This window comes from Vibrio sp. 10N.286.51.B11 (assembly GCF_041469245.1).
Classification (GTDB): domain Bacteria; phylum Pseudomonadota; class Gammaproteobacteria; order Enterobacterales; family Vibrionaceae; genus Vibrio; species Vibrio crassostreae_C.
Genome location: NZ_JBFRKI010000046.1, coordinates 1 through 40995, shown reverse-complemented (window position 1 = coordinate 40995; position 40995 = coordinate 1). Strand labels below are relative to the sequence as shown.

The following is a 40995-nucleotide window of genomic DNA, read 5'->3' as shown; positions in this document are numbered from 1 at the left end:
CGCGATGAACCTTAAATAAGCCTCTAAAACAAAGCATAACAGCTAGATTGGTAAAACCACATTTGTTCTAGATCAACTTTGATCTGGGTATGTGGAAATCCACAATACCCCGTGAACGGTCAAAAACTGACAATGAGCCTAACAGATCGAATACCCATTTATAGGTACCTCTATGGACTCATTGAAAAGACGGTTTCTCAGCCAATTCGGTAAAGTTTCCGCCGGCGTTGCGCTCATTCCCATTGCCGGAATCAACACCGCAGTCGCCAGCACAGCCATTCGCAATAACAACCAGCCTGACCGCAAGGGCGAAGTAGGTAAACGCTACGCCATGGCGATTGATTTGCGTAAGTGCGTTGGCTGTCAGGCATGCACTGTTGGCTGCAGCGTTGAAAACCAAGCACCAATTGGCCAATTCAGAACCACCGTAAAACAGTATGAAGTCTCCCTTGATGATGGTTCGACTGCTCAACAAGACGTGAAATCTTTCATGTTACCTCGTCTCTGTAATCACTGTGACAACGCTCCCTGCATCAAGGTTTGTCCAGTTCAAGCGACCTTCCAACGCGAAGACGGTATTGTCATGGTCGACAACGAACGCTGCGTAGCCTGTGCTTACTGTGTTCAAGCTTGTCCTTACGATGCTCGTTTCATTAATAACGACACCCTTACCGCAGACAAATGCACCTTCTGTGCACACCGCCTTGAAGACGGCTTACTGCCTGCTTGTGTAGAAACCTGTGTCGGTGGCGCGCGTGTCATTGGCGACCTTAAAGATCCAAACAGCGAGATCAACCGTCTGCTCAATGAAAACCAAGACGACATCAAGGTGCTTAAGCCAGAGCAGAATACCAACCCCCATGTTTTCTATATCGGCATGAACGAGCGATTCGTTAGTCACATTGAAGGCCAACCTGCGATTTATGATCCAGCCGCCATCGATAACTCATCCTCTAGCAAACAAGAATTGGCAATCGCGACACAAGGCAAACAAGGAGAGACAGCATGAATATCACTGAGGTGTTAGTTCCCGCTCAAGAGATCGCTTGGCTACCGTGGGCGGTTCAATATTTCTTCTACATTGGTTCGGCTTACGCGGCCGCTATTCTGTTTTTGATTGCACTGATATTCAAGAACTCAACCAGCCACCAATTTCGTTCTGCCCTTGTGCTTGTGATGGCCATCGGCGCGATTGTTGGGCCATTAGCACTTACTGGTGACTTGCATCAACCCGGACGTGCGTGGCACTTCTATGCTCACATCACACCTTGGTCATGGATGTCATTGGGCTCTTTGTTTCTACCTTTATTTTCTGGTCTGGCTGTCACGACGGCTTGGGTTTACCTGCGTGACGACATCGCACAGCTTAAACAAAGTGAAAACCCATTTCTAAAACGTTTGTCTTGGCTGACGCTAGGTAAATGGCAAATATCATCAAAGCTGATGATTGCACTCGCTGCTGTGACGGCTATTTCGGGCCTAAGCATCGCGCTTTATACAGGCGCAGAGATTGCGATTTTGGCGAGCCGACCGCTTTGGCATCAACCGGCTTCTCCACTACTTTGGTTCACGACCGCATTCTTTGCTGCAACGGGTTTAACGCTGTTGATTTGGGCTCTTCTGCCTTCAAGCAAGCCAAGCTTAAAACCAACAGACCTAGCTCTGATACAAAGAACCATTACCTTAACGGGTGGCCTTGCCATCATTTTCACGTCGATTTGGGCATCTAACCATGGTCACTTCAGCCTGTATGAGAATGACGCTTGGGGCATCAATTTAGGCATCATGACCACCAGCATTTTGCTGTGCATGATCTTGGTTCTACCACTGCAACGCCTATCGCAAAGTAAGCTAGGAATTATCTGTGTTGCGCTTGCGACCATAGTTTCTGCATGGGCGGTACGTTGGGTCACCATGATGGAAGTTCAAACCATTCCACGTTTCGATGTTGGCCCATTCCCTTATGAACTGCCGATGGGTAGCGCAGGATTACTCGGCATTGTTGGTATGTGTGGTCTTTGGTTAGCACTTGCGTTGTTCGCCTCTGAGATCGTGTCTACTGGTTCTGCACCAAAGACAACATCGAAGCCAAACCAAAATACACCTTCACCACTTAACCGCTCACATAGCTTGTAGTCTGAGGAATCATCATGGATAACAAACGTCGTCAATTTTTGAAAACAGGCCTTGCTGCCGGTGGTGTTGGAGCTTTTGCTGCAGGTTATGCGACAACCACAAAACACATGGTTCACGGTGCTATCGATGGCACCGCGGGTAAGAAAACCAACCACATCCATCACGGTAATTCGCTAGAGACGGAATACAGTGTCGATGAGCAAGGTAAGATCTCGCCGAATCCAAACCAACGCGTTGCACCATCAATGTGTTTTGGTTGCTGGACACTGTGTGGCTTGCGTGTACGTATCGATAATCGCAATGACGAGATCTTGCGTATCTCAGGTAATCCGTATCACCCACTATCAAGTGATCAGCAGATCCCGTTCAAAACACCGGTAAAAGACGCCTACATTGGCTTGTCTGGTGAGTCAGGCATCAATAACCGCTCGACAGCCTGTGCCCGTGGTAACGGCATGTTGGAGATTCAAAACAGCCCATACCGAATCACTCAACCGTTAAAACGTGTTGGTAAACGAGGTGAAGGCAAGTGGGAGCCGATCAGCTACGAACAACTTATCTCTGAGATCACCGAGGGTGGTGACTTATTCGGTGAAGGTAAAGTTGAGGGCTTACGATCGATTCGTGACATCGAAACACCACTCGATCCAAACAACCCTGAATACGGACCAAAAGCCAACCAACTGCTTGTGACCAATGCCGGTAATGAAGGCCGTGACGACATCTTGAAGCGCTTTGCATTTAACAGCTACGGCACACGCAACTTTGGTCACCACGGCTCTTACTGTGGTTACGCGTTCCGTGCGGGTTCAGGTGCGATCATGAACGATCTAGACAAGTTCTCGCACTTAAAACCAGATTTCAACAACGCAGAGTTCATTCTTTTCATCGGTATGTCTCCGGCTCAAGCGGGTAACCCGTTCAAGCGTCAAGCAAGACAATTGGCTGAGGCTCGTACCAACGGAAAACTCAGCTACACCATAGTGACACCAAGCCTTCCGGCAGGATCGTCAAGCCTTGCGGCGGGCGATCGCAATAACTGGCTACCGATCAAACCGGGCACCGATTCAGCATTAGTTCTTGGCATGATCCAATGGATCATCGAAAACCAACGATACAATCACGACTTCTTGTCTCGCCCAAGCGCACAAGCGATGCAAAAAGCAGGCACCACACACTGGTGTAATGCATCTCACCTTGTGATCAGTGACGAGTCGCACCCACAAAATGGGCGTATGCTTCGTGCATCGGATATAGGGTTGCTAGAAACAGGCGAACCGATGTCTGACGATGACGGATTTATTGCACTTGATGTGACAACGTCACTATTAGCATCACATCTTCAGGTGAATGAAGCGGCTCTGTTCGTCGATCAAGACGTAGAAGTTGATGGTCAGACTGTTCGTGTTAAGTCTTCTCTACAAAGATTGAAGGAAGAAGCCTTCAAATATGACCTTGCATACTACAGTGAGCAGTGTGAGATCCCGCAGGACCAAATTATTGCGCTAGCGAAACGCTTTACCAGTTACGGGACGAAAGCAGTCGTGGATACTCACGGTGGCAACATGCACACCAACGGCTTCTACAACTCGTTCTCTATTCTGATGCTGAACGCGCTGATCGGTAACATCAACGCGAAAGGCGGTGCGATGGCGAAAGCGGGTGGCTACCCGACTTCGGTTGCAGGTCCTCGTTACGACTTTACAAAGTTTAAAGGCAAGACCAAGCCACAGGGCGTGTTCTTATCTCGCAGCAAATTCCCATATCACAAGACCAGCGAATACAAACGTCGCGTTGCGGCAGGTGAATCACCTTACCCAACACGCGCGCCTTGGTACCCAATCTCTGCACCGCTGTTAACCGAGCATTTATCAGCGGCGATTGATGGCTACCCTTACCGCGCGAAAGCGTGGATCAACCACATGGCGAATCCACTTTATGGCGTTCCGGGGTTAGACAATCTATTAGGCGAGAAACTTAAGAATCCCAAACAGCTGGGTTTGATCGTCTCTATCGATGCGTTCATCAATGAAACAACAGCACTCTCCGATTACCTAGTGCCAGACACAGTGACCTACGAGAGCTGGGGCATGGCAACACCTTGGCATGGTGTCGCGACCAAAGCGATCACCGCTCGTTGGCCGATTGTTGAGCCTAAAACTTCCCGCACTCAAGACGGACGTGCCATCAACCTAGAGAACTTCTTTATTGATCTAGCGAAAACGCTTGGCCTAGGTGGCTTCGGCGACAACGTAATCAAAGACAATCAAGGTAACTGGCACGGTATTCATAGCGCTGAAGACTTCTACCTGCGCTCGGCTGCTAACTTAGCGTTCGTAAAAGGTGGCGTGCCGAATGTCGATGCGGAAGATATTGTTTGGTCTGGTCTAGAACGCCTAGTCCCTGTGATGAACAAAACGCTCAAGCCTGAAGAGATGCTCAAAGTAGCGTATATCTTTGCGCGTGGCGGCCGTTTTGAAGACGCAACCAATGCGTATACCAATGAAACCATGAAGTACAAATGGACCAAACCATTGGCTATCTGGAATGAAAAGCTCGGTACTTCTCGCAACACCATCAGTGGCGAGCAATACATGGGTTGCCCTACATGGTATCCACAAAAACTCGCGGACGGAACGCCACTAGCAGAGCAGTTCCCAGCAAAAGAGTGGCCGTTCACCCTAACCAACTTTAAATCCAACATTCACAGTGCGGTCTCTAATTTGTCACCACGCTTGGAATCGATTAAAGGAGTAAACCCTGTTTACATCCACCCGCAAGACGCCTCTTCTGTGGGTATCAAAACCGGTGACGTGTTTGCTATTGAAACACCGAGCTCAACCACACATGCGTTGGCGATGGTGATTGATGGCATCAAACCGGGCACATTAGGCTTTGAACACGGCTTTGGTCATAAAGAACTCGGTGAGCGTGCGCACTGGATCGGTAATACACAACAACCGGTGAAGATGAAGTCGAACGATGGCGTTAACATTAATGATATAGGCTTGATCGACCCGACGAGAGAAGGCAAAGGCGTCATGTTAGATTGGGTTGTAGGAGCAGCAGCCAGACAAGCGCTTCCGGCTAAGATCTACAAGGTCTAGCTTAAACTCAGCAAGCTATAACTTAATCACTGATCAAAACTCTTCCTTATCTGATTTGCAGATGAGAACACAACAGGGCAACTTCGTCATTCGAGGTTACCCTGTTTTTTCGTCCCCTTGATCTAGAAAAGCACCCTATTTGGATAAAACATCCAATCTACATAAAGTACCCAATCTACATAAAGCATCCGCTCTAGATAGAGTAATCAACCCAAAGCCATTAGGTAATCTTCATTTCACCACAACTTTTTTAGCCCGCATCCATAAAGCAGCTATGCTTATACAATCGGTGCCATAAAAGAGCCTTAACAAGCAGTTATACCGAGGCGAACATGGCAGTTCCCTTGCATTTCATAAACGGCAGTTGGATCAACCTATAGAAGTTCACATCAATACCATTATGGTGATTGAGGTTATTAATGTGAGACTCACCTCAAGTTCCAAGTGAATTAATGTGGAAATCCACAATAGCGCGAACAACCAATTATGTCGAAAATGCATGCATTACAACCAATAGCGACGCCTCATGACTAAGCTGACAATTAAAACTCAAACTCTAACGCTTTGCATCGCTGCTCTAGGAAGCCTTTCTTTATCCGCTTTTGCACAAGCAGCACCTAATCCAATGCCAGAAGCCGCAGAAACTTGTAGCGGCTGCCATCAAGCCGACGGTAAAGGCATGCCCAACATTGCCCCTATGCTTGCAGGGCTCAATGCTGACTATCTAGAACATCAACTGGTTCTGTTCTCAAGTGGTGAGCGTCAAAGCGCGATCATGAAGGGAATGGCTGACGGTGTATCTGATCCCGCAGTTCGTCGTGAGGTCGCAGAATACTTTGCATCACTACCTTCATACGAATTTACCGATTTAGAGCAGCGCGGCTCACAGGCTGATATCGATAACCCCTATCGTAAACTTGTATTCCAAGGCGATTGGGATAGAAACATTCCAGCCTGTGCAACCTGTCATGGGCCAAGCGGTATGGGCGTAGACAAATTCCCGCGCCTAGCAAGCCAGCATGCCGACTACATTCAGACTCAGCTCAATGCTTGGAAAAACGGCACTCGTAAGGGTGATGATTTAAACATGATGGGCAATATCGCCGGCAAGTTGACCGACGATGAGATCAAAAACCTCTCTTACTATTTCGCATCTTTCCGATACTAAAGGGCTCGCATGAAAACATTACTTCTAATTACCGCAACCCTTGCCTCTGGAATCGCTTATGCCGAAGGTGAGTTGCCCGATCGCCAAACCGAACTGCCCGCCGTTGAAAAACCACAAGATAATAAATATCTGGTGCCACGCGACTTGGTAGATATTCCTGATGGGGAATTTGGTGACAAAGTAAAACTGGGCTATTCCCTGTTTGTCGATTCACAACAGATGCGTGGTACGTTCGTCGGCAATGAACAAAACTGTGTCAACTGCCACATGCAAGCGGGCATGAAGCCTAACGCTGCCCCTCTTTGGGGTGCGTACATGGCCTACCCTGCGTATCGTGCTAAGAATGACAAGGTAAACAGCTACGCAGAACGTATCCAAGGTTGCTTCACCTACTCAATGAATGGTCTGCCACCGGCTGAGGGTTCAAAAGAGATGGTCGCACTGACGGCGTATTCATACTGGCTGGCGATGGGCGGCATCTTAGACAAGAACGGCATGCAAGATACACCCGTTCCTGAGATTAGCGATGCCGACTTACAAGTCGGTGGTAAAGCGGAAAGCTTCCCTCTTCCAGAAGAGCTGTTAAGCAAATACCCAATCGATGGCCGCAGTAAACTTGCCGGTCGTGGCTACCCTAAGATTGCAAACCCTGAACAAGAACCCTCAATCGCTCGTGGTGAAAAGGTTTACCAAACCAGCTGCCAAACCTGTCATGGTCAAAATGGTGAAGGTATTAAAGGGGCTGACGGACGTTCATACTTTCCACCATTGTGGGGCGAAAACGCGTATAACTGGGGCGCGGGTATGCACCGGGTGAACACCGCTGCCTATTTCATCTATGAAAACATGCCGCTTGGAAAGAGCCAGCAACTTTCGATTCAAGATGCATGGGATGTTGCTGCATTTGTGAATAGTCATGAACGCCCACAAGATCCTCGATACAAGGGTGATGTTGCTAGCAATGCTAAGCGCTACCACAATCACCAAGGTTACTATGGCAAAGAAGTTGATGGTCATGTACTAGGTACCAAAGCTTATCCGAGTGGTAAAGAAGTGATTCATGAGCATTAATAGGTATTAGTGAATATGAGCCGTTCACGCCAGCTATAGCTAAGCTTTACATTGTAAATCAGTGATAGCCGGAACAATTAAAAAGGAGCCAGATCGTGTGACGATCTGGCTCCTTTTTAGTTTGAACTATTAGAAACACAACTAACCTTGCTGCATCTTCTCCCAAATGGTCGGAGAGCCAATATAATCTTGAACTGTAGTAATAAACTCTTTGACCAGCTTGGTCTGTTTACGGTGCGGATACACAGCGTAGATTGCAGTATCAATCGTTGAAATCGGGTAATCTGGAAGCAACGTAACCAAGCCCAGATCTTTCATTGAGGCATACAGGTTTGATTGGTCAAGGAAGCCATAGCCTAAGCCATCTTTTACGCAAGAGACCATAGTGCGAACATCACTCACCTTATAGTTGCCACGAATCGTCAGGCTTTGAAAGGTATTACCATGCGGCTCTTCACTGATACGCAAGTGATCGACTGTCATATCGCCATTGGTATAAATCACCGCGGGTAGCGCGAGTAGATCTTGTGGCGTCTTCGGCTCTCCGTGCTCCTTCACAAAATCGTTCGATGCGACCAACATGAAGTTACTGTCGGCAATCTTCTTCGCAATCAAATTCGATTCAACAAGCTTACTGAAGCGAAACGCGATATCAAACTGCCCGGCAATGATGTTGGCGATCTTATCGTCTAGTGAGAGTACGATCTGAACATCTGGGTACTTTCTCATGAACTGAGTGATGATAGGTTGCAAATATTGCTGCCCAAAATAGATCGGTGAAGTAATTCGTAGCACACCTTTGGGTTCAGACTGGTATGAATCTGCAATTCCTTGGATCTGATTGATAGTGTCTTTCAGCACATAGGTTTGTGCGAGAATATCTTCCCCGGCCGACGTCAACGAAAACGAGCGTGTAGAGCGGTTAAGCAGCTGAACACCTAAATCTTGCTCGAGCTTTTTGATCTGTTTAGAGAGTGATGAGTTGTCCATATCGTGCAAGGTTGCCGCTTTGGTAAACGACCCTTGTTGAACCACATCTAAGAACAATAACAACTGATTGGTATTTGGCACTGCGCCTCTCCTGAAATAAAACTCGACTAGCGTTCGTCTTTAGGGGTATCCATCACAACCATAGTCGTAATAGATTGCACCTGAGCACATTCCCCAAGCACATCGGCATGAAACTTCTTATAGCCCGGTAGATCTTTGGTTTCTACCCTTAGCAAGTACTCGTTGGCACCGGTAATGTTGTGGCACTCCACCACCTCTTTTTCCATACTGACATGCTGTTCAAACTCTAGTTGAGCCGCTTTGCTGTGGCTCGATAAACCAATCGAAACGTAAGCAATAAAGCCAACGCCCATCAGGCCATTATCCAGAACTGCACGGTAACCTTGAATGATCCCTTTACGCTCGAGATCTTGTACTCGCCTTAAGGTCGCTGAAGCCGACAAACCAATTCGTTCAGAAAGCTCAATATTGGAGATTCTGCCGTCCAATTTAAGCTCTTGCAATATCCTTTCGTCAAATCTATCCATAAGTACTTATTATTGTGCATTTAGTGATAATAGAGGAAATAAAAGCACATAATTGCCTCACTTTCCACCTACTATGTTTCTCAACACGTGAAAGTCATGACCGGTCAGTCACTTCGTTCATTTTTTGCTGGAGAACCATAATGCCTTTAGAGCAACTTAGCGCACTTGCCTTGTTTGCGTTCGTCTCGACCTTCACACCAGGTCCAAATAACATCATGCTCATGACATCAGGAGCAAATGTTGGCTTTGCCCGTACTATTCCGCACATGCTTGGCATTGCTCTAGGGTTTGCAGCCATGTTGCTGCTAGTTGGCTTCGGTTTAATGGGCATTTTCAACGCTTATCCGGTTACTCACCAAATCTTGAAATACCTAAGCCTTGCTTACCTCGTGTACCTTGCAATTAAGATAGCATTGAGCGGCAAAGCCAAAAGCACCGAGGCTTATAAGCCAATGACCTTCATCGGCGCGGCAAGTTTTCAGTGGGTGAACCCGAAAGGTTGGTCGATGGCGCTGACGGCAATTTCAGTCTATAGCAGCGGCAGTTCATGGTGGGAGCTTGCGATCATCGCAGGTATCTTCACGCTCGCCAACTTACCATCCGTGACATTCTGGACAGCGGCAGGTAAACAACTGCAACACTGGTTAACAACACCAGTCCGTATCAAAAGCTTCAACTACGGTATGGCAGGCTTGCTGTTAGCCTCAACGATTCCGATGTTATAACAAAATAGCTTTCCTATGATGGTTAGTAAGTGATTACTAGCCATCAATTTCATTACAAGTATCCAATAACCTCGCTAAGCCAACGTCCAAACGTCGCCTGCCCGCTCGGGGTTAACGTCCACGCAAACGCCGCAACATTCACTGCCACTGTCACCCAATATATGGCTCTGAACGGCTGCTTCTGCGTTTTATGACGCAGCTTATCTTGAGCAATCAACGCCCCTAGCCAGCCACCAGCAACAGAAAAAATATGCAGAGTTTTCTCTGGCACACGCCAATTGCCATTGATCGCTGCTCGCTTGTCCTTCGCGTACACAAAAAACGTCACGAAACCGATAACCAAATACCACACCAACAGCGCTTTAGAACTTTCCGCAAACAACACAGACACCGCCACCAGAACCAAATAGGTGATAACGATTTGAATAGATGAAGACAACATGACTCCTTTTGAGCAACAGCTCACATACTGTAGCAATTACGCCCTGTAGATTTTGATAAGGATGAGCAAGGCATATTGTAATTCGGTTAGCCTGCAAAGAATAAACAAGCCCTTTCATCCCTACATAACATGATGGAAGTTAAAGGAATTATAAATATGTACAACCAAAAGTACGCCATCTACCAAGTTTTTACGCGTTTATTTGGCAATAAAAACACCCAACATGTTCCATGGGGCACAATCGAGCAAAATGGCGTCGGTAAGTTCAGTGATTTTACCGACAAAGCGCTGTCTGAAATCCGCAAACTCGGTATGACTCATATTTGGTATACCGGAGTGCCACATCACGCCATCATCAATGATTACAAACACATCGGGATTTCAGACGATCACCCGAGCGTGGTAAAAGGCCGTGCAGGATCACCTTATGCGGTAAAAGATTACTACTCAGTCAATCCAGACCTCGCTGAGAATCCTGATCGCCGTTTGGAAGAGTTCGAGGCACTCATCAAAAGAAGTCACGACAATGGTTTAAAAGTGATTATCGATATCGTACCGAATCACGTTGCGCGTCATTATAAAGGCTTAAACAACCCAGAAGGTGTCAGTGACTTCGGCGCTCAAGATGACACAACGCTGGAATACCACAAAGACAATAACTTCTACTACATTCCCAACAGCACCTTTGAATTGCCAGACATAGAGCCCGCCTTTACGCCGCTAGGTGGTGAACAGCATCCCAACCTAAACTCCCCGTTTATAGAGACGCCCGCCAAATGGACAGGTAACGGCTCACGTTTAGCCAAGCCTAGTTTCGATGATTGGTATGAAACGGTGAAAATCAATTATGGCATGCGACCAGACGGTTCAAAAGACTTCCCTGAACTACCGAGTGACTATGCTCAACGCAATTACATGGATCATTTCCGTTTCTGGGAATCTGTTTATGTGCCTAACTCTTGGGCTAAATTCCGAGATATCGCCTTGTTTTGGTTGAATAAAGGTGTTGATGGGTTTCGCTACGATATGGCTGAGATGGTTCCAGTCGAATTTTGGAGCTACCTTAATTCATCTATAAAGATGAAAAACCAAGATGCCTTTTTAATGGCTGAGGTGTACCAACCGGACTTATATCGCGACTATATCCACTTAGGCAAAATGGACTACCTCTATGACAAAGTAGATCTGTACGACGGTCTAAAAGACATCATGCTAGGCAATACTTCCACGGCTATCATCCCCAAAATCCAACATCAAATGATGGATATTGAACATCACATGCTGCACTTCTTGGATAACCATGATGAACAACGCATCGCGTCTCCTGAATTTGTAGGTGACCCAAATATAGCGAAGCCTGCAATGCTAGTCAGCGCTCTATTGAGCAGCTCTCCAACCATGATCTACTTTGGGCAAGAAGTCGGCGAACCGGGCGCGGAGAATGCAGGCTTTGGACAGCCCTCACGAACTTCCATATTTGACTACATCGGAGTCCCACAACACCAAAAGTGGATGAACCACGGCGCATTCGATGGCGGGCTATTAGACGAAAACGAAAAGCAGCTGCGTCACTTCTATCAAAAGGTAATGAACTTTTCGCTAGAGCACTCATCGATAACAGGTGATTACCAAGACTTACACCAGTGCTGTAACTTAAGTGATTCAGTCTACGCATTTCTGCGCTCTGACCACCAAGAGCTAACCATTGTTGCAGCTAATTTCAGCCAACATACCACTGAAAATATTCACTTAAAGATTCCAAGTGATGTAATCCAAAAACTCAAATTAGTTGATGGTCGTTACATACTCAATGAATATATTGAAGGCATAGCGCAACAAGTGCTCGACATTGAGAACAGTGTTGGCAGTTTTAATATTGAATTGAAACCGCTGGCGTCTTTGGCTTGGGTGTTATCCTTAAATGGATGATATACCTATCAATATAAATTACCGAACAGCTCGCTTTTAGCTAATTGATAAATAACTTAATTTCCACATTAAATTAACACTCTCTCAATTCGATATATTACTCACAATAATAAGGATGAGCTCTCATCCTTATTAACTACGCCTAGCCTCTACGCCTTACATTATTGATATTATGCAAATGAGTCATTGATCCAATTAATTTAACAATAACCAAATACAAAGCGTGATATTGACACTAGGTTTCCTATATTTACGAATTTAAAATAACTTTATACATTGCCATCACAAATAGTTGACCTTGGTTAAAGCTAGGATATTCATCTTCATAAAAAGTGAAATATGGATATCAAAACGTGAACAACATAAATATTAATAAAATTATCTCTCTACGAAATACCTTCAACAATACCAAAAAGAAGAGCTTCAAACGCTCTACATTGGCCAAAGCAATGTTACCGCTCTTCACCGCTACTTTGATCGCGGGTTGTGGTAGTGATAATGATAGCGACAACGGTACAGCCCCTGGCAACAGTGGTTTATACCCTGCAGCTGAAAACGAAGTCGTTATTTACTACAAACGCGATGTTGCCGCTGCCAGCTCATCTGGCTCAACTTACGACGGTTGGGGGCTGCACCTTTGGAATGGTGAAGGCTGTACCAGCACAGATTTAGTCGGCATGGGATTAAGTGAAACCGGAACCGACTGGAACAGCCCTTACGAATATGATGGTATCAGCGATACTTACGGTGCCTATTATGTGTTGAAAGTTGACCCAGATGCCTCTGACCCACACAAATGCATGAACTTCATCTTGCACAATGGTGATGAGAAAGCATTTGGCAGTGCCAATTCTAAAGTCGAGTTAACTAAGCTTGGCGATTCACAAGGCGTATTTGGTTTCCATGGCAGCAGCGAGTTGTACTACGACCCTATTTCAGAGCGACCAGTCAATATTGATGGTCAAAAAGCACACTGGCTAGATGCAACCACAATTGGTTGGGAAGCGGCTAGCAATGCAGACTCTGTGAAGCTTTTCTATGCACTAGACAACAGCATCACAATGAACGATGACAAAGAGATTGTCGGTGGAACTGCAATTGAACTAAGCAAAGACGGAGAACTATCTTCTGAATTGAAAGAGCGTTTCCGACACCTTGCAAGCTTACCTGCCCTAGCTATCGATGTTGACGACAGCACACTTCGCACTATTTTAAAATCTCAGATAATTTTTGTTGCCTACAATGCCAATGGCGATGTTATCTCTTCAACTGAGGTTCAAAAACCTGGTGTGCTTGATGCGGTATTTGCTAGCGAAGATGCTGGTAATGCAATGGCTGAAGAACTCGGCGCGATTGTTGAAGGCAGTGCGGCGACCTTCAAGCTTTGGGCACCAACCGCGCAAGATGTAGAGCTAGTTCTTTACAGCGAAGACCTGAAAAGCTCACAAGTTTTTCCAATGACAGAAAACACTGAGACGGGTATTTGGGCGACTGACGCGGTACCTAACGCTGTCAACAGTTACTATCGCTACCAAGTGAAGGTTTACCACCCAACCACAGGCAACATTGAGACTCGCCTAGTGACAGACCCATATTCTCTCAGCTTATCGAAGAATTCGGCATACTCTCAAGTGATTGACCTAAATGATTCAACCTTGAAACCAGCGAACTGGGACAACTACCAACGACCAACCGTAGAAAAAGACGAAGACCACGTACTTTACGAATCACACCTACGTGACTTTAGCTTCAGCGATAAGCTCGGCACAGCTAGCCTAAATGGCAAGTACCTCGCTCTTACAGAAGCCGATCGTGAGTCGGTCAAACACCTACAAGCTCTCCAAGAAGCAGGTTTAACTACGCTGCATATCTTACCAGCATTTGATATCGCTACCGTCGATGAAGATGCCGCGAGCCGTGTTGATATCACCGACACCGTAGGAAAACTGTGTGATGTAAAACCGACAGCTACCTTATGTGGAAGCGAAGACGAAAACAAAGTCATCGAAGACGTACTCGATGGTTATGACCCTTCAACGGGTGACGCACAAGCATTAATGAATGACCTTCGTATGCTTGATAGCTTCAACTGGGGCTACGACCCATTCCATTACACAGTTCCTGAGGGAAGTTACGCGACCGATCCTAATGGTTCTCAACGTATTCTCGAATTCCGTCAGATGGTCAAAGCTACGCACGACATGGATCTTAAGCTGATCATGGACGTGGTATACAACCACACCAATGCGTCTGGTGTGAACGATAAGTCGGTACTGGATAAGATTGTCCCTGGGTACTACCACCGTCTTAACGTCAACACTGGTGGCGTAGAAAACTCGACTTGTTGTGACAACACTGCGACCGAAAACCTGATGATGGGTAAATTGATGGTCGACTCACTTAAGGTGTGGGCTGACGACTACAAAGTGGATGGTTTCCGTTTTGACTTGATGGGCCACCAGCCAAAAGATGTAATGGTCGAAGCATTGGAAGAAGTGCGCAAAATCGACCCGAATACTCTGTTCTACGGGGAAGGCTGGGACTTTGGTGAAGTCGCCAACAACGCCCGCTTCGATCAAGCAAACCAAATCAATATGGCAGGTACTGAGATCGGTACATTCTCAGACCGTTTGCGTGACGCCGTTCGTGGTGGTAGTCCGTTCGACGGTGGCGTCGATTCAGCAGGCAACCACCCACTTCGCTTTAACCAAGGCTTTGGTAACGCAGCGATTGCCAATGAAGAAACCAAAGTTGATCAAGATTCGATCAATGGTCGTTTACATAACCAAGACCTTGTTCGTTTGGGGATGGCAGGTAACCTCGCAGAATACGTACTGATTGATTACAAAGGCGATACCAAATTGGGTAAAAATGTTGATTACAACGGCGCGCCAGCTGGTTACACCAAGATGCCTTCAGAGAACATCTCTTACGTATCAAAACACGACAACCAAACACTATGGGATAACAACGCTTACAAAATCGCCACTGGTACTAGCTCTGCAGAGCGTGCTCGCATGCAGTCTGTATCACTCTCTACCGTGATGTTAGGCCAAGGCATACCATTCATCCATATGGGGTCTGAACTGCTACGTTCAAAGTCTATGCAGCGCGACTCTTACGATTCTGGTGACTGGTACAACCGCGTAATGTTTGATGGTACTAACAACAACTGGAATGTTGGCTTACCACGTGAAGACAAAGATGGTGCCAACTGGGATCTGATCAAAACTATCATTGCTGACAGCGCGGCTAAACCAGACGCAGACGACATTGAGTTAACTAAGCAGCAATTCCTAGAGCTATTAAAGATCCGTAGCTCAAGCGAACTGTTCCGCTTAGATACAGCTGACGAAGTTATGAAGCGTGTCGACTTCCGTAACGTTGGCGAAGATCAAGTCGAAGGCCTGATTGTCATGTCGATCGATGATGGCGTGTCTGCGGGCGAAGACCTTGACCCTGCCAATGATGCGATTGTCGCAGTTGTAAACTCAACGAATGAATCTCAATCGTTCAAAATCACGGGAGCAACCGGCTTTACACTTCACACCGTTCAACAGAGCTCTGAAGATGACATTGTAAAAGGTGCAAGCTTCGCCGCTGAAACCTTCACAGTCCCTGCACTAACCACCGCTGTATTTGTACAAGCTCAAGGCGATGCACAAGGTGCTGGTTTGCCGGTTGATAACTCAGGCAAGGATGTATCGAGCATTCCTCCGTACGGTCAAACAACCGTGTACGTGCGTGGTGATATGAATGGTTGGAACCCTGTTGATGATTGGGCGATGAGCTTTGTTGCTAATGGGGTGTACTCTGTAACTGGTTATTTGGAAGTGGGCGAAAATAACTTCAAGTTTGCCGATGCAGATTGGGCAACTCCTAATTTAGGTTGCGACTCTCTTGAACTTGCTGATGGATCAATCGACCTAGGTACTGATGGTAACTGCCAACTAAGCGTAACAGAAGCTGGTAGCTATACATTCACTCTGAATGCGATTCACGAGCTGGATGACAATGTAGATGGTCCAGTTGTTTCGGTCACTAAGCAGTAAAGCTTAAAGTATCGAAGCGAAGTAACAGATAATAAAAACCAGCGAAAGCTAGCCTTTGGGAGACGCCAGTCTCCCTTTTTTACAACTATTGAACCCAGCAGATTTAAGCAAATAATAAACAACTGCATCGCCCATTAAAATTCGGGGCATTTCCAACCATACTTTATAGCCCCTACATTCGATTACATGGCTGAAAACTTAGAACTAAAGGGAAAGGATATTCCTTAGAACCGTTAAAACCAAATCTTAACGATATATCATAGTAGGAATGCCGCTCTCCCTTAAGTGAACAGAATTAATCCTGGCAGCCTTTTTTGAAGGGTTACGCCCTACAATTACGATTAAAATACATTCAATTCTCGATGTAATATTCTATCAACAGCAAAACACCGCAGTTGTTTGCGGTGTCGTTAAATTTTGATTAGGAAAACTTCCATGAACCGTAAACATATCATCAAAACCATCCAAATGGGCATCGTGACTACAGCATTGATGGGCGGGATGGCTTTGGCTAATACCACTGATCTTGTAGAATCTACCGACGCTGCTCGCGCCCTGGCACATACTCCTAGCACTGCAACAACGCAACAAATACAAGCTGAAAATGCCGCGCACAAACAGGCACTGCAAACACTTGAAAGCAACGGTAATGTTGATCAATATATGGAAACGGATAAAGCAGGGGAAACGACTACTGGTCACGTATCAAAATGCGAAAATACAGAAGTCCCTTTAGGCGAGAAAGTTGCTGAACATTGCAAATAAAAAGCATATACATTAAAGCGGTATTCGATAGGGTTCCTTAGAAGATGCTAACCGATGCTTAACTTACAAGCATTGCACTTTTAAAGGAACCCTTTATCTATATTACTTGGCGTTGACGGCTCGCACAAAGGCTTCTTGTGCACCTTCAATACCAAGGGCTTTTGCTTCATCTAATAAGCTAAGTGCTTTGGGAATATTGTCTGCGTCTACTGCTGCTTGAATGGCATTATGATAGTAAGTTTGTGTTTCTGGTTGAATAGTCTCAACCTTAGCTGCTGCCGCTGGTTTAGCGTTAGATTCACTGCTAGAGCCAAATGAGAAGAAGCCCACTCTATCAATAGTCACTTCAATCTTACCGACATTCGCGTTTGGAACGGGGATGTCTTCTACTTCTGGCAGGTAGTTACCGCGGCCTTCCGCATCTAAACGTGCAGGGTGAATGACATCAGTAAAACCACCAAGATCTTCTTGCTCTGTATAGATAACTAAGTAAACAGATTCAGCAGTTGTCGGTGGGTAAAAATCATTTTCTGCAACAAGACGGTTGCCCAAATGCAACCTAGGCTTCGCGTATTCGAAGCTCTCTTTGCCATAACGCTCTAACTCGCGACCGTTTTTATCGTAAATCACGGCATTCGGCACAAATGCTGTATCACCGATCATGCTGGTGATCTTAATAGAGTATTCACCGCGATCCGCTGGTAGCTCGATCGCTACTACAGGGCTGTTTATACCCTGATAGTTTAAAATTTGACTGTCTGGTGTTACATCGAAAATTGCCGAGCTTGGAAGCTTCATCGGGGCAAATTGAAGACCAGCAATAGAGTTAACTTGTTCAGCCTGTGCCACTTGCACTTGCTCGACTACTTGTGCAGATTGACAACCGGCCAACGCAACACAACCACTCAACATTAGAGCTTTAAAATACATAACCCTTCCTTCTTGTTATTTTTTTAAGAAATTTACTAACTTTAATTACCACAAAGAGAACTATTCACCTAGGGAACGATCAACTTAATCGTACATTCCTTAAAAAAATAGCCGACGCGAGCCGGCTATGAATTAGGACAGTTTAGGATTTGTTAAGCTAAGTGTTTACCACCAAGCTTCAGCTTGGATACCGAACACGTACTCAGTATCGTCGCCGTTGAATGCATCTTTGTTTTCAGTATCTAGGATGTAAGAACCGTAAACACGAATTTCAGGACGAGCCCAGAAGCTGTCACCCATAGCCCAAGCTTGAGCTACTGTGAACTTAGCGTTACCGAAATCTTCTTTAGCTAAACCGCTGTCTGAAATTTTCTCACCAGCATTGTAACCTGCTTCGAAGATAGTACGCATAGTGTCGTTCCACTTGAACATTGGACGAGCAACTACAGAGTACTGGTCGATATCAAAGTTTTTGTTTGTGTAAACGCCTGCAGCTTGACCACCGATGTCGCTACCAGATAGGTATGCTAGTTGGTGACCCATTTCCCAAGATTCGCCTAGGTTCATTACACCCCAGTTGATCAAACGGAAACCAGATGCATCGTTGAATGCTTCAGTACCACGAGCGTAGTATGTACCTGAACCCCAGAAGTTAGCCGCCTGAACACCGTAACCGTTAGTACCGTATTGAAGGATAGTTTGGTGGAAACCGTTATCCATACCTTGGTGAATGATCGCAGAAGCTAGTAGGCCATCATCCGCTTCTTCACTCTTATCATCAGAGTCAGTTGCAAAGTTGTACGCTAATGCTAGCTCTAGAGATGCATCTTGCCATAGGCCAATGTTCGCTAGACGAGCATCAAAAATGTAACCTGTAGACTCGTCGTGGTCACCGTCTTGAATCAGCGCAACAGAAAGCTTCTGGTCACCAATAGATAAGTTTTCAATACCACCACCGGTACCTGACGTGTTTAGGAAGTAAAAGTCAGTGATGTGGATATCTTTACGTTGGTAGTATGTTTTACCAGCCCAAAGCGTTGCTTCTTTGTCTGAAGCGATCACGCCTTTAGCTTTAACAGCAAATTGTGCAACGTTGAAATCACCGTCTTCCCAACCATTAGAACCGTTGTTGCCTTGAGCAATCATAGATTCTACGCGCCACGTTTGCTCGCCAGTTTTTAGTTCTTCAGCTAGACCAAACTCGTAGTAGTTGTCATTTTCGTTACCTAGACGACCAATACCGTTTTTATTTACTGATACGTCGCCGTTACCGTTACCGCTAATACCAGTACCAGCACGCATGTAGCCATTAAAATCTACAGCGAACGCAGAGCCAGCAGCTAATGTAGTTGCCACTGCAACAGCAATCAAACTTACTTTTTTCATTCTTAACTCCATTAAGGACGATTTATTTTAGGTTTTTATATTTTTGCTCTCTTGCGGCAACCAAAGGCAGTAATGGTAGTCGTAAGATAGAGAGGTTTAGGGTTTCCCCTGATTCGTTTCAACGGGGTCAATATTAAGAGGGGATGACAAGTTTGACTTCCTCCACCCCCAACTAAATTAAGGGGGACTAGAGGGGAGTAGAAAATATACAGAATGGTGTTTTAAAGAGGTAGATCACTTAATATAGGAGGAGTAGACAGCACACAGATCTAATTATTCAACATAAGTGAGATCTAGCTCAAATATATAATTTGAACTTCATCGATGAATTATTTTTTTTACCGTAATTAATCTGTGAAGTTGCTTGACCTTACTGTGACAAAGCTTTTTACTTATAGTTCACTGATGTCGATAAACGAACAAGAAATCAAGCAATGACTAGAACGCTCGCTCGCCCTTATCCGCTAGGCGCAACGCTAGGTAACACTGGCTGCAACTTCTCTATTTATTCTCCTGACTGTAAATCTCTTTCACTCGCTCTTTTTGACGAGAACGACGAATTCACCACTTATAAATTGGAAAATGAATACGCTGATATCAGATATGTCTTTATTGATGGTATTAAAGCGGGGCAAAAATACGGCTTCATTGCCGAAACGGACAATGGCCCTATCCTGCTTTCAGACCCGTATGCCAAAGCAATAAGCGAACCGCTCGATTACGTCACGCCATATACCAATGAAAAAAGCTTTGCTATGGCGAAATGTGTCGTTGTTGATGACACCTTCGATTGGCAAGATGTAGAAAAGCCACGCATTAGCCGCGAAGATACCGTTCTTTTTGAAACGCATGTAAAAGGTCTATCTCAACTGCACCCAGAAGTGGCTGCCAATACTAAAGGACGCTACTTAGGGTTAGTGAGCCCTGAAATGCTTGCGTTCTACAAACAGCAAAATATCAACTCTCTACAGCTTTTGCCCATTGCCGCATGCATGCATGAACCACACCTATTAGACATGGGTAAAGTGAACTATTGGGGTTACAACCCATACTTGTTTATGGTGCCTGACCCTCGCTACGCAGAGAAAGATGCCGTAAACGAGTTAAAGACTGCGATTCGCGAACTGCACCGCAATGGCATCGAAGTCATTCTAGACGTGGTGTACAACCACACAGCAGAAGGTGGGGAAGGCGGAACCACCTTCAACCTAAAAGCACTCGATAGCCGCTACTACATTAAACATGGCTGCCATTACGCGAACTTCACTGGCTGTGGAAACACCGTCGACCTTACCCACCAGCCAGCACTCAACTTAGTAATGGATACGCTTCGTTACTGGGTAAGCGAATTCCAAGTCGACGGCTTCCGTTTTGACTTGGCAGCGACACTGGGGCGCGAAGGTGACAACTACAACCCTGAGGCTGCTTTCTTTAAAGCCGTAGCTCAAGACCCTGTACTTAAAGAAACTAAGTTAATCGCAGAGCCGTGGGATATTGGTCCTAATGGTTATCAAGTGGGTAATTTCCCGCTTGGTTGGAATGAATGCAATGACAAGCTGAGAGACATCACACGTAGCTTCTGGCGCGGTGATCAGGGGTACCTAAAAGAGTTTGCTACACGCCTAATGGGCTCTCGTGATATCTACAGTGCAGCGCACTGGCCTTACAAATTAACCGTCAACTACATCACTTACCATGATGGCTTCACCATGCAGGATCTTGTGTCTTACAAGCATAAGCACAACGAAGAGAATGGTGAGAACAACCGCGATGGACACGGCGACAACCGTTCTGAAAACTACGGTGTTGAAGGTGAAACCGAAAACCTGTTAGTTATCGCAACACGTGAAAAGCAGAAGCGCAACTTCATGGCGAGTCTGCTGTTTGCGTTTGGTATTCCTCATATTTTGACAGCCGATGTGTTATCTCATACTCAAAAAGGTAACAACAACGCTTATTGCCAAGATGGCGTGACCAGCTGGCTTAACTGGGAAGATTCAGAGCGCAAGACTTACTTCAAGACTTGGTTATCTGAAATGATCTCTGCTCGTCAGCAATACATGGTGCCGTTTATTAAGGCATTCAGTGGCGAAAAGCGTAACTCTAACCGCATCTTCTGGAGCCGTGTCGATGGCACACTTATGGAGCATGACGACTGGAACCGCTTAAGCTCAGTCGCTTTGCATTTAGGTATTGGTAAAGATGGCGACGAGTTAATTTATCTTATCAACCAAACCAATGCGCCAGCACGTTTCTCGTTACCGAATGACCGTGAACAAAACTGGGTAACCATCTGTGATACCAACTCGCGAAACGTTAAACCCGGTCATGCAGAAGGTGAAATGTTGTTGTCGCCAACTTCGATGGCAATTTTGCACTATTCGCCAGATCAGGCTGATTTGATTAAAGCAAAAGCTTAGTCAGCTTAATAAAACACCGAAAACCATAGAAGCCAGTTATATTTACAGCTGGCTTTTTTGTTAGCTGAATATCACAAAAATCATTCATCCATATGGAATCATTTGCATTGATGTGGTTAATGAAACTGTTTAGTATTGCCGTACTATAAAAATGAATCTATAACGTCTTTGGATATCATGGCTTTACCTAAAACATTAATTCGGCTTTTTAAACCATACATTATTTTATTAACTGGAGGGATGCTCTATCTTGCTATGACTCAGCTTGAAAAAGTAGAAACAGCAGCAACAGAACAATCATCATCAAACATTCGTATCGCAAGCTCTACCATTCGTTCCAACATCGAAGCCACATTCGGCAAACTCTATTTTTTAGAAACCAGTCTAGGCTTGCCTAAAACGGCTCCAATCGGTGATAAAAAATTCAGAGAATTGAGTGATAATATTCTAAGAAGAACACCAAATTTCTCCGATATCGTTCGATACCAACCTAACTCCCAACATTATGTCTCCACTCGTGGCCTTCCTCTTTCCAATGAACAAATCGCCACAATACAATGGCATTCAATAGACGGTGTTGTAGAAGATTTTTACATCTCTTCCGTTTACCAAAAAGCCGATGGACGATGGGTTTTCGCCGTTAAACACACTGCAGAAAAGCTCAACGAAGAAATATGGATTGAGTTTGATTTAATGCATACCACGCAAGGTTTAAGAGATTTAAAAACGCTTAATAATGGCTATGTATTTGTTGTAGACAGAGCAACAGAGCGACTGGTATTCCACCCGGATCCACAGCGTATCGGTTCTAAATCCATCAGCTTCCATGCAGGGATCAGCCACCAACTCTCACAAGGTGAAACCGTTGGTAAGAACGAATATTACTATCAAGATAACTTCAAAATATCGGTATTTGACGCAGACAACAGCTTAAATTGGGTGTTCATTGCGGGCACTGACCGCCATGACATCTTAACCAGCTCACATCAATTTACGTTGACGGGCTTAGTACTGGGCTCACTCCTGCTATTGTGGATTGGTGCCAACTATCTGGCTTATCGTTTGAACGTGTCCTTGTCGCAACTGAATAAAGTCGATGACCTTGTAAGCTTTAAGCGAGAGTTAAAATCCATACTGGATAGTTTCACCTACCAAAAAGGCATTCAATTCTGTCTCTATCAGCTTGAGAACCACGCATTCAGTACCATCGACTATCACGGAAACAAATCCACGGTACATTGTGACAAAGCCCTTGCAGAGCGATTTACACCGGACACTATGGCTTACCGAAGTGGTAAGTACGCCGATCCACTGGCGTGTAAACTCAAAATACACCAACGTCATTACTGTATTCCTTTGCACTCTCGTCAGCAGTTGATCGCAGTGTTGTACGTAAACGCAAACTTACCGATCAGCCAGAGTATTCTACGTATGATCAGAGATTACACGGAAGTCTCACTGTCCAACTTACTGCTTCAGCACCAGTTGAGTAGCAAGGACTTGATGACGCAATTAGACAACAAAAGTAGCTTTAATATTGCACTGGAAAACTACGCCAACCAGCCTGAAACCTATATCGCTCTACTCGATATCGATAATTTTGACCACGTGAACCGAGCTTATGGTGAAGCTGTGGGTGACAAGATGATCAAGCTGACAGCAGAATCGATACGCAGTTACTTCCCCAAGCCAAAGGGACTTTGCTTGGCTCGTGTTGGAGGAAAGGAGTTCGCAGTATTATTCAAAGCCAATGATGTGAAAGATGCCAAATTCCAGCTAGACCAGTGCAGAGTCGCAATCGCGGAGAAAACCATCGTCACTCCAGATATCACCTTATCGCTAGGGGTTAGCGTGGGATACTCGCAAATAGAGGGTGAAACAGACTCAGCTTTAGCGCTGGCGGAACAAGCGAAACTTATCGCGCAACAACTTGGTAAGAACCGAGTGGAAGGCCATATCAGAGCCGTTGCCAAAGCATCGTAAACCTATACTTACATTTCTGTAGCCACTACAAAGCACCTAGGATTCATACCCTAGGTGCTTTTGTTTTTATGGAAAGTCATTACAATGCGCGTTCAACACGACAATACCCCTTTTCTAACGACACGAGCCTTATGAAGCTAAGTAACCGACTGCAAACTCTCCATTCCCTTGTCAGCAATGACTACCAACATATTTGGGACTGTTGTTGTGATCACGGCTTCTTGGGTGTTCAACTGTTGTCGGATAACAAAGCACCTCAGCTTCACTTTGTCGATATTGTCCCGTCTCTTATGAGCGATTTGGAAAGCAAACTTACGCGTTACTTTCCGCAAGGTGCAATAGCAGAACAGAAAGTGACTAGCCAATGGCAAGTCTACTGTATGGATGTCGCCGCTATCCCGCTTGAGAAACATACTGGCAAACACCTGGTGATTATTGCGGGCGTCGGTGGCGATCTTACTCAAAAGCTCGTCGATGATATTCATCGTCAACACCCAGACAAAGCGATCGATTTCTTGCTTTGTCCGGTGCATCAGCAATTCGAGTTGAGAAGCCATTTAAAGGCGATCCATTTTGGTCTTATTGATGAAGTGTTGATTGAAGAGAACCGTCGTTACTACGAGATTTTATTGGTGAGTAATAGTCGCGGTGATTCAGAAAAGAGCCAAACCGTTAGCGAGATATCAAACGTCGGTGACAAGATCTGGACACCAAGTTGTGATGAACAAGTGAAGGTATCACAGCAATACAAAGCCAAAACATTGCAGCACTACTTACGTATCCATCAAGGACAAGAGAAGCAAGGAAAACCTAGCCAAGTAAAGCATATTATTGATGCTTACCAGGCGGTTAAGCCATAGTAAGTACTAACTTAATGGTTTGAATATTAAGAAAGTCAAATTAATAAAAAAGCCGATAGTTCAATGAGCTATCGGCTTTATTAATGCTATCGATTCAGTTTTAGCTTACTGTTCTTGTTTCTTATAAGCCACATCAGGCTCGTCAACTGTCTCTACCTCAGAAGGCTTATCAACCCCATAAACCGTATCAAGGTAGACGTCTTTCTCTTTCCACGTGCTGTTCAACCAATTGTGGAAGCGACGTTTAAATGCCTTATCTTCAAAGTAATTACCGTTCACGTTCTCATCCATTGGATGCAATTTAATACGCACAACGACCTTAGTCATTTTGCCCTTCAGCATATCTTCAAACGGAGAGGTTTGGTTTTCAGGGTAAGCTAAGGTCACATCCACGATGCCATCCAAAATTGGGCCCATTGCAGATAAAGCAAATGCCACGCCCCCAGTTTTCGGCTTCAATAAGTGGCGATAAGGGGTCTTTGCTGACGCCAGTTTCTCGTGGTTTGCACGAGTCCCTTCAACAAAATTAACCAATGTTGTCGGTGCTAATTTGAACTTAGTACACGCTTTATTGATTGCATTAAAATCATCATTACGGCGTTCTGGGTTGCGTAATAGGAACTCACGAGAGTGGCGTCTCATGAATGGCATATCTAAGCCCCAGCAGGCCAAGCCAACAAATGGTACGTACAACAATTCATGTTTCAAGAAGTACTTCGTCATCGGCATTTTGTCTTTTAGGATTGAAGACAAAATCACAATATCTGCCCAGCTTAGGTGGTTAGACATCATCAAATACCACTGCTTGGTCGAAATATCTTCCCCCCCTTCCACTTGCCATTCGATATCGTTATTGGCGTTCAACATCCATAAATTAAGAGAAGCCCAACACCAGAATGTGAAGTTAGCTAAGCGAGTGCATGATTTTTGAACGACAGAAATTGGCAAAATAAGTTTGATTAGGGCAAACAGACTCACAGCCAATGCGGTGAATGCAGTATTAATGGTCACGAACAATACGTTCAAGGCCATACGAAGATTATCAAGCATAAAACACAGTTATATTGAGAACGAAAGCCGCCATTATACGCATCTATAAATTATTCTCTTCAGTAATTGATTGAATATCCTAGGGGTCAAACCACTCAACCTATGTTAACGATGTTCAACCAGCTAAAGTCTATTAAAACGAAACTAAAAACACATGCACGAGTCATTTGGACTCAAATAGTATATTGTCTTTTTGACAACATTCGACCCAATAATTAACCTTTAAGCAGTATTGATAAGCATTCTCATTATTGGCGTGGTACATGCAACTCTAAAGTGTAAATAGTTGAGTATCCTTAATGAGATAACTTCTCTTCTTAAAGGTGGATGATATGACAGATATTCCTCATGGTTTAGTTACAGGCAAAGTCCTAAACAAAACAGAATGGACAGATCAATTGTTCTCACTCCAGGTTAGTGCACCTGTCTCTTCTTATCAGGCAGGTCAGTTCACGAAACTTGGCTTACTTAACAGTGAGGATGAGTTCGTAAGACGCGCCTATTCGATGGTGAACGCGCCAGAGCACGAACAAGGTCATCAACATCTGGAATTTTTGATTATTAAGGATCAGAACGGTCAGCTTTCACCTCAACTTCATGAGTTGAAGATGGGCGATGACATCTTTGTCGGCAAAGACCCAAGTGGCTTTATGACCTTAGATGAGATCCCAGAGATCGCCGACGATCTATGGATGCTTTCAACCGGAACCGCGGTAGGCCCATTTATCTCAATACTTGAGAGCATGCAGATACAGCAAAATGAGTTGGCTTCAGACAAAGCCTCTTCATTCAAGAATCTGGTTCTAGTGCATGCTGTAAGAACAGAGCAAGACCTGACTTATCGAGATCGTATCACTCAACTCGTTAATCACTTTCAAGGGAGACTTAAATATGTGCCAATTATTTCTAGAGAATCAGTTACCGGAACTTTGCGCGGACGAATCCCAAATTTGTTACTTGGAGGCGACCTCGAGCAAGCCGCGTCTGTCGCTTTCAATCAAACCCGCAGTTTTTTCTACCTTTGCGGCAATCCGCAAATGGTTCGTGACACAAGCGAAGCGCTAACTAGCTTAGGTTTCGAAAAGCACTTACGCAGAAAACCCGGTCAATTCAGCAGTGAGAACTACTGGTAAATAACAACCGCCACTCGTTAGACAGAAGCACAACTTTCAAAGAACAGTTAGAGAAGAGGTTTTATATGAGTCATTTACGTATTCCGTCACACTGGAAAATTCAACGTTCCACACCCGAAAGTAAGATTCATTCAATATTGATGAACTTATAAGCAAGCAACCTCGTAATGTGATTTTTAATGTTCAATAAGTGAAGACAAAAGATCAAATAACCATAGCAATTACAATGACTAATGGTGATAGACAAGAGAAAAAAACTCTAGCACATTGAACAGAGTTGTAGGGCATGTTGACCTATCGAGCTGATTTTTGCAGCCGTTTGTGGGTTATTTATACAAGGCAGAGAATTCGACGTGTAGCTCGCCTACATGAGAATTCGATAACGCTGTAGAAAGGAACCACAAACACTGCCCGAAGGGTTCGGCTAAAATCGTTTTACTCTTTGTTGAGAGGGTTTTGCTTAGAATGACTAGGCGGCAAACCTCTCGTCGCGATTAAAACGATTTTATCTCGAACAAAACTTAACCGCGAAAGGTCAACATGCCCTTGTTTTAATCCCGTTTCAGAGAATGAATTAGTGGGTTATTTATATTTTAGGTAAGAGAGGAAGCCATGCTCAACATTGCTTTTTTTAGCTCAAAATCATACGACGAAAAATCATTCGAACTGGCAAAAGGCGAACTCAACGCTGAGTTTCATTTTCACGATTTTCGACTCACCACAACAACAGCAAAAATGGCGCACGACAACGAAGTGGTTTGTGCGTTTGTAAACGATGACCTATCGCGAGACGTGTTAGAGATTCTTGCTCAAGGCGGCACCAAGTTAATCGCGATGCGCTGTGCGGGCTTTGACAAGGTCGACCTAGACGCAGCCAAAGAGTTTGGTCTGCAAGTGGTTCGCGTTCCGGCTTACTCACCAGAATCGGTAGCAGAACACACGGTTGGCATGATGATGTGTTTGAACCGTAAACTACACAAGGCATACCAACGCACTCGTGATGCGAACTTCTCTCTTGAGGGGTTAGTTGGCTTTAACTTCCACGGTAAAACGGTCGGTGTGATTGGCTCGGGTAAGATTGGCCTAGCGACGATGCGAATTCTGAAGGGTTTAGGCATGAATATCCTATGCTATGACCCATATCCAAACCCGTTAGCTGTTGAGTTAGGCGCTAAATACGTTGAACTCGACGAACTTTACCAAGAGTCTGATGTGATTTCTCTACACTGCCCAATGAGTAAAGAGAACTACCACCTATTAGATGCGACTGCGTTTGAGAAGATGAAAGACGGCGTGATGATTGTCAACACCAGCCGTGGTGAACTACTGGATTCCACAGCTGCTATCGAAGCGCTTAAACAGAGTAAGATTGGCGCACTTGGTCTTGATGTTTACGACAACGAGAAAGAGCTGTTCTTCCAAGACAAATCTAACGATGTGATTGTCGATGACGTATTCCGTCGCCTATCTGCTTGTCACAATGTATTGTTCACAGGTCACCAAGCTTTCTTGACCAAAGATGCTCTGTTCAACATCGCCAATACAACGCTCACCAGTGTTGATGCTTTCTTTGCTGGCAACACCAGCGGCAACGAACTCGTTTAATAACAGATTGAGTTAACAGCAGGCTGAGTTAAAAACAAACTAGGTCTACAGATACAAAGCCACGCTATTCTGAAGTGAACAGCGTGGCTTCGTCGTTTATTCAGTATTCTAAAACCGTTCCTAGACGCAGAAATGACAATCTTCAGTGTCTAAACCATAAACGCCTTTTCTAATAGCAAGGTGCTCTTCACCGGCTTTGACGCCCATCTCGTAACCTGTATTAAGAGTACTTTGATCCATAGTTAAACGCTTAACCGCGAAGGCTTCAGGTGGCGCTATCACTTTAATAGTCGCATCTTTGGGTGGGTTACGAATGAACTCCAGAGACTGGTTGTAGTTTTCAGCACGTACCGCCATCGACTCAGCAATATTCGGGAATTTCTTTAATAGTTTCTTCAGCATCCATTGGTGCTTTTGAGGCTTCATTCGGTAGCTCAATGGGTGAGACAGAATCACGGTAATATCGCGTGCGCCACGGCGATATGCTTCACGAACCGGAATCGAATCGGCTACACCGCCATCGGTATAACAGCCACCAGAGAAACACGGAGTTTCACGGTAAGCGATAGGTAAAGCCGTTGTTGCTTCAACAACATTAGAAAGGTTTTCTGGCTTAATATGGTAGTAGTCTGCACTGCCCGTATCGACATTTGTGACAGCAGCAATGAGTGGGATACTTGAAAACAACTCACCACAATCGAGCGGATAACGTTGATTGGATTCGTTCCATAACCATTTAACATCTACCAAGTTACCGCCTTTGGCAAAGCGAGCAGGATTAAAGAAAGTTTTATCCGTCGCCATCGTGGTGATCACATCATAACTGCGTTTTGGTGCATGAGATAAGTAGCCAACCAGATTCGATACACCTGCAGATACGCCGATGGCAAAATCATAAGGACGGAAATCGTCTTGCATGAAGGCGTCTAAAACTCCAGCAGCAAAAATACCTCTCATTGCTCCACCTTCAACGATTAATGCGCTCTTATTCATCTCAAACTCTTCTACTTTATAAACTGATAGTCGTAGAATAATCCCATCACTCTTACAAAGATAATGGGATAGATTTATCAATTCGATAGGTAAAAACTATCAATGTGGATTATTAAATTTTTCAATGATTTAGGGTTGCTTAATAAACAGCGAGATCAAAAAAGGCCGTTGAGTGATTCACTCAACGGCCTTTCAATTAACGAATCAAGATGATTGATTACGACTTAAATTCGCTCACGTCGATTTCAAGCAGTTTACCAATGCCTTCACCGTATGCAGGGTCAGCTTTGTAACAGTGTCTTAGGTGACGCAATTGAATCTCTTTTGGCACGCCGCCTAGGTTGCGAGCAGTGTTATCAAAAAGAATCGCTTGCTTCTCTGGTGTCATTAGGCGGAACAAGTCACCCGGTTGCGAGAAGTAATCTTCATCTTCGCGGTGATCCCAGTGTGCTGCTGCGCCATCTAGGTTCAGTGCTGGTTCAGCGAAATCTGGTTGCTCAGCCCATTGACCTTCGTTGTTTGGCTCATAACCTAATGTGCCACCGAAGTTACCATCGACACGCATCGCGCCATCACGGTGGTAGCTGTGTACTGGGCAACGAGGCGCATTCACTGGAATGTGCTGATGGTTTACACCCAAACGGTAACGTTGTGCATCACCGTAAGCAAACAGACGACCTTGCAGCATCTTGTCTGGCGAGAAGCTGATACCTGGAACTACGTTCGCTGGGTTGAATGCTGACTGCTCTACTTCTGCGAAGAAGTTTTGCGGGTTACGATTTAGCTCAAATTCGCCCACTTCGATCAACGGGTAATCTGCATGAGGCCAGATCTTAGTCAAATCGAACGGGTTGTATGGAACCTTCGCTGCATCCGCTTCTGGCATCACTTGTACTTTCAACGTCCATTTCGGGAAATCTTGGTTATCGATGCTGTCTAGCAAATCACGTTGGTGGCTTTCGCGATCATCACCGATCACTTGTGCCGCTTCTGCGTCAGACAAGTTCTTAATACCTTGCTGAGATTTGAAGTGGAATTTAACCCAGAAACGTTCGTTGTCAGCATTGATGAAGCTGAACGTGTGACTGCCGAAACCATGCATGTGGCGGTAAGTCGCAGGGATACCGCGATCACTCATCACGATAGTAATTTGGTGAAGTGCTTCAGGTAAAGAAGTCCAGAAATCCCAGTTGTTCTTCGCGCTGCGCATGTTAGTGCGAGGGTCACGTTTAACGGCGTGGTTTAAGTCTGGGAACTTAAGAGGATCACGAAGGAAGAATACTGGCGTGTTGTTACCCACCATATCCCAGTTGCCTTCTTCAGTATAAAACTTCAACGCGAAACCGCGAATATCACGCTCCGCGTCCGCTGCGCCACGTTCGCCAGCTACCGTTGTAAATCGTGCAAACAGATCCGTCTTTTTACCGATTTCAGAGAATAGTTTAGCTTTGGTGTATTGAGTAATATCGTGAGTCACAGTGAAAGTGCCGTAAGCCCCTGAACCTTTCGCGTGCATACGACGCTCTGGAATCACCTCACGATCAAAATGCGCCATTTTTTCTAAAAACCAAACATCTTGAAGAAGTTGAGGACCGCGTTTACCCGCAGTTTGAACATTCTGGTTATGAGCAACAGGACAACCCGCAGCTGTAGTTAATTTTTTACTCATCATCTATTCCTTATTACCTTTTAGATGCACCATCTTTGTTGCATCTTTACTTCTGAATGGTGGCTATTCATCACACAAAACCACGCAGTAATTAAGGATATAGAATACGCCTGGGCTAAAGTAAAATATAATCGTTTGTATTTATCGTTATCATGGATAAAACCTATCAAATTAATGATCTAAATCATAATCATTCAATATTGACAATAATATTTACAATATAATAATCATGAACTTACAACACGCAGAAAACCAAAGCTAGGCGCAGCCTACCTCGTAGAAGCCACTATTTTTGAGATATTTTGTGACCTAACCGTAAAGTCGCTGCGATATTTCTTGCCGTTCTTGTTAAGTTAAGCTCCGCCTCTTGTAATACTTTTTCTAAAGTTTGTGGCGATCTTACAGTTCCAAACAAGCTGCTCATTTCGCCGTAAAGCGCTTCTACTTCGGTGCCTAAAGATCCGGCAATTCCTATGGTTGGAATGCCCTGTAAGCTCGCACGTTTGGCAATGCCATAAGGTGTTTTTCCTTGCAGAGTTTGATTGTCCATCTGCCCTTCACCGGTAATCACAAGGTCGGCACCTTTCAACACATCATCGGCTTGCAAAACATCAAGCACCATCTCAATCCCCGGTTTAATCTGCATGTTAAACAACAAACCAAGCCCCATTGGAGCACCACCAGCCGCGCCATAACCAGTACGCTCGTGAACGGGATCATCCCCACGAACACAACCTTGCGATTCAACTACTTGAGCAAAATTCTCAAGCGCCTTATCAAGCATCACAACTTGTTCTGGGCTTGCGCCTTTTTGTGGGCCGAATATATGGCTAGCACCGTTATCACCACACAACGGATTATCGACATCGCACGCCACAATTAACTCGATATCAGCACAGCGTGAATCTAAACCAGTAAGATCAATCGATGATAAATCAGCTAGTGCAACGCCACCTCGGTTAAGCTCTTGTCCAGTACTATCTTGCCCTTTGCCATCTTGCCCTTTACTAACTAACAAGCGTCCACCTAACGCTTGAACAATACCTGCACCACCATCGTTGGTCGCACTGCCACCCAATCCTAAAATAATGCTCTCAGCACCTTGTTCAATGGCTTCTAAGATCAATTGCCCTGTACCAAATGAAGAAGCTATTAACGGGTTACGCTGTTCTGATTTAAGTAAATCCAAACCAGAGGCAGCGGCGATCTCAATTAAAGCCGTTTTCTTAGGATTCTGATCCGACGGTTCTAGCATTGCCCATTCTGCATTGACTGGTTGCCCTAACGGCCCTTCGACTTGGCTATGTCGCTTTTCACCAAAAAGCCCTTGGAGCAATACATCCACAGTCCCTTCACCGCCATCGGCCAAAGGCAAGGTCACATAGTCAGCGTCAGGGAAGATTTCACGAAAGCCCTTTTCGATACACGCTGCCACCGATAAGGCAGATAAAGACTCTTTAAACGAGTCTGGTGCAATAACAATTTTCATACTGAGAGATCCAAAAGATTAGTAATTTTGATGAGTGCCCGATCCAAAAATGCCCCTATTGAAGATCAGCAAGCTAATCACTTAATAGGGGCAGTATATAAAGTAAATACTAAGCACATAACGTCACCCTCACATTGAGGTTATTGATACCCGCAATTTGTGAGTTAGATCTACTACTTACATATTGGAATCATAGATTGAGAGCATCGACCGAAATTTTAGGATAGGCAGAGTAGAGTTGCATAAATTGAAGATGGTATAGTCCACGAAAATCAAACATCTTGGACATCATCATGCATTCTAGCGACATCATCAAATTGGCAAATTTAGGCGTTAATATCGAAATTTCAAAAGACTCTTCATTGCATCCTTCTGATGCGTTGGAAGTGGTAAAGATTGTTGCTGAAATCGGTAGCCAAATCGTCATCAAAAAGAAGTACCACACAGACTACCTGATTCAGATGGCTGAAGTGGGCCGTGATCATGTGACTATTGCTGTTTAAGAACAGCCACTATTTCGAAATTGACATAACCTCAGCTTCAACAGTTTAGAGCGACATGTTGATATAAAAATGCAGCATATTGGGGGGCAATATGCTGCATTTTCTCTTTTCGTTAGGAGCACCGAGAACGCAAAGAGAAACTAGTTAATAATTCTAAGTAGAGTTAGTGGTCAAACAACATCGGAACACCCGTTTGCACACAAACATCATTCAGTCGTTTTTGTGCCGTAAGTATATTCTCTTTCCAACGTTCATCTTGAGCCCACATCTCAATCACGAGTGGTACGACGCACTCAGTCTCTTTCAACGTTTCAAAAATGGCATTAAAGTCGACTTCACCATCACCAATCACTAAGTCTCGAAATTGACCTTTGTATTCGTCAGTCACTTTATAAGTGTCTTTGAGGTGGATCTGAGTGATATGAGGCTTGCTCAACTTTAGTTCCGTCACTATGTCGTAATTCCAACCGGAGATATTACCCACATCTGGATACGCCGTGAAATACGGTGAATTGACTTCACGACTCAGCACTTCAAACTTGCTCAAAGAGTTCAAGTAATCGGTATCCATGATCTCCACAGCGAGCATAACGCCCGACCTTTCCGCCAACTGCGCAGAAAGCTTCATGCCTTCAATGAACCTCTGGTGAGTCACCTTATCCGCAGGCTCGTAGTAAACGTCATACCCAGCCAATTGGATGGTACGAATACCCAATTTGTAAGCGAGTGAGATCGCTTTTTCCATATGGATAGCCGCTTGTTCACGAATCACCGGATCTGCAGATCCAAATGGGAACTTGCGATGCGCGCTTAAACACATGGATTGCAGCGGTACACCATGCTTTTCACACAGGCGACGTAAGACATACACTTCATCGTCATTCCAATCCAAACGGCTACGGCGCTCGTCTGATTCATCTACCGATATCTCAAGAAAATCAAAGCCGAGCTCTTTGGTTGTTGCCAGTTTGTCTTCCCAGCTGAGTTCGTTAGGTAGGGCCTTCTCATAAAGCCCTACTCGGTGGCGTAATAAGTTTTGGTACATAACGCCTCCTAATTCCAGTAACGGTCGATCTGAGCTTTTAGTGCTTCTGCTGTTTCTTTACCTTTTTCACCCGCAAGTGCGCGACCTGCAATAAAGGTTTTCGCTTTAATGCCTTCAAATAGGTAAAGGTCTTCAGGCACGATGCCACCTGTGATAGAAAGCTCGATGCCCATTTCAGACAATGCACGCATCTTCACAAGATCTTCTTCAGTCCAGCCCACACCAGCTAATTCAGCGTCACGAGAACGGTGATAGATAGCTTGAGAGATACCTAGGTCGACCCAAGATTGAGCATCGTCCATTGTCCAATTGCCGTAAATTTCGATTTGTATTTCACCGTTAAATTCGTCAGCGACTTTCTTACACGCACCAATGGTTGCGATGTGTGCAGCCGCAGAAACGGTTATCCAATCAGCACCCGCTTCGAATGCCATTCGAGCCAAAATTGCGCCGCCATCGGTGGTTTTCATATCGCACACAAGGATATGGTCTGGGTGGTTTTTACGAAGGGTAGAAACCGCTGTCATCCCTTCAGCAAAAGCCAAAATAGTGCCCACTTCAATCACATCAACAAAGCTTTCAACGTTGTTTGCCACTTCAATTGCGGCAGGAAGATTTGTTTGGTCTAGGGCGATCTGAATCATTGGTTTAGTCATGTTGTTATCCTTTAATTTGTTCACGTATTAGACGGGCTAAGCCATCATGGTTGTTATCTGTTGAGCACACGCGTTGAACGTGTGATTTGACGATGTCATCAGCATTGAGCATCGCTACACCGAATCCGGCGTACTTAATCATGGATATGTCGTTGTGGTTATCACCGACGGCAATGACGTCATAGGCGTGATAACCGAGTTCTGCGATGTATTCAGCAAGGCGTAGGCCCTTACTGTTACCTTTTGCAGCAAAGTCGATTCGGTTTGACCAAGAACGCTCACCGTTGAAGTTCTCTCCTATCCATGGGTGTTGCATTAAACGGTCGACGGAATCTTGGCTCCCCTCTACCACAAACTTCCAAACGTGTTCAGCTTGTTGAGCTGTTTCTATGAATGATTCCACTTGGTAAATTTGTGGGCGATGTTGTTCTGGTGCCGTTTCAGCCCAGCTTTCCAATGTCAACATGTAGGCAAATGGGTTGTACTGTGAGTACGTCATGGCATGAGTTATATACATCACCATCTTGAGCTGAAACTCGTCAGCCATGTTAATGAAAGTAAGTGCCTTATCTTTCTCTATGGCGTTTTGAGTCAATACCGTTTCAGTTTGATAGTCATAAACATAAGTGCCGTTACAGCAGATGATTGGAGTATCTAGCCCCAATTCGTAATAGTAAGGTCGTGCTGCTGTGTGGTGTCGGCCAGTAACAATCATGACGTGACAACTTTGTTTGGCTTCTTGAATCGCCTTTTTTACTTCTGGATGAATCGTGTGATCATCCTTTAACACGGTTCCATCGAGATCTAACGCCAGCACTTTATACATAGAGTCCTCTACTTATTCCCTGAAGTCGGGCCTAATCAATATTGAAGCTACTTCGAATAGAAACGACTTACTTAAACGAAATCCGATTTACTGTTGGCCGTAATAAGCATTTTCACCGTGCTTACGTAAGTAGTGTTTGTCGGATAGTTCTGGCTGAATTTTGATGCCGCTATTCAAGGTGCGCGTTGCCAACGCCATTGCCGACACTTCTTCTAATACCACCGCGTTATGAACGGCGTCGTTGGCATCTTTGCCCCAAGAGAACGGCGCATGTCCTGCAACAATCACACTTGGAACGGCCATTGGATCGATTCGACGTTGCTTGAACTCTTCAATGATCACCAAGCCAGTATTTTTCTCGTACTCTTCAGCAATTTCAGTGTGAGACAGCCGACGTGTACATGGGATGTCACCGTAGAAATAGTCAGCGTGAGTGGTGCCTAAGGCTGGAATATCGATACCGGCTTGTGCCCAAATTGTGGCACTGCGTGAATGCGTGTGAACAATGCCACTGACCTCAGGAAACGCTTTGTAGAGCTCTAAGTGCGTTGCAGTATCACTTGAAGGATTAAGTTTCCCTTCAACAATGTTGCCTTCTATATCGACGACCACCATGTCTTCCGCTGTCATGTCACAGTATTCGACACCGGATGGCTTAATCGCTATCACGCCATTAGTACGGTCAAACTCAGAGACATTTCCCCAAGTAAATGTCACCAAACCGTATTTCGGAAGTTGCAAATTGGCTTCTAAAACACGTTGTTTCAATTGGCTATATTTAGACATCGTTGCCTCCTTACGCCGCTTCCGCTTGAAGCAATGCAGCATCAATTAAACGCGCCACTTCTTCTGGGCTTTTGCACGCGCGAAGTTTTGAGAAGTCTTCATCGAATTCAATCAAGTTCGCCACTTGCATGGTGCCTTCGATGTGCTCTTCTGAGTCCTTACCCGCTAGTGTTATCAGCACATCTACAGGCTCATCAACACCTTCAAACGTAATTGGCGTTTCAAGCACGGTTAGCGCAAACCCAGTACGAATAACACCGTCTTCAGGGCGGCAATGAGGCAGTGCGAACGCATCATGGATACAGATATAAGGGCCCTCTTCGCCAATCGCTTTAGTAATCGCGTCGTAGTAACGCTCTTCAGCCACGCCCGCTTTCACCAATGCGTCAGTACCTAGCTTAATCGCCGCTTTCCAGTCGGCTGCTTTTGCATTCAGTAGGATAGAGTTATTCTTGATAAGAGATTCTTTTAAGTTCATGTTATTGCTCACTTATATAATTGTTTTTATTGGCTCAGCAGTGCGACACCACTGAGCCGTTTTTAATTATTTATGGAAGTTGTTCTCGATGATGGAAACAAGTTCGTCGCCGAAAGTTTTCACCATAATCATGTTCTTAACCGCTAACTGTTGCTTACCTTCCGGCAGACCCGTGATCTTCGCTGCAAGAGCAACCGAAGTAACGATGATGTCGAATGAACCAAAGTGTGATTTGTAATCAGTGATGGCGCTGTTAAAGGTCGAGCTTGGGATGCCTTTCTTGTCCAAATACTCTTTGATTTTCTTAGAGCACATCATTGAAGAACCTTGTCCTGAGCCACAGCACACTAAGACACGAACCAGTTTCTGGTCAGCGGCTGGTGAGATTCGAGTTTCTGATGTTGTAGAAGCTGCCGTTGTTGAAACAGATGGTGCTTCAGCGGTTGCTGTCGATTGTTGTGGAACCGCGACTTCAACCTCAATACCTTCAGGCGTTACTGCGGTCATTGTTTCAGCAGCAGCTTCTGCGTCTTCTTCAGCTCGTAGTTGCTTAGAAGCGAAGTACATGTAGATGCCAGCCAAAGCCAAAATCACAAAGAAGAACATGCTAGAGCTTGAGATACCTTGCATGATTGGTGGGAATACCAGAGCCCAGTCAGCCATGCCCATCCAGCCATTAAACTCAGTACCTGATTGAGCGAAGATATGGATTGCCCACGCAGAGCCAACCACTTCGATGATGCCCATCACGAAACAGATCTTCATCACCGCTTTCCAGCCACCAAAGTGGTTAGCAAACACACCGATAGTGGCGTTCGAGAAGAACATTGGGATAAAGCCAGGAATGATCATGATTGGTGCGTCAAACGCTAGCATTGCAAGAACAGCGGTGAATTGACCCACTGCGCCCCACATGAAACCAAATACCATTGCGTTAGGAGAGTAGGCGTAAATAGCAGCACAATCGATTGCTAAAACAGCGTTAGGAATAAGGCGTTGAGAAATACCGTTAAATGCCTCGGACAGTTCCGCAACGAACATGCGAACACCAGTAACGATGACTTGAATGGCAACAGCGAATTTCAAACCAGTTTCAAAAATGTAGATAAACCAGTGCGTTTTACCTGCCATGTCCTGAAGGTTATCAAGACCGAACGAAAGAAGAATAATGCCGAAGAAGCCAGTCATTACTAACGTTGTTGCAGCGATACTGTCGTGGAAAATGTGTAACCACTTAGGCAGTTTGATGTGGTCAACACTGTCGTTCTTGTCGCCAAGCTTCGGTGCAACCTTGGTGGCTACCCATGAAGCAAACTGTTGTTGGTGACCAATCGAGAAACCCGCACCACCAGTGACTTCTTGAGTCGGCTTGAACATGATGTTTGAGGAGATACCCCAGTACAACGCCATCAATATTGCTGAATAAATAATGGTTTCCCACATACCTGCACCAAGCACGAAGTAGAAAACAGCAATGAGGCCAGCTTGCTGGAACATGATATGCCCAGTCAGCATGATGGTTCTGATACCCGTAATACGTCGGAAGGCAACAAGTAGAATGTTTAGCCCAAGAGCCAGTAATACTGCATACCCAACCCAAGAGTAGTTGTCGCCCATGGTTTCCATGGTGGACATCATGGAGGTGTACGGGTCAATTACCGATCCCGTTAATCCATGTATTTCACTCATTTTTTCAATAACCGGTTTAAAACCCGCTACCAATGTTCCTGCACCTACCTGCACTATCATGAAACCAACGATGGTTTTAATAGAGCCGGAGAAAACAGTTGTTGCGTCACGTTTTAGAAGGATGTAGCCGAGACAAGTAACAAGACCGAGTAGCAACGGTGCTTTGGTCATTACCTGACTGTAAAAAATATAGAAAATATCGTATAAGAATTCCATATCTTTACCCCTGATTGATTTTTAATTTTAATGATTTGTAGGATGTGATGATTCTAGTTTTGCTCACGAACTAGACTTTACCAATCAAAAGTAATCATTCAATGCTCACTTGTGATTACTTTGATTTATATCAATTAACCACACCCAGAATGTGCTTAATTGAGCTTTAGATCACACGTAAAAAATTATAAATACAATAAAATCAACCACTTATAAAACATTGTGATTAATGTCTGGTTTTTATAGCGATGTGGTTTGACAATCATGATGGTGATTATTAGAATCAAAACAAATCAAAAGTAATCATTAAATTGTCACAACGACAAAAAGAGTGATAAATATGAATGAAGTACAAAGACATAACGGCATCTTGTCGCTGTTAGAAGATATGCAGACAATCAACGTCTCTCATATTATTGATAAATTTAGCGTTTCTCCTGCTACTGCTAGGCGCGATATCGCTAAGTTAGATGAAGTTGGCCGACTTAGAAAAATTCGAAATGGTGCGGAACGAGTAGAAACTCAGAAGAGAAAGTGGTCACCACTGAATATCAACAGCACTGAGTTCTATGAAGAGAAATCAGAGATTGCTCAAGCAGCTGCAGGGCTTTGTCAGGCTGGCGATACAGTCGTGATCAACTGTGGTTCGACGGCTTTCCTACTCGGTCAGCAATTATGTGGCGATGACGTTCAAATCGTAACGAACTACTTTCCACTCGCAAGCTACTTGATCAACGAAGATCATGACGATGTCATCATCATTGGTGGTCAATACAACAAAGCGCAGAACATCTTTCTAAACCCTGCCCCTAATTCATTAGGCGGCTATGCGGGAAACTGGATGTTCACCTCAGGTAAAGGCTTAACCGATGCCGGGCTGTACAAAGCCGACATGTTAACGGCCGTAGCCGAACAACAAATGCTCGAACAGGTCGATAAGCTTGTCGTCGTGGTCGATAGCTCAAAAGTTGGACAACGTACCGGAATGCTCTTTTGCAGCACCAAGCAAATAGACATTGTCATCACCGGTAAAGACGCCAATCCCGAAGTCGTAAAACTGATTGAAGCTCAAGGGACGCAAGTCATCCTAGTTTAAATCGCAGGGCTAACTAGCCCACCAATAATAATAAATTTAGCTCAGTGCCTTAATCCAAATTAAGGCGCTCGGCTCCCTACATCCAAAATTAATCAAATTATTGAAATAAAAGGTATTATCATGAGCAATGTAAACGAAATCACTCGCGAGTCTTGGATCCTAAATACATTCCCTGAGTGGGGCACATGGTTAAATGAAGAGATTGAACAAACAGTTGTGCAACCGGGTACGTTTTCTATGTGGTGGCTGGGTTGTACAGGTATTTGGCTAAAATCAGAAGAAGGTGCAAACCTATCAATGGACTTCTGGTGTGGTACTGGTAAAAAAACACAAGCCGTTCAAAAAATGAAAAACCAGCACCAAATGATGCGTATGGGCGGTGTGGAAGCACTTCAACCAAACCTACGTACCGCGATCTTCCCATTGGACCCTTTCGCTATCAAAGAGATCGATGCAGTTATGGCATCTCATGACCACGGCGACCACATTGATATCAACGTTGCAGCGGCAGTTCTACAAAACTGCGGCGACCACGTTAAATTCATTGGCCCTAAAGCGTGTGTTGATTTATGGATGAAATGGGGTGTGCCAGAAGATCGGTGTGTTATTGCTAAAGTTGGCGACGAGATCAAAATCAAAGACGTGAACATCAAGGTTCTTGACGCATTCGACCGTACAGCTCTAGTGACACTTCCTGAAGGAACATCTTCCCTAGACAAAGAAATTCTAGACGGAATGGACGACCGTGCAGTGAACTACCTAGTAGAAACAACAGGCGGTTCAGTTTACCACTCTGGTGATTCTCACTACTCAAACTACTATGCTAAACACGGTAATGACCACAAGATCGACGTTGCACTGCTTTCTTACGGTGAGAACCCACGTGGCGTAACAGACAAAATGACATCTTCAGACATTCTTCGTGCTGCTGAGTCTTTGAACTGTGAAGTAGTTGTTCCGTTCCACCACGACATTTGGGCTAACTTCCAAAATGACCCGCGTGAAATCGAAATGCTGTGGAACATGAAGAAAGAACGTCTTCAATACGGCTTCGCACCTTTCTTCTGGCAAGTTGGTGGTAAATACACATACCCAACAGATAAAGGCCGCATGCACTACCAGCACTTCCGTGGCTTTGCAGACATCTTCACAAATGACCCAGAACTGCCATACCGCGCATTCTTGTAAACATTAAGAAAAGCACTAACTAGGGAGCAATGCGCTCCCTTTTTTTAGGTTCATCGCGGCT

Annotated in this window: 32 protein-coding genes; 17 read left to right on the top strand and 15 right to left on the bottom strand. The window is 44.9% G+C overall.

The window, feature by feature from the left end:
- Positions 1-172: 172 nt before the first annotated feature.
- The 5 genes from dsrO to AB4154_RS20960 all read left to right on the top strand — a co-directional run bounded on the left by dsrO (position 173) and on the right by AB4154_RS20960 (position 7482).
- Complete coding sequence (gene dsrO / locus AB4154_RS20980; RefSeq protein ID WP_372124040.1) at positions 173-1009, top strand: sulfate reduction electron transfer complex DsrMKJOP subunit DsrO; 837 nt, start codon at positions 173-175, stop codon at positions 1007-1009.
- Positions 1006-2136: an NrfD/PsrC family molybdoenzyme membrane anchor subunit gene (nrfD, locus tag AB4154_RS20975; RefSeq protein ID WP_372124038.1), complete on the top strand. Its 1131-nt coding sequence runs from the start codon at positions 1006-1008 to the stop codon at positions 2134-2136. The genes dsrO and nrfD overlap by 4 nt, the downstream gene beginning before the upstream one ends.
- Positions 2137-2150: 14 nt before the next feature.
- Positions 2151-5243: a tetrathionate reductase subunit A gene (locus tag AB4154_RS20970; protein WP_372124037.1), complete on the top strand. Its 3093-nt coding sequence runs from the start codon at positions 2151-2153 to the stop codon at positions 5241-5243.
- Positions 5244-5769: 526 nt separating this feature from the next.
- Complete coding sequence (locus tag AB4154_RS20965) at positions 5770-6411, top strand: c-type cytochrome (RefSeq protein WP_017064226.1); 642 nt, start codon at positions 5770-5772, stop codon at positions 6409-6411.
- Between the two features lie 9 nt (positions 6412-6420).
- Positions 6421-7482, top strand: coding sequence for a c-type cytochrome (locus AB4154_RS20960; RefSeq protein ID WP_372124035.1), 1062 nt, complete (start codon positions 6421-6423; stop codon positions 7480-7482).
- 141 nt (positions 7483-7623) lie between these two features.
- On the opposite strand, the gene AB4154_RS20955 is transcribed toward AB4154_RS20960, so the two are convergent.
- Both AB4154_RS20955 and AB4154_RS20950 read right to left on the bottom strand, forming a co-directional pair.
- Positions 7624-8553, bottom strand: coding sequence for a LysR family transcriptional regulator (locus AB4154_RS20955; protein ID WP_017058846.1), 930 nt, complete (start codon positions 8551-8553; stop codon positions 7624-7626).
- A gap of 26 nt (positions 8554-8579) precedes the next feature.
- Positions 8580-9020 carry an Lrp/AsnC family transcriptional regulator gene (locus tag AB4154_RS20950; RefSeq protein ID WP_009845852.1) on the bottom strand — a complete coding sequence of 147 codons (441 nt, stop codon included), beginning with the start codon at positions 9018-9020 and terminating at the stop codon, positions 8580-8582.
- 140 nt (positions 9021-9160) lie between these two features.
- On the opposite strand from AB4154_RS20950, the gene AB4154_RS20945 reads away from it, so the two are divergent.
- Entirely contained in the window at positions 9161-9745 is a 585-nt protein-coding gene (locus tag AB4154_RS20945) for a LysE family translocator (RefSeq protein WP_017058847.1), read from the top strand.
- Between the two features lie 52 nt (positions 9746-9797).
- On the opposite strand, the gene AB4154_RS20940 is transcribed toward AB4154_RS20945, so the two are convergent.
- Positions 9798-10187 carry a DUF1294 domain-containing protein gene (locus AB4154_RS20940; protein WP_017058848.1) on the bottom strand — a complete coding sequence of 130 codons (390 nt, stop codon included), beginning with the start codon at positions 10185-10187 and terminating at the stop codon, positions 9798-9800.
- 156 nt (positions 10188-10343) lie between these two features.
- On the opposite strand from AB4154_RS20940, the gene AB4154_RS20935 reads away from it, so the two are divergent.
- From AB4154_RS20935 to AB4154_RS20925, 3 genes are all read left to right on the top strand, one after another.
- A complete protein-coding gene (locus AB4154_RS20935) occupies positions 10344-12116 on the top strand; it encodes an alpha-amylase family glycosyl hydrolase (RefSeq protein ID WP_372124032.1) in 1773 nt (590 codons plus the stop codon).
- Positions 12117-12469: 353 nt separating this feature from the next.
- Positions 12470-16168 carry a pullulanase-type alpha-1,6-glucosidase gene (gene pulA, locus AB4154_RS20930; RefSeq protein ID WP_372124030.1) on the top strand — a complete coding sequence of 1233 codons (3699 nt, stop codon included), beginning with the start codon at positions 12470-12472 and terminating at the stop codon, positions 16166-16168.
- Positions 16169-16603: 435 nt separating this feature from the next.
- On the top strand, positions 16604-16933 hold the full coding sequence (locus AB4154_RS20925; protein WP_017058851.1) for a hypothetical protein: 330 nt from the start codon (positions 16604-16606) through the stop codon (positions 16931-16933).
- A gap of 102 nt (positions 16934-17035) precedes the next feature.
- On the opposite strand, the gene AB4154_RS20920 is transcribed toward AB4154_RS20925, so the two are convergent.
- Both AB4154_RS20920 and lamB read right to left on the bottom strand, forming a co-directional pair.
- Entirely contained in the window at positions 17036-17863 is an 828-nt protein-coding gene (locus tag AB4154_RS20920) for a MalM family protein (RefSeq protein WP_017058852.1), read from the bottom strand.
- Positions 17864-18028: 165 nt separating this feature from the next.
- Positions 18029-19249: a maltoporin LamB gene (lamB, locus tag AB4154_RS20915; protein WP_017058853.1), complete on the bottom strand. Its 1221-nt coding sequence runs from the start codon at positions 19247-19249 to the stop codon at positions 18029-18031.
- Between the two features lie 434 nt (positions 19250-19683).
- Between lamB and glgX the strand changes: the two genes are divergently transcribed.
- The 3 genes from glgX (at position 19684) to AB4154_RS20900 (ending at position 24512) form a co-directional block, all read left to right on the top strand.
- The gene (gene glgX, locus AB4154_RS20910) at positions 19684-21669 is read left to right on the top strand and encodes a glycogen debranching protein GlgX (protein ID WP_104216189.1); all 1986 of its coding nucleotides are present in this window, start codon (positions 19684-19686) and stop codon (positions 21667-21669) included.
- A gap of 240 nt (positions 21670-21909) precedes the next feature.
- A complete protein-coding gene (locus AB4154_RS20905) occupies positions 21910-23652 on the top strand; it encodes a diguanylate cyclase domain-containing protein (protein ID WP_372124028.1) in 1743 nt (580 codons plus the stop codon).
- Between the two features lie 131 nt (positions 23653-23783).
- The gene (locus AB4154_RS20900; protein ID WP_017069730.1) at positions 23784-24512 is read left to right on the top strand and encodes a tRNA (adenine(22)-N(1))-methyltransferase TrmK; all 729 of its coding nucleotides are present in this window, start codon (positions 23784-23786) and stop codon (positions 24510-24512) included.
- A 105-nt stretch (positions 24513-24617) separates the two neighbouring features.
- Here the strand turns inward: AB4154_RS20900 and AB4154_RS20895 are convergent, their stop codons facing one another.
- Positions 24618-25562: an acyltransferase gene (locus AB4154_RS20895; protein ID WP_017063993.1), complete on the bottom strand. Its 945-nt coding sequence runs from the start codon at positions 25560-25562 to the stop codon at positions 24618-24620.
- A 332-nt stretch (positions 25563-25894) separates the two neighbouring features.
- On the opposite strand from AB4154_RS20895, the gene AB4154_RS20890 reads away from it, so the two are divergent.
- Positions 25895-26695, top strand: coding sequence for a ferredoxin--NADP reductase (locus AB4154_RS20890; protein WP_017058858.1), 801 nt, complete (start codon positions 25895-25897; stop codon positions 26693-26695).
- A gap of 612 nt (positions 26696-27307) precedes the next feature.
- Positions 27308-28300, top strand: coding sequence for a 2-hydroxyacid dehydrogenase (locus AB4154_RS20885; RefSeq protein ID WP_017063995.1), 993 nt, complete (start codon positions 27308-27310; stop codon positions 28298-28300).
- A gap of 120 nt (positions 28301-28420) precedes the next feature.
- Here the strand turns inward: AB4154_RS20885 and AB4154_RS20880 are convergent, their stop codons facing one another.
- The 3 genes from AB4154_RS20880 to AB4154_RS20870 form a co-directional block, all read right to left on the bottom strand.
- Positions 28421-29293, bottom strand: a complete 873-nt coding sequence (locus AB4154_RS20880; protein WP_065583767.1) for a patatin family protein — start codon at positions 29291-29293, stop codon at positions 28421-28423.
- A gap of 217 nt (positions 29294-29510) precedes the next feature.
- Entirely contained in the window at positions 29511-30962 is a 1452-nt protein-coding gene (locus AB4154_RS20875) for a catalase (RefSeq protein WP_102398420.1), read from the bottom strand.
- Between the two features lie 286 nt (positions 30963-31248).
- Entirely contained in the window at positions 31249-32451 is a 1203-nt protein-coding gene (locus AB4154_RS20870; protein ID WP_372124026.1) for a glycerate kinase, read from the bottom strand.
- Between the two features lie 293 nt (positions 32452-32744).
- Between AB4154_RS20870 and AB4154_RS20865 the strand changes: the two genes are divergently transcribed.
- Complete coding sequence (locus AB4154_RS20865) at positions 32745-32954, top strand: hypothetical protein (RefSeq protein ID WP_009845895.1); 210 nt, start codon at positions 32745-32747, stop codon at positions 32952-32954.
- A 163-nt stretch (positions 32955-33117) separates the two neighbouring features.
- Here AB4154_RS20865 and AB4154_RS20860 read toward each other — a convergent pair whose 3' ends face one another.
- From AB4154_RS20860 to AB4154_RS20835, 6 genes are all read right to left on the bottom strand, one after another.
- The gene (locus AB4154_RS20860) at positions 33118-33999 is read right to left on the bottom strand and encodes an L-ribulose-5-phosphate 3-epimerase (RefSeq protein WP_017065671.1); all 882 of its coding nucleotides are present in this window, start codon (positions 33997-33999) and stop codon (positions 33118-33120) included.
- A gap of 8 nt (positions 34000-34007) precedes the next feature.
- On the bottom strand, positions 34008-34655 hold the full coding sequence (locus AB4154_RS20855) for a 3-keto-L-gulonate-6-phosphate decarboxylase UlaD (protein WP_017064001.1): 648 nt from the start codon (positions 34653-34655) through the stop codon (positions 34008-34010).
- Between the two features lie 4 nt (positions 34656-34659).
- Entirely contained in the window at positions 34660-35481 is an 822-nt protein-coding gene (locus AB4154_RS20850) for a Cof-type HAD-IIB family hydrolase (RefSeq protein WP_372124025.1), read from the bottom strand.
- Positions 35482-35568: 87 nt separating this feature from the next.
- On the bottom strand, positions 35569-36267 hold the full coding sequence (locus AB4154_RS20845) for an L-ribulose-5-phosphate 4-epimerase (RefSeq protein ID WP_104215924.1): 699 nt from the start codon (positions 36265-36267) through the stop codon (positions 35569-35571).
- A gap of 10 nt (positions 36268-36277) precedes the next feature.
- A complete protein-coding gene (locus tag AB4154_RS20840; RefSeq protein WP_017069724.1) occupies positions 36278-36745 on the bottom strand; it encodes a PTS sugar transporter subunit IIA in 468 nt (155 codons plus the stop codon).
- 66 nt (positions 36746-36811) lie between these two features.
- Positions 36812-38650, bottom strand: a complete 1839-nt coding sequence (locus AB4154_RS20835) for a PTS ascorbate-specific subunit IIBC (protein ID WP_372124024.1) — start codon at positions 38648-38650, stop codon at positions 36812-36814.
- Positions 38651-38990: 340 nt separating this feature from the next.
- Between AB4154_RS20835 and ulaR the strand changes: the two genes are divergently transcribed.
- Complete coding sequence (gene ulaR / locus AB4154_RS20830; protein ID WP_017064005.1) at positions 38991-39746, top strand: HTH-type transcriptional regulator UlaR; 756 nt, start codon at positions 38991-38993, stop codon at positions 39744-39746.
- A 120-nt stretch (positions 39747-39866) separates the two neighbouring features.
- The gene (gene ulaG / locus AB4154_RS20825) at positions 39867-40934 is read left to right on the top strand and encodes an L-ascorbate 6-phosphate lactonase (RefSeq protein WP_017060922.1); all 1068 of its coding nucleotides are present in this window, start codon (positions 39867-39869) and stop codon (positions 40932-40934) included.
- The last annotated feature ends 61 nt before the right edge of the window (positions 40935-40995 follow it).

Bases quoted from the DNA above. Each gene is read 5' to 3' on its own strand.
- nrfD (WP_372124038.1), top strand. From the start codon at position 1,006: ATGAATATCACTGAGGTGTTAGTTCCCGCTCAAGAGATCGCTTGGCTA.
- AB4154_RS20865 (WP_009845895.1), top strand. From the start codon at position 32,745: ATGCATTCTAGCGACATCATCAAATTGGCAAATTTAGGCGTTAATATC.
- ulaR (WP_017064005.1), top strand. From the start codon at position 38,991: ATGAATGAAGTACAAAGACATAACGGCATCTTGTCGCTGTTAGAAGAT.
- AB4154_RS20940 (WP_017058848.1), bottom strand. From the start codon at position 10,187: ATGTTGTCTTCATCTATTCAAATCGTTATCACCTATTTGGTTCTGGTG.
- AB4154_RS20950 (WP_009845852.1), bottom strand. From the start codon at position 9,020: ATGGATAGATTTGACGAAAGGATATTGCAAGAGCTTAAATTGGACGGC.
- AB4154_RS20850 (WP_372124025.1), bottom strand. From the start codon at position 35,481: ATGTATAAAGTGCTGGCGTTAGATCTCGATGGAACCGTGTTAAAGGAT.
- AB4154_RS20860 (WP_017065671.1), bottom strand. From the start codon at position 33,999: ATGTACCAAAACTTATTACGCCACCGAGTAGGGCTTTATGAGAAGGCC.
- AB4154_RS20935 (WP_372124032.1), top strand. From the start codon at position 10,344: ATGTACAACCAAAAGTACGCCATCTACCAAGTTTTTACGCGTTTATTT.
- AB4154_RS20900 (WP_017069730.1), top strand. From the start codon at position 23,784: ATGAAGCTAAGTAACCGACTGCAAACTCTCCATTCCCTTGTCAGCAAT.
- AB4154_RS20925 (WP_017058851.1), top strand. From the start codon at position 16,604: ATGAACCGTAAACATATCATCAAAACCATCCAAATGGGCATCGTGACT.
- AB4154_RS20895 (WP_017063993.1), bottom strand. From the start codon at position 25,562: ATGCTTGATAATCTTCGTATGGCCTTGAACGTATTGTTCGTGACCATT.
- AB4154_RS20965 (WP_017064226.1), top strand. From the start codon at position 5,770: ATGACTAAGCTGACAATTAAAACTCAAACTCTAACGCTTTGCATCGCT.
- AB4154_RS20840 (WP_017069724.1), bottom strand. From the start codon at position 36,745: ATGAACTTAAAAGAATCTCTTATCAAGAATAACTCTATCCTACTGAAT.
- AB4154_RS20920 (WP_017058852.1), bottom strand. From the start codon at position 17,863: ATGTATTTTAAAGCTCTAATGTTGAGTGGTTGTGTTGCGTTGGCCGGT.
- dsrO (WP_372124040.1), top strand. From the start codon at position 173: ATGGACTCATTGAAAAGACGGTTTCTCAGCCAATTCGGTAAAGTTTCC.
- AB4154_RS20835 (WP_372124024.1), bottom strand. From the start codon at position 38,650: ATGGAATTCTTATACGATATTTTCTATATTTTTTACAGTCAGGTAATG.
- ulaG (WP_017060922.1), top strand. From the start codon at position 39,867: ATGAGCAATGTAAACGAAATCACTCGCGAGTCTTGGATCCTAAATACA.
- AB4154_RS20870 (WP_372124026.1), bottom strand. From the start codon at position 32,451: ATGAAAATTGTTATTGCACCAGACTCGTTTAAAGAGTCTTTATCTGCC.
- AB4154_RS20890 (WP_017058858.1), top strand. From the start codon at position 25,895: ATGACAGATATTCCTCATGGTTTAGTTACAGGCAAAGTCCTAAACAAA.
- AB4154_RS20875 (WP_102398420.1), bottom strand. From the start codon at position 30,962: ATGAGTAAAAAATTAACTACAGCTGCGGGTTGTCCTGTTGCTCATAAC.
- glgX (WP_104216189.1), top strand. From the start codon at position 19,684: ATGACTAGAACGCTCGCTCGCCCTTATCCGCTAGGCGCAACGCTAGGT.
- AB4154_RS20945 (WP_017058847.1), top strand. From the start codon at position 9,161: ATGCCTTTAGAGCAACTTAGCGCACTTGCCTTGTTTGCGTTCGTCTCG.
- AB4154_RS20855 (WP_017064001.1), bottom strand. From the start codon at position 34,655: ATGACTAAACCAATGATTCAGATCGCCCTAGACCAAACAAATCTTCCT.
- AB4154_RS20880 (WP_065583767.1), bottom strand. From the start codon at position 29,293: ATGAATAAGAGCGCATTAATCGTTGAAGGTGGAGCAATGAGAGGTATT.
- AB4154_RS20845 (WP_104215924.1), bottom strand. From the start codon at position 36,267: ATGTCTAAATATAGCCAATTGAAACAACGTGTTTTAGAAGCCAATTTG.
- AB4154_RS20905 (WP_372124028.1), top strand. From the start codon at position 21,910: ATGCTCTATCTTGCTATGACTCAGCTTGAAAAAGTAGAAACAGCAGCA.
- lamB (WP_017058853.1), bottom strand. From the start codon at position 19,249: ATGAAAAAAGTAAGTTTGATTGCTGTTGCAGTGGCAACTACATTAGCT.
- AB4154_RS20970 (WP_372124037.1), top strand. From the start codon at position 2,151: ATGGATAACAAACGTCGTCAATTTTTGAAAACAGGCCTTGCTGCCGGT.
- AB4154_RS20960 (WP_372124035.1), top strand. From the start codon at position 6,421: ATGAAAACATTACTTCTAATTACCGCAACCCTTGCCTCTGGAATCGCT.
- AB4154_RS20885 (WP_017063995.1), top strand. From the start codon at position 27,308: ATGCTCAACATTGCTTTTTTTAGCTCAAAATCATACGACGAAAAATCA.